The sequence below is a fragment of the Kitasatospora sp. NPDC058048 genome (assembly GCF_042885555.1).
GTDB lineage: Bacteria > Actinomycetota > Actinomycetes > Streptomycetales > Streptomycetaceae > Kitasatospora > Kitasatospora lactacystinica.
This window is the reverse complement of record NZ_JBHVRT010000032.1, coordinates 1-54,249: the sequence shown is the minus strand read 5'-3', so window position 1 is coordinate 54,249 and position 54,249 is coordinate 1. Positions and strand designations below refer to the sequence as shown.

Below are 54,249 nucleotides of genomic sequence, written 5' to 3'. Positions count from 1 at the left end.
ACGCCGACCTGACCCCGCCGAGGCTGCTCGCATGACCGAGATGCTGTCCTACGACTTCATGCAGCGGGCCCTGCTCGCCGCCGTCCTGGTCGGGATCACCGCCCCGGCCGTCGGCATCTACCTGGTGCAGCGCCGCCAGGCCCTGATGGGCGACGGCATGGGCCACGTCGCGATGACCGGCGTCGGCCTCGGCTTCATCTTCCAGACCAGCCCGGTCTGGATGGCCGTGCTGGTCTGCGTGCTCGGCGCCGTCACCATGGAGCTGGTCCGCTCGCGCGGCAACCAGCGCGGCGACATCGCCCTCGCGATGCTCTTCTACGGCGGCATGGCCTGCGGCAAGCTGCTGGTCTCGATGTCCGCCCAGGCCGGGGCCGGCTCGCTGGAGAGCTACCTGTGGGGCTCGATCCTCACCGTCGCCCCCGCGGACCTGGCCACCATCGCGGTGCTCGGCGCGGTGGTCATCGCGGTCACCGTCGGCCTGCGCCGCCAGCTCTTCGCGATCTGCCAGGACGAGGACTTCGCCCGGGTCACCGGCGTGCCGGTGCGCACCCTCAACCTGCTGCTCGCGGTGATGGCCGCGGTCACCGTCACGGTCGCCATGCGGGTGGTCGGGCTGCTGCTGGTCAGCGCGCTGATGGTGGTCCCGGTGGTCGCCGCCCAGCAGCTCACCCGCTCCTTCGCCGCCACCCAGGCCGCCTCGATCGCGCTCGGCGTGGTCGTCTCGCTGGCCGGCGTCACCGGCTCCTACCACCTCGACGTGCCCTCCGGCCCGGCCATCGTGCTGCTCGCCATCGCGGTCTTCGCGGTGTTCAGCCTGCTCGCCGCGCCACTGGCCCGGCGGCGCCACCGTGGCACGGGCGAGAACGGACCGAAGGTGTGCGACGTCGAACTGCCCGGGCAGGCCGTCTCCGGGCCGTCCGGCACGACCACCCCTGAGCGGCGGGCCGGGCTGGCACAATGATGTGCGAGACGCCCACGACCCCAGGAGGACCCACGGTGACCACCGCAGGCCCGTCGCCGCGCGCCCGCTCGACCCGGCAGCGTGCCGCCGTCTCGGCAGCCCTGGACGAGATCGCGGACTTCCGCAGCGCGCAGGAGCTCCACGACCTGCTCAAGCACCGCGGGGACTCCGTCGGTCTGACCACGGTCTACCGCACGCTCCAGTCGCTCGCGGACGCCGGTGAGGTGGACGTGCTGCGCACCGCCGACGGCGAGGCGGTCTACCGCCGGTGCAGCAGCGGGCACCACCACCACCTGGTCTGCCGGCACTGCGGCGCGACCGTCGAGGTGGAGGGCCCCGCGGTGGAGCGCTGGGCCAACTCGGTCGCCGCCGAGCACGGCTTCAGCGACATCGCGCACACCCTGGAGATCTTCGGGACCTGTGCGGAGTGCGCCAAGAAGGCCTGAGCCGCCGACACGAAGGAGAGGACCCGCCGGGCAGATCCCGGCGGGTCCTCTCCTTTTGGTCCGATACGGCCGTCGCGTCCGGTGCGTCCGGCACGGCCCTCGGGGCCGTCGCCCGTCAGCGCTGGGACGGCACCGGCGCGCCGACCTCGTTGGGGATCGCCCCGCCGAAGCGCCGGTCGCGCATCGCGTACTGCTCGCAGGCGCGCCACAGGTCACGGCGGTCGAAGTCCGGCCAGAGCACGTCCTGGAACACGAACTCGGCGTAAGCCGACTGCCAGAGAAGGAAGTTGGAGGTGCGCTGCTCGCCGCTGGGGCGCAGGAAGAGGTCCACGTCCGGCATGTCCGGGTGGTACATGTACTTGGCCAGGGTCTTCTCGTTGACCTTCTTCGGGTCGAGCTTCCCGGCCGCGACGTCCTGGGCGATCGCCTGCGCCGCGTCGGCGAGCTCGGCCCGGCCGCCGTAGTTGACGCACATGTAGAGCGTGACGGCGTCGTTGTCCTTGGTCTGCTCCTCGGCGACCTGGAGCTCCTGGACGACGCTCTTCCACAGCTTGGGCATCCGGCCCGCCCAGCGGATCCGCACGCCCATCGCGTCCATCTCGTCGCGGCGGCGGGCGATGACGTCCCGGTTGAAGTTCATCAGGAACTTCACCTCGTCGGGCGAGCGCTTCCAGTTCTCGGTGGAGAACGCGTACAGCGAGATGTTCTTGACGCCGAGCTCGATGGCGCCCTTGAGGACGTCCAGCACCACGGTCTCGCCGACCTTGTGGCCCTCGGTGCGGGGCAGCCCGCGCTCCTTGGCCCAGCGGCCGTTGCCGTCCATCACGATCGCGACGTGCTCGGGGACCAGCTCGCCGGGGATCTTCGGGGGCTGTGCGCCGCTGGGGTGCGGGGTCGGGGGGACGTACGTCCGCTGCTTGCCGCCGCCGAAGAGCCGTCGCGCTGCCATGTGCTCACTTCTCCACGTATCTCATCGAGCGGATGCCCCGCTCCAGGTGCCACTGCAGATAGGCCGCGACCAGGCCGCTGCCCTCCCGCCAGTACCGCGGCTCGCAGGCGTCGGCCGTCTGCCAGTCCCCTGACAGCAGCGCCCCGAGCAGTACCAGTGTCTCAGGGGAGGGTACGGCACATCCAGGCACTCGGCAGTCCCCGCAGAGCACCCCGCCCGCGGGGAGGGAGAAGAAACGGTTCGGCCCTTCCAAGCCGCATTTGGCGCAGTCGGTGAAGCTCGCGCCGTACCCGTTCACCGCGAGCGAGCGCAGCAGGAAGGCGTCCAGTACCAGGTGCGACTCGTGCAGCCCGGCCGCCAGCGTGCGCAGCCCGCCGACCAGCAGCAGGTACTGCTGGACGGCCGGCTCGCCCTCGTTCTCGGCGAACCGCTCGGCGGTCTCCAGCATCGCGGTGCCGGCCGTGTAGCGGCCGTAGTCGGCGACGATCGGGCCGCCGTACGGCGCGATGGTCTCCACCTGGGTACAGAGCGGCAATCCGCGGCCGATCAGCTCACTCCCCCGGCTGAAGAACTGCACGTCCACGTGCGAGAACGGCTCCAGGCGGGCACCGAACTTGGACTTGGTCTTCCGCACCCCGCGCGCCACCGCCCGCACCTTGCCGTACTTGCGGGTCAGCAGGGTGATGATCCGATCGGCCTCGCCGAGCTTCTGCGCCCGCAGCACGACGCCGTCGTCCCGGAAAAGACTCATGGGGACCATTCTCCCCCACCGCCCCCCGGCGCCGGACAGCCGTGTTGCCCGCACCGGCGGCCGTGGGGGAGGCCATGCGGTGCGGGTCACGGCGGGCCCGGGGTGGGGAGTCCAAGGCCCGTTGTGGGGGATTCGGAGATGGTCTGCGGGTTCCGGAGGTCCGGACGACGCTCGGCGGGCGGTGGCGGTGGCCGGTGATCGCGAGCAGTGATCGTGAGCGGTGATCGTGAGCGGTGAGAGGTGGTCGGCGAGCAGCGCTGCGGGCGGGCCGGCCGGCGGTGCTACTTGTACGGGGTCCTGGTCGCCGCCTCCAGCAGCGCCCCGACCCGGGACTTCGGCAGGTCCAGGCAGCCCCCGACCGCGGCGAGCGCGTCGCGCTCCTGCGGCAGGTAGCGCCCGTCCGCCAGGGCGATCGCCGCGCCCTGCAGCAGCAGCCGCTCGCGGCCGTGGTGGGCCAGGTGCGGGGTGAGCGGTTCGAGCACCGCGTGCAGTTCGACGGCCAGTCCGCCGGACATCCCCCGGGCGTCGTGGAGTTCGCCGCCGAGCCCGGAGAGCGCGGCGAGCGCGGCCAGCACCTGGGCCTCGCCGCAGTCCTCGAACCCGGCCTCGCGGACCGCCGCGCAGGCCGCGTCGCGGGCCGCCCGGTGGGCGGTGCCGCCGGCCGCGAGCAGGGCCAGTGCGATGGTGTACTGGGCGTCCCGCAGCATCGCGCCGAGGCGCACGCTGGTGGGCTGCTCCAGGCTCTCGACGCCGTACCGGCCGTGGCAGCTGGTGCACTGCACACTGCCGATCACCGGACCGAGCGGGACCACCGGGGTCCCCAGCAACCGCAGCCACCGCCGGCCGTGCTGCCGGCGGTAGTTGCGGTCCCCGCCACAGCCAGGGCAGAAGAAGTCACCGAGAACGTCAGTCCGCCACCGCGGGCGAACACCCCACAACCTGGTCACGGCGCCACTCCCCAGACATGGCAGGCGGCCTGCTCGACAATGGGCAGGTCACGCGACCGGACACCGAGGCCGTCCCACCGACCCGGCTTTCCGGTGGATCGATGTTGCCACGGTTACCGGCACGTGTCAGTACCTCGAACGGCTTCCGATTCGAAAAAATGTGGCGCAGGACACAACCCCAGGCCGGCACGGCGAAGGGCCGCCCCGCGGGACGGCCCTTCGCACACCACTCGTTCGAATTAGCCGCGCTGCGAGCGGTTGACGGCGCTGATCATGGCCTTCAGCGAGGCCAGCACGGTGTTGCCGTCGATGCCCACGCCCCACAGCACCTTGCCGTCCACCGCGCACTCCACGTACGCGGCGGCCTGGGCGTCGCCGCCCTCGCTCAGCGCGTGCTCGGCGTAGTCCAGGACGCGCACGTCCACGCCGATCCGGGCCAGCGCGTCGGCGAAGGCCGAGACCGGGCCGTTGCCGGCACCGGTCAGGGTGGTCGGGACGCCGTCCACCAGGGCCTCGGCGGTCAGCGCGTCCCGGCCGTCCTCGGTGGTCAGGGTGCGCGAACCGCTCAGCGAGATCCGGCCCCACGGGTTGTCGGTGGTCGGCAGGTACTCGTCCTCGAAGACCCGCCAGATCTCGGCCGGGCTGACCTCGCCGCCCTCGGCGTCGGTCTTGGCCTGGATGATCCGGGAGAACTCGATCTGCATCCGGCGCGGCAGGTCCAGCTTGTGGTCGTTCTTCAGCACGTACGCCACGCCGCCCTTGCCGGACTGGCTGTTGACCCGGATGACCGCCTCGTAGGTGCGGCCGACGTCCTTCGGGTCGATCGGCAGGTACGGCACGCCCCAGGTGTGCTCGTGCACCGGTACGCCCGCGGCCCTGGCGTCCGCCTCCAGGACGTCGAAGCCCTTCTTGATGGCGTCCTGGTGCGAGCCGGAGAAGGAGGTGTACACCAGGTCGCCGGCGTACGGGTGGCGCGGGTGCACCTCCATCTGGTTGCAGTACTCGGCGGTGCGGCGCACCTCGTCGATGTCGGAGAAGTCGATCTGCGGGTCGATGCCCTGCGAGAACAGGTTCATCCCCAGCGTCACCAGGTCGACGTTGCCGGTCCGCTCGCCCTGGCCGAACAGGCAGCCCTCGATGCGGTCGGCACCCGCCATGTAGGACAGCTCGGCGGAGGCGACGGCGGTGCCGCGGTCGTTGTGCGGGTGCACCGACAGGCAGACGAACTCGCGGCGGGACAGGTGGCGCGACATCCACTCGAACTGGTCGGCCTGGACGTTCGGGGTGGCCCGCTCGACGGTGGCGGGCAGGTTCAGGATGATCTCGCGGCCCTCGCCCGGCTGCCAGACGTCCATGACCGCCTCGCAGACCTCCAGCGCGAAGTCCAGCTCGGTGTCGACGAAGATCTCCGGCGAGTACTGGTAGCCGAAGACGGTGTCGTCGCCCAGCAGCTTCTCCGCGTACTCCATCACCAGCCGGGTGCCCTCGGTGGCGATCGCCCTGGTGGCCGCCCTGTCGTTACGGAACACCACCCGGCGGAACAGCGGCGCGGTCGCGTTGTACAGGTGGACGGTCGCCCGCGGGGCTCCGACCAGCGACTCCACGGTCTTCTCGATCAGCTCCTCGCGGGCCTGGGTCAGCACCGAGATGGTGACGTCCTCGGGGATCGCCCCCTCCTCGATCAGCGAGCGCACGAAGGCGTGGTCGGTGGCCCCGGAGGAGGGGAAGCCGACCTCGATCTCCTTGTAGCCCATCTTCACCAGCAGGTCGAACATCATGCGCTTGCGGGCCGGCGACATCGGGTCGATCAGCGCCTGGTTGCCGTCGCGCAGATCGGTGGAGAGCCAGCGCGGCGCCTTGGTGATCACCTTCTCCGGCCAGCTGCGGTCCGCCAGGTCGACGGTGCCGAACGGCAGGTAGCGCCCGTGACGCATGCCCGAGGGCCGCTGGCGCACCGAGGCGGCGGTGATCGGGGTGGGGCGGTCGACGAAGGGACGGCCGGCGGGAACGGACGCGGCGGAGTTCTGCTCGGTCATGGAGGTGACTCGGCTTCCTGTGATGCGTGGTGCGGGCGGGTCGGGAGGGGTCAACACCTGGTCGACACCGACTGGCCGGCCTCGGCTGCCGCTCGCGATACACCATTGGATCGCCGATCGCGCGCACAGCTCGTTCCCCGCGGCGAGGGTGCCGGCCCGGTGGACTACAGGCCCTCGACGCGGCAGCTAAGAAGAAGCAGCCCGTTGCGCATGATGGCCCCAGCGTAACCCAGCGCCGCACGCCCCCGAAGTGATCCGGGCTTCCGTTCCACTCCTTGAGACGTCGACCGGTCATGCCAAAGGTGGTGACAACCGGTCATCGAAGCCTCACCCTGGGCCACATGACTGCAGCAGTACCGATCTGCACGATCGTCCCGCCGTACGTCCTGGACCGCCTCGCCGAGGCCGGTCACGAGCCCGCCGTCCACTCCCTGGCCCTCGACGCGGCGCACCGCGCGGCCCGACTCTCCCCGCCCCCGCCCGTCGCCGCCGCCCCGGGCCTCAACCGGGTGATCTACGACGCCGGACACGGCCAGCGGCTGCCCGGGCGCAGCGTGCGCACCGAGGGCCGCGGCGCGTCCTCCGACAGCTCCGTCAACCACGCCTACGACGGCCTCGGCGCCACCTTCGCGCTCTACGCCGACGTCTTCGGCCGGCACTCGATCGACGACCGGAACCTGCGGCTGGACGCCAGCGTCCACTACGGCCGCAACTACGACAACGCCTTCTGGAACGGCCACCAGATGGTGTTCGGCGATGGCGACAACGTGGTGTTCGGCGACTTCACCGCCTGCATCGACGTCATCGGCCACGAACTCACCCACGGCGTCACCCAGTTCACCGCCGGGCTGGACTACCAGGACCAGCCCGGCGCGCTCAACGAGTCGGTCTCCGACGTCTTCGGCTCGCTGGTCAAGCAGTACTCGCTGCACCAGAGCGCCGCCGACGCCGACTGGCTGATCGGCGCCGGGCTGCTCGCCCCGGGCGTGCAGGGCGTGGCGCTGCGCTCGATGAAGGCGCCCGGCACCGCCTACGACGACCCGCAGTTGGGCAAGGACCCGCAGCCCGCGCACATGCGGGACTACGTGAACACCTCCCAGGACAACGGCGGGGTGCACATCAACTCCGGCATCCCCAACCACGCGTTCTACCTGCTGGCCACCGCGCTCGGCGGCTCGGCCTGGGAGCGCGCGGGGCGGATCTGGTACGACGCGCTGACCGGGCGCACGCTGCCCGCCGACGCCGACTTCACCGCCTTCGCCCGGGCCACCGTGGCCGCCGCCAAGGCCCGCTACCCCGACGACCGGTCGGTCGTGGACACCGTCACGGCCTCCTGGGCGCAGGTCGGGGTCAGCCCGGGGTGACCCTCCGGGGGCGCGGCCCGCGGGGCTCGCCCGGAGCCCCGGGAGCCCGTCCGGAGCCACCGGAGCGCGCCTGAAGGGTGGTTGAGACCGGGTTGAGGCGGGCTTAAGGTCACGGTCCGGGAAAAGCCCGGCAAAACCCCTCCCTGCGTAGCACCATGGACACCATGCGTATCCAGGTGACCCGGACCGGCGGTTTCGCGGGGCTCGTCCGCCAGGCGGAGATCGACACCGCCGACCGCACGGACGCCCCGCACGTGCACGCGCTCGCCCGCGAGGCCGTCGCGGGCGGGCTGCGCGCGCCCTCGTACGGGGTGCCGGACGGCTTCCACTACGAGATCACCGTCGACGGCCGGTCGGTGTACTGCGCCGACCCGAAGCTCACCGACTCGCAGCGCGAGCTGATCTCCCTGGTGCTGCGCGAGGGCGCGTAGCACCAGGGCCCCGGAGGGTCAGAGCCAGCCGTCGAGCGCGGCCAGGAAGCCGGCCGGGTCGTCCCGGTGGACGGTGTGGCCCGCGCCGGGCACGGTGCGCACCTCGAAGCCCCGGGCGCGCAGCGCCCGGGCGCTGGACGCGTCCACCAGCAGGCTGCGGTCGGCCAGCACCGCCAGCGAGGGCACCGCCGGCCCGGCCGGCAGGTCCGAGCTCTGGTCGGCCAGGGCCCACGCCGAGTCCTCGTCCCAGGCGGCCGCGGCGGCGAGTTCGGCGTCCACGTCGTCCGGCTCCCAGCTCGGGCTGAGCGCGACGATCTGCTCCCGGGTGAGGTGCCTCAGCTCAGCCATCACCCGCGGGTCCATCCCGGTCTGGGCGAACCGCCAGGCCGGATCGACGTACACCGCGCGGGCCGGCTCCAGCCGTTCGACCGCGCCCGCCAGCGCGATGCCGCCCAGCGAGTGGCCGATCGCGAGCTCGACGCCGGTCGGCAGGTTCTCCACCAGGTCGTCGGAGTACGCCTCCAGGGGGTAGCGCTCCAGCGGGCTCCCGCCGGTGCCGCGCGGGCTGCGCCCGTGCCCGCGCAGGTCCACCGCGAGCACCCGGTAGCCCCGCTCGGCCAGCGCCGGACCGATCAGCCGCCAGGTGCGGTGGTCGGACATGATGCCGTGCACCAGCACGGCCAGCCGGTCCCCGCGCCCACTCCCGGGTGTGCAACTTCATCGCGCTGTGCCCCTTCTGACGTCGCGTACGGCCGGACCACGGCGAGGGCCCGCCCGGACGCACAACGTCCGAACGGGCCCAGGGCCTCCCGGTGGCTCGAACCCGCCGGTCCGGAGCCCGGACTCAGAAGCCGAGCTTGCGCAGCTGCTTGGGGTCGCGCTGCCAGTCCTTGGCGACCTTGACGTGCAGGTCCAGGTAGACCGGCGTGCCGAGCAGCGCCTCGATGTGCTTGCGGGCGGTGGTGCCGACGTGCTTGAGCCGCGAGCCCTTGGCGCCGATCACGATCGCCTTCTGGCTCTGCCGCTCGATGTAGACGTTGGCGTGGATGTCCAGCAGCGGGCGGTCCGCCGGGCGGCCCTCGCGCGGCAGCATCTCCTCGACCACCACGGCCAGCGAGTGCGGCAGTTCGTCGCGCACGCCCTCCAGCGCGGCCTCGCGGATCAGCTCGGCGACCATGATCTGCTCGGGCTCGTCGGTGAGGTCGCCTTCCGGGTAGAGCTGGTCGCCCTCCGGCAGCAGCTTGGTGAGAAGGTCGGCGACCAGTTCCACCTGCTTGTCGCCCACGGCGGAGACCGGGATGATCTCGGCCCACTCGAAGCCCAGCTCGATGCCGAGCTGGTGGATGGCGATCAGCTGCTCGGCCAGGCGCTTGGAGTCGACCAGGTCGGTCTTGGTGACGATGGCGACCTTCGGGGTCTTCTTGATCCCGGCGATCTCCTTGGCGATGAACTTGTCGCCGGGGCCGATCTTCTGGTCGGCGGGCAGGCAGAAGCCGATCACGTCGACCTCGGCCCAGGTGCTGCGGACCAGGTCGTTGAGGCGTTCGCCGAGCAGGGTGCGCGGCTTGTGCAGGCCGGGGGTGTCGACCAGGACGAGCTGGGCGTCCGGGCGGTGCACGATGCCGCGCACGGTGTGCCGGGTGGTCTGCGGGCGGTCGGAGGTGATCGCGACCTTCGTCCCCACCAGGGCGTTGGTCAGGGTCGACTTGCCCGCGTTGGGCCGGCCGACGAAGCACGCGAACCCGGAGCGGTACGAGGAGGAAGGGGCATTCATGGGCTCCATTCTCCCTGATCACCGGAGCCCCGCCGTCCGGGCCCACCCCCGGGGGTGTTCGGGGGCGCGTTCAGCCCTTCTTCCCGCCCTTCCCGCCCTTGCCGTCGGTGGGGATCAGCGAGACCACCACCAGCACCAGCAGGAAGCCGAGCGAGCCGAAGAGCCAGAGCTCCGACCTGGTCTCCTGCCACTTGCCCAGCCCCATCACGAACAGCAGCAGCCCGGCGAAGAACGCCACCGCCCCCATGCCCCAGCCCCCTCAGCGCATCCACTCCCCCGGTGAGATTATCTGCCGGGCGTGGGCCGGGACCATGCCCCTCGACACGGCCGCCGAAGGCCCGGGGCACGGCCCCCGGCGACCCCGCCCAGGCCTCCCACCGGGCCCCGCCGGGCCTCAGCGCGCCTCGGCGGACACCCGCAGCGCCCCGTCCGGCCCGGCCAGCAGCACCGGCGTCCCGGCCCCGCCCAGGTCCCGCACGGCCGCCAGGTCCGCCTCGGCCGGCTGCTCCGCCTCGCTCACCACGGCCGCCGCCTCCAGCGACCTGGCGCCGCTGGCCACCGCCATCGCCACCGCCGCCTGGAGGGCGCTCAGCCGCAGCGACTCCAGCGCGACCGTCCCGGCCACGTAGGTGCGTCCGGTCTCGTCACGCACCGCGGCCCCCTCGGCGACGCCGTTGCGGGCGCGGGCCGAGCGGGCCAGGGTGATGATCTTCTTGTCTTCGGGGTCGAGCTCGACGATGTCACTCATGCCGCCGAGCATAGGCACCCGGCGCCGCTCAGTGGCCGACCGGGTGGGTCGGCCCCGGGTTCGGGTGCAGGACCTTGACGAAGGTCTTCGGCCCGGACGGCATCGGCTCCTCGCGCCCGATGCGCTGGCGCCAGAACGGGTTGTCGTGCGGCAGGTGGCTGCTCACCCGGCCGTACATCCCGAAGGTCGTCAGGACGATCCCGAAGATGAACGCGAACAGCACGTTCGACATCCGGAAGTTGAGGATGTTCGCCTCCGGCCGCTCCAGCACCGTCAGGCCGTAGAAACCGGACAGGACGAACAGCACGCCCACCGCCATGTTGAGGTTGGACGCGAAGTTCCCGCCGATCACCGCCCCCACCAGCAGGACCGCGCCCGCCACGATGGACAGGATGCTCAGCGCCCCGTTGGTCGACAGCCCGGCGACCTGGTCGCCGTGGGTGGACAGGAAACCGGGGTGGTCGGCCAGCCCCAGGCTCCCGAACACGATCAGGAAGATCCCCCCGGCCCCCGCCCCGATCCGCCACACCATGGCGAGACGGCGGTCGACGGGCTTCAGCGTGTCTTGCAGCTTCATGGCGACCTCCAGAGCTCGGCCATGGTCTAGCTGTAGGGATGGAGCTTCTCCATGTGCGGGGTCTCGTGCATGTAGAGCGAGCCGCACTGCTGGCAGCAGCGAAGCCCGGTGCCCCACTCCTCCTCGGGCCGCGTCTCGGCGTCGTCGGGCATGTCCCGGCCGCAGAGCGCCACCGACAGGTCCTCGTCCCGCACCACGTGCCAGGACTTGACTCCGCCGGCCGCCCCCTGCGGGCCGTACTCCGCGCGAAGTTTGTGCGTCATGCCCTCCATGGTCGCTCGGCGACCGCCCGCCCGCTACTCGCCCGCCGGGGCCCCGGCGTCCTCGGTGCGGCGGACGGGGGCGGCGACCATGGAGCCGATCCGGTTGCGGCGGCCGGCCGAGGACTCGGCGGTCAGCAGGATGCCGGTCAGGCCGCCCCCGACCGGCTCGGGCAGCGGGATCTCGCAGGACGAGCCGGGGATCGGCACCCGGCCCAGGTGCTTGGCCAGCAGGCCGCCGACGGTCTCGACGTCCTCGTCCTCCAGCTCGATGCCGAACAGCTCGCCCAGGTCCTCCACCAGCAGCCGGGCGGTGATCCGGTACGAGCCGTCGCCGAGGTCCTCCACCGGGGCGATCTCCCGGTCGTACTCGTCGGTGATCTCGCCGACGATCTCCTCCAGGATGTCCTCGATGGTGACCAGCCCGGCCGTGCCGCCGTACTCGTCGATCACGATCGCCACGTGCGAGCGGCGCTGCTGCATCTCGCGCAGCAGGTCGCCGGCCGGCTTGGAGTCGGGGACGAAGACGGCCGGGCGCATCACCGCGCCGACCTCCTCGGACTCCGCGTCCCGGTTGATGTGGGTGCGCCGCACCAGGTCCTTGAGGTAGACGATGCCGACCACGTCGTCCTCGTTGTCGCCGACCACCGGGATGCGCGAGAAGCCGGAGCGCAGCGCCAGGGTGAGCGCCTGCCGGACGGTCTTGTGCCGCTCGATCATCACCAGGTCGGTGCGCGGCACCATCACCTCGCGCACGATGGTGTCGCCCAGCTCGAAGACCGAGTGCACCATCCGGCGCTCCTCGTCCTCGATCAGGTCGTCCTTCCCGGCGAGGTCCACCAGGGCCCGCAGCTCCGCCTCCGAGGCGAACGGACCCTCCCGGTAGCCCTTGCCCGGAGTCAGCGCGTTGCCGAGCAGGATCAGCAGCCGCGGGATCGGGCCCAGCACCGCGGCCAGCGGCAGCAGCACGAAGGAGGCCGCGGTCGCCGTGGTGATCGGGTGCTGGCGCCCGATCGTGCGCGGCGAGACCCCCACCGCGACGAAGGACACCAGCACCATCACGCCGAACGCCAGCAGCACGGCCTGCCAGGTGGGCGCCACGTTGCGCACGCACACCACGGTGACCAGGACGGCCGCCGCCATCTCGCTGGCCACCCGGATCAGGGTGGCCAGGTTGAGGTAGCGGATCGGGTCGGAGGCGACGGTCAGCAGCCGCGCGGAGCCGCGCCGGCCGCTGCGCACCGCCTCCTCCGCCCGGAACCGGGAGACCCGGGAGATGCCCGCCTCGGCGCACGCGGCCAGCCAGCCGAGCACGACGAGCAGCACGGCACCGAGGATGAAGCTCGTACTCTCACCACTCACAGGGGTTCGGGCTCCGCGCTCAGTGGGTGGTGGGGGCCGGGGAGATGCCGCCGAGGCCGCGGCCCGCCCGCCAGTCGTCCAGGATGCGCTTCTGGAGGGCGAACATCTCCTCCTCTTCCTCCGGCTCCTCGTGGTCGTAGCCGAGGACGTGCAGCACCCCGTGCACGGTGAGCAGTTGCAGCTCCTCGTCCATCGAGTGCTTGGAGGGGGCGGCCTGGCCCTGCTGCTCGGCGACCTCGGGGCAGAGCACGATGTCGCCGAGCAGGCCCTGCGGCAGCTCGTCGCCCTCCTTGCCGGGACGCAGCTCGTCCATCGGGAAGGACATCACGTCGGTGGGCCCGGGCAGGTCCATCCACTGGATGTGCAGCTCCTCCATCGCCGCACTGTCCACCAGGATCACGGACAGTTCTGACTGCGGGTGGATCCGCATCTTGTCCAGGGCGAAGCGGGCGACGTCGAGGATGGACTCCTCGTCGGCTTCCCAACCGGACTCGTTGGCGATGTCGATCGACATGACGGGCTGTGTGCTCAGCTTTCGGTGCGATGGGACTGTCGGGGAGCGCGGGGCGCGGTGGCCTTGCCGGGGCGCCGCTGGGCGGGCTTGCGGGGAGCCGGGGAGCCGTCCTCGGCCTCCTGCCGGGCGTCCCAGCGCTCGTAGGCGTCCACGATCCGGCCGACCAGCTTGTGGCGGACCACGTCGGTGCTGGTGAGGACGGAGAAGTGGATGTCGGGCACGTCGGCCAGGATCTCCTGGACGACCTTGAGTCCGCTGCGGGTGCCGCCCGGGAGGTCGATCTGGCTGGTGTCGCCGGTGACCACCACCCGGGAGTTGAACCCGAGGCGGGTGAGGAACATCTTCATCTGCTCGGGCGAGGTGTTCTGGGCCTCGTCGAGGATGATGAAGGCGTCGTTGAGGGTGCGGCCGCGCATGTACGCGAGCGGGGCGACCTCGATGGTGCCGGCCGCCATCAGGCGCGGGATGGAGTCCGGGTCCATCATGTCGTGCAGCGCGTCGTACAGCGGGCGCAGGTACGGGTCGATCTTCTCGTAGAGGGTGCCGGGCAGGAAGCCCAGCCGCTCCCCCGCCTCGACCGCCGGGCGGGTCAGGATGATCCGGTTGACCTCCTTGGCCTGGAGGGCCTGGACGGCCTTCGCCATCGCCAGGTAGGTCTTGCCGGTGCCGGCCGGGCCGAGGCCGAAGACGATCGTGTGCTTGTCGATCGCGTCGACGTAGCGCTGCTGGTTGAGGGTCTTCGGGCGGATCGTGCGGCCCCGGTTGGACAGGATGTTCGCGGTGAACACCTGGGAGGGCGCCGGGCTGTCCGGGTCCTGTTCCTGGCTGCGGAGCATGGCGATGGAGCGCTCCACGGAGTCCTCCGTCAGGGGCTGGCCGGTGCGCAGCACCAGCATCATCTCGTTGAAGAGCCGCTGCACGAGGGCGACCTCGGCCCGGGCTCCGGTGGCGGTCACCTCGTTGCCGCGGACGTGGATGTCGGCGGCGGGGAAGCCCTGCTCGATCACGCGCAGCAGCGAGTCCGCGGTGCCGAGCAGGGTGACCATCGGGTGCTTCTCGGGGATGACGATCCGGGCGCTGACGCGGCCGTCGTCGGCCGGTTCGGTGCGCGACTGTCCGTTGGTACGGGTCTGCGATGTGTCACTCATAGGTCGGCGCTGGGGCCTGCCTCATCCCATCCGTGGTCTCGGGTGCCGCTCGGTGTCTCCGGGGCACCAGGGTACGCCGCGAGCGTGATCGCCGTGGCGGGCGGCGGGGCCGCACCCGACGATGCTGCGGCAGATCGGAGGCCGATGCGAGCGTATTTTTCCCGCCGGCCGCGGCTCGGCGGTTCCCGGGCCGGTCACGACGGGCGGCGGGCCGGGACGGGCACCCGGTCGAGGTCGGCGGCCAGCACCAGTTCCCCGTCGAAGTGCTTGCGGGCGTCGGCCAGGTGCTGGCCGAGGTCCGGGTAGCGCTGCGAGAAGTGGGTCAGCACCAGGGTGCGCACCCCGGCCTCGGCGGCGACCTTGGCGGCCTGCCCGGCGGTGAGGTGGCCGTGCTCCTCCGCGAGGCGGGCGTCGGCGTCGGTGAACGTCGCCTCGACGACCAGCAGGTCGGCGCCCTCGGCGAGGGTGTGCACGCCCTCGCACAGGCGGGTGTCCATCACGAAGGCGAACTTCTGGCCCGGCCGCGGCTCGCTGACCTCGCCCAGCGTGACGGTGCGGCCGTCCACCTCGATCGCGCCCTCGTGCTGGAGCCGGCCGACCGCCGGGCCGCGCACGCCGAGCGCGGCGAGCCGCTGCGGCACCAGCCGGCGGCCGTCCGGCTCGGACAGCCGGTAGCCGAAGGACTCCACCGGGTGGTCCAGCCGGACGGCGTCCAGCGCGAAGCGGGCGCCGGGCGCGGGCAGCGGCCCGGGCTCGTCGATCGGGCGGGGCCGCAGCACGGCCGTCTCGTGGTAGGCGGTGGAGTGCCGCAGCCGCTCGAAGTAGACCTCGCCGGAGGCCGGGAAGTAGACGTCGACGGGGTGCGGGACCCGGTCGAGGTTGATCCGCTGGATCACCCCGGCGAGGCCCAGGCAATGGTCCCCGTGGAAGTGGGTGACCGCGATCCGGGTGATCTGGGTGGCCGTGACCCCGGCGTGCAGCATCTGGCGCTGGGTGCCCTCGCCGGGGTCGAACAGCAGGCCCTCGCCGTCCCAGCGCAGCAGGTAGCCGTTGTGGTTGCGGTGCCGGGTGGGCACCTGGCTGGCGGTGCCGAGGACGACGAGTTCGCGCTGGGACACCTGCGGTCAGACCATGCTCTCGGTCATCTTCGCCCCGCCGAGGACGTGGACGTGCGCGTGGAAGACGGTCTGTCCGGCGCCCGCACCGGTGTTGAAGATCAGCCGGTAGTCCTCGATGCCCTCGTCCCTGGCCACCGCGCCCGCCTCGGCGAGCAGTTCGCCGGCGATCTCCGGCTCGGCGGCGGCCAGCGCGGCCGCGTTCGGGTAGTGCGCGTGCGGGACCACCAGCACGTGCACGGGCGCCTTGGGGGCGATGTCGCGGAAGGCGAGGGTGCGCTCGGTCTTGCGCACCACGGTCGCCGGGATCTCGCCCGCCACGATCTTGCAGAACAGGCAGTCGGGCTGCGGCTCGCCGGCCATGGTTCCCTCCTCGGGATCGGTACGTCGGGTGGTGGGGCCGTACGGGCGCAGCCTAGCCGAGCGGGGCGACGGCCTGCTGGTACTCCTGGAGGTGCTTCCAGCGCACCGAGCGCATGCCGACGATGTCGCCCTCGTCCGTGTCGAAGTCCTCGGTGAGGAAGGAGACCGCGAGGATGACGAAACCGATCAGCCAGCGCCTGGTGAGCCGCCAGGTGTTGGGCCGCATCACGCCCTTGCGGCGCACCACCCGCATCGCCATGACCCCCTTGCCGACGCTGAAGCCGGTCAGCCGGGCGAGCACCACCTGGTTGAGGAAGGACGCGGCCAGGCCGACGGCCAGCAGCGCCACGAAGTAGGGCACCACCGGTCCGCTCTGCACGGCGTGGCCGGCCGCGTGCCCGGTCCTCGGGCGGCTCGCGGCGTTGGCGGCGACGAAGCCGAGGCCGATCGCGAACAGCCAGTCCAGCACGATCGCCAGGAACCGCCGGCCGCCGCCCGCCTCCTTGGGGCAGGGCGGCAGCGCCCGCCGCGGCTGCTCGCTCCGCGGGTAGGGGTCCGGGTACGGCTGCGGGTACGCCTGCGGGGCGTGTCCCTGCGGCGGGTACGGCTGCGGCGCGGCGTACCCCTGCGGCGGGTACGGCTGCGGCGGGTACGGCTGCGGCGGGTACGGCTGGGCCGGCGGCTGCTGGTAGGGCTGCGCCGGCGGATGGGGCTGCGGCTGCTGTGCGTAAGGATTCTGGCCGTACTGCGGCGGCGGGTAGCCCTGCGCCATGTGGTTCCCCCGTGAGCTGTGGATCAAGAAACAGCCCCGCATCCTACCCACGCCCCCGCACCCCGCAGCGGGAAGCCGGCCGGTACGGCCTCCCGCTGCGAGGACGGCGCCCCGCTACCGCCAGGGCAGCGGCGGCGCCGTACGGGCCGGCGTCTCGGCGAGCCGCTCCAGGGCGAGCCGGACGCCCTCGGCCAGCTGGGGGTCCTCGCCGGCCGCCCAGTGGTGCGGGGCGAACGGCACCTCGACGTCCGGGTCGACGCCGTGGTTCTCCAGGCCCCAGCCGTAGTTCTCCAGCCAGAGCGCGTACTTGGGCTGGGTGACCAGGGTGCCGTCGACCAGCCGGTAGCGGCTGTCGATGCCGATCACCCCGCCCCAGGTGCGGGTGCCGACCACCGGACCGATCCCGAGCGCCTGGACGGCGGCGTTGACCACGTCGCCGTCCGAGCCGGTGAACTCGTCGGCGAGCGCGACCACCGGACCGCGCGGGGCGTCCGCCGGGTAGGGCACCGGGTGGTCGGTGTCCCGGATGACGTCCCAGCCGATGATCCGGCGGGCCAGCTTCTCGATCACCAGCTGCGAGGTGTGGCCGCCCCGGTTCCCCCGGACGTCGACGACCAGGCCCTCCCTGGCCATCTCGCTGCTCAGGTCGCGGTGCAGCTGGGCCCAGCCGGCCGTCTGCATGTCGGGCAGGTGCAGGTAGCCCAGCCGCCCGCCGGACAGCTCGCGCACCGCGGCCCGCCGACCGGCCACCCAGTCGTGGTAGCGCAGCGCCTCCTCGTCGGCGAGCGGGACGACCACCGGGTGGCGCCGGTCGGTGCCGTCCTTCCCGGCCACGGTCAGCTCGACCGGCTGGCCCGCCGTGCCGGCCAGCAGCGGGGCCGGGCCGGTGACCGGGTCCACCGGGCGGCCGTTGACGGCCAGCACCGCGTCGCCCGGGCGGACGGCCGCGCCGGGCGCGGCCAGCGGCGAGCGGGCCCTGGGGTCGGAGGACTCCCCGGGCAGGATCCGGGCGATCCGCCACCGCTCGCCGTCCCGGACCAGGTCGGCGCCGAGCAGACCCTGGCGCCGGGCGGGCTCGGTGTACCGGCCGTAGGGCATCACGTAGGCGTGCGAGGTGCCGAGTTCGCCGTGCACCTCCCAGAGCAGGTCGACCAGTTCGTCGTGCGAGCCGACCCGTTCGACCAGCGGCCGGTAGCGCTCCAGCACCCCGTCCCAGTCGACGCCGGAGAGGTCGGGGCGCCAGAAGTTGTCCCGCATCAGCCGGCCGTTCTCGGCGTACATCTGCCGCCACTCGGCGGCCGGGTCGACGGTCACCCGCAGCCGGGCGAGGTCGACGGTGGTCTCCTCGTCGTCGCCGCCCTTGTGGTCGGCCGGGACGACCCGCAGCTCGCCCTCGTCCAGCACGGCCGCCCGGGTACCGTCCGCGCTGACCGAGAAGCCGTCCAGGCCGTGCACCAGCTGCTCGACCCGGCGCTTCCTCAGGTCGAAGCGCTCCAGCACCGGGCGGGGCCGGTCGTCGTCCAACGAGGCGGCCTCGTCGCCGAGTTCGCCCATCAGCGGGGCCCTGGTCCAGAGCACGCCGTCCTTGGCGGCGGCCAGGTCCTCGAAGCGGCCGCCCTCGACCGGGAAGGGGACGATCCGGTCGGCGATGCCGTCCAGGTCCACCCTGGTCACCGGCGCGGCGTCGGCCGCCGCCTCCTCGCCGTCCGCCTTCCGGGCCTTCGGCTCGTCCTCCTCCCCGCCGAGCGGGCGCCCGGCCCGCTGCGGCCCGAACGGGGAGGGTGTGTCGGCGGCCAGCGTGACCAGGTAGGGGCGGCAGCCGTTCGGGAAGGACAGGTCGAAGACGTGCGCGTCGTAGACCGGGTCGAAGTTGCGCACCGACAGGAAGGCCAGGTAGCGCCCGTCCGCGGTGAAGGAGGGCGAGGTGTCCACGAAGCGCGGCTGGGTGACCTCGCCGACCGTCCGGGTGGCCAGGTTGGCCAGCACGATCTGGCGCAGCGAGTGGGGGCCCATCCCGCGCACCGGGCGCGACCAGGCCAGCCAGGCCGAGTCCGGGCTGAAGGCCGGCCCGCCGGCCTCGCCGTCGGCGCTGCGGTCCAGCTCGTGCACGGCGCCGTCGGCCAGCGAGACCAGCAGCACCCGGCCGTCGTGCACGCCGAGCGCGGCCTGCTTGCCGTCCGGGGAGACCACCAGCGAGTTGACCCGGCCGAGCTGCCCGGCGGCCAGCCGGCGGCGCTCGGCGCCGTGCAGGTCGGGGGCGAACTCCAGGGCGTCCTCGCCCTCGGCGTCGGACACCCACAGCACGCCCTGGGCGCCGTCCTCGCCCGGCACCACCCGGACCAGCCGCCCGCGCACGCCCGGGGTCTCGTCCAGCACCCGGGCCGGGCCCTCGCGGTGGGTCAGCCAGTGCACGCTGCCGCGCACCACCACGGCGCTGCCCCGGCCGGTGCGGTCGGGGGCGACGGAGTCCAGCCAGTGCGCGGCGGGCACCGGGCGGGGGCGGCGCCCGGCCCGCGGACCGGCGAGGCGGACGTCCAGCCGGCGCGGCTCGGCGCCGTCCAGGTCGTCCAGCAGCCAGAGGTCGCCGGCCCGGTGGAGGACCACCCGGGTGCCGTCGGTGGTGGCGCCGCGGGCGTAGAAGCCGTCCGGGTCGGCGGTGTGGCGGCGCAGGTCGGTGCCGTCCGGGCCGCTGGACCACAGCTCGCCGACGCCCTCGTGGTCGGACAGGAAGGCGATCCGGCCGCCCCGCCCGCCCGGCCCGGCCACCCACAGCGGGGAGTCCAGCTGCCCGTCCAGCTCCGCGTGGACGCGGACGAACTCGTCCCGGCCCAGCCACAGCTTGCCGGCCCGCCCGCCCCGGTACCGCTTCCACCAGGCCGGGTCTCGACCGTTGACGCTGCTCAGCAGCACCCGGTCCCCGCCCGGCTCGAAGGCGAGCCCGCCGACCGGCCCGTACGGCAGCCGCTGCGGCTCGCCGCCGTCCAGCGGCACGGCGTGCGCCCAGGTGCGGCGGAAACTGGCCTCGCCCGCGGCGGTGGCGGCGATCGGGCGGCCGTCGGCGGTCCAGCCGAGCACCCGGGTCTGGTGGCTGCCCCAGTGGGTGAGCCGACGCGACGGGCCGCCGTCCACCGGCACCACGTGCACCTCGGGCGCGCCGTCCCGGGTGGAGGTGAAGGCGAGGTGCCGCCCGTCCGGGGAGAACCTCGGGTGGTGGACCGGCAGGTGGTCCGCCGTCAGCCGCCAGGCCCGGCCGCCGTCCAGCGGGGCGAGCCAGAGGTCGTCCTCGGCGACGAAGGCGACCAGGTCGCCGTGCAGGTGGGGATGGCGCAGGTAGGCGCCCGCCGAGCTGTTCGAGGAGGTGCTCAGGGAGTCCGTCACCCGGCCAGCCTAAGCAGGTGCGCGTACGATCCGCGCCGTTTTTCCCAGACTTCCGGCGCCGCCCGCGGAGGGCTGTTACGCCCTCCCGGGAACCGCCCCGCAGGCCGCCCCGACCGCCTGCACGGCTGCCGTCGCAGCGGCCGTCACAGCGGCCGTCACGACCAGCGGCCGGTGCGCCCGAGCAGCAGCGCGCCGGCGGCCACCCCGGCGGTCGAGGTGCGCAGCACCGAGGAGCCCAGCCGGTACGGCTTGGCGCCCGCCTCGGCGAAGGCGGCCAGCTCCTCCGGGGAGACCCCGCCCTCGGGGCCGACCACCAGCACGATGTCCCCGCCCTCCGGCAGCCCGGCGTGCGCCAGCGGCTCGGCGCCCTCCTCGTGCAGCACGGCGGCGAACGCGGCCCGCGCCAGCACCGGCGCCAGCTGCCGGGTGGTCATCGGCTCGCGGACCTCGGGGAAGCGCAGCCGGCGGGACTGCTTGCCCGCCTCCCGGGCGGTGGCCCGCCACTTGGCGAGCGCCTTGGCGCCGCGCTCGCCCTTCCACTGGGTGATGCAGCGCGAGGCGGACCACGGGATCACCACGTCCACGCCGACCTCGGTCATCGTCTCCACGGCCAGCTCGCCGCGGTCGCCCTTGGGCAGCGCCTGGACGACCACGATCCGCGGCGCGGGCTCCGGCTCCCGGCGCACGGCGGCGACCGTCACGTCGATCGCGTCCTTGCCGAGCACCTCGGCGACCGTGCCGTCCACCCCGAGTCCCAGCCCGTCGGCCAGGGTGACCGCCTCGCCCGGCTCCAGCCGCTTCACCGCGGCCGCGTGCCGCCCCTCCGGGCCGTCCAGGCGCACCACGGCCCCGGGCACGGCGGCGGCGATCCGCTCGGTCTCGACGACGAAGACGGGCGCGGTCATGACGGGGGTACCTCCAGGAGTGGGACGGGAACACGGAAGGGGTGCCGGGATCCCCCGGCACCCCTCCGCGGACGACTACCGGCCGTTGAAGGCGTCCTTCAGGCGGGAGAACAGGCCCTGCTGGCCCGGCGCGAACTGGCCGGACGGCTGCTCCTCGCCGCGCAGCACCGCGAGGCGGCGCAGCAGCTCCTCCTGCTCGGCGTCGAGCTTGGTGGGCGTCTTCACCTCGACGTGCACTATCAGGTCGCCCCGGCCGCCGCCGCGCAGGTGGGTGATGCCCCGGCCGTGCAGCGGGATCGACTGGCCGGACTGGGTGCCGGGCCGGATGTCGACGTCCTCCAGGCCGTCCAGGGTCTGCAGCGGCACCCGGGTGCCGAGCGAGGCCGCCGTCATCGGGATGGTGACGGTGCAGTGCAGGTCGTCCCCGCGCCGCTGGAAGATGGCGTGGGTGGTCTCGGCGATCTCGACGTACAGGTCGCCGGCCGGGCCGCCGCCGGGGCCGACCTCGCCCTCGCCGGCCAGCTGGATCCGGGTGCCGTTGTCGACGCCGGCCGGGATCTTGACGGTCAGGGTGCGGCGGGCGCGCACGCGGCCGTCGCCGGCGCACTCCGGGCACGGGGTCGGCACGACGGTGCCGAAGCCCTGGCACTGCGGGCAGGGGCGGGAGGTCATGACCTGGCCCAGGAAGGACCGGGTGACCTGGGAGACCTCGCCCTTGCCGCGGCACATGTCACAGGTCTGCGCCGAGGTGCCGGGGGCCGCGCCCTCGCCACTGCAGGTGGTGCAGGTGACGGCGGTGTCGACCTGGAGTTCCTTGGTGGTGCCGAACGCGGCCTCCTCCAGGGTGATCTCCAGCCGGATCATGGCGTCCTGGCCGCGGCGGGTGCGCGAGCGCGGGCCGCGCTGGCCTGCCGCGGCGCCGAAGAAGGCGTCCATGATGTCGGAGAAGCCGAAGCCCGCCGCGCCGGCGCCGAAGCCGCCGGCACCGCCGCCGCCCGGGGACAGCGGGTCCCCGCCGAGGTCGTAGACCTGACGCTTCTGCGGGTCGGAGAGCACCTCGTAGGCGGCGTTGATCTCCTTGAACCGCTCCTGCGTCTTCGGGTCCGGGTTGACGTCCGGGTGCAGTTCGCGTGCCAGGCGCCGGAACGCCTTCTTGATCTCGTCCTGCCCCGCATCCCGTCGGACGCCGAGTACCGCGTAGTAGTCCGTGGCCACCAAATGCTCCGCTTGTTCCGCCTGTAGTAGTGCTGCGACTGGACGCCACCGTCAAAAATTTTAACGGTGGCCCTTGCTAGGACTCGGCCAGGATCTGGCCCACGTACCGTGCCACCGCTCGCACCGCCCCCATTGTGCCGGGGTAGTCCATCCGGGTCGGACCGATCACACCCAGTTTCGCCACGCTCTCGTCGCCCGAACCGTAGCCGACCGAAACGATCGACGTGGAATTCAGCCCTTCATAGGCGTTCTCCCGCCCGATCCGGACCGTCATCGCGGCGTCCGCGGTCTCACCCAGGAGGCGGAGCAGGATGACCTGCTCCTCCAGGGCCTCCAGCACCGGCTGGATGGTGAGCGGGAAGTCGTGCCCGAAGCGGGTCAGGTTGGCCGTGCCGGCCAGCATGATCCGCTCCTCGTTCTGCTCGGCGAGCGTCTCGAACAGGGTCGCCAGGACCGTGCTGACCGTCGGCCGGTCGGCCTGCTCGAACAGCGCCGGCAGCTCCTCCAGCAGCCCCGGGACCTCCGGGAGGCGCCGGCCGGCGGCTCTCGCGTTGATCCGGGCCCGAAGGTCCGCCAGCACCGTCTCGCCGACCGAGCCCGGGCAGTCGACCATCCGCTGCTCGACCCGGCCGGTGTTGGTGATCAGTACCAGCATCACCTTGGCCGGGGCCAGCGCCACCAGCTCGATGTGCCGGACGGTGGAGCGCGTCAGCGAGGGGTACTGCACCACCGCGACCTGCCGGGTCAGCTGGGCGAGCAGCCGCACGGTGCGGGCGACCACGTCGTCCAGGTCGACCGCGCCGTCCAGGAAGTGCCGGATGGCCCGGCGCTCGGGGGCGCTCATCGGCTTGATCTCGGCGAGCTTGTCGACGAAGAGGCGGTACCCCTTGTCGGTCGGGATGCGGCCGGCGCTGGTGTGCGGCTGGTGGATGTAGCCCTCCTCCTCCAGCGCCGCCATGTCGTTGCGGACGGTCGCCGGCGAGACCCCGAGGTTGTGCCGTTCCACCAGGGCCTTGGAGCCGACCGGCTCCTCGGTGCCCACGTAGTCCTGCACGATCGCGCGGAGTACGGCGAGCTTGCGTTCGTCCAGCTGGCGGACCTCACCGGCCATGGGGCACGCACCTCCGTCTTCGCACGTTGTCCGACTGTGTCCCTCGCTGCTGCGGGCCGCTCCGGGAGGCCCCCGGTCTTGGCACTCTGAACGTACGAGTGCCAGAACCGTACCTGCCAGTGTAAGGCCCGGGTCCTACGGCAGGAACGGCCCGAGGGACGTGATCCTCCCCGCAGTTCCGGACACGGCCCGCGGGGCCCCGGCGGTTCGATCCTCCCGGCACCGGGGTGGTGCCGGGAGGCCGTCCGGGTGGCAGCATCGAAAGCGACGGCGAACGGAGGAGCAAGCGATGTCGAGCTCGGGCCAGCACACCCGTTTCGCGCCCGACCGCGGCCTGACCGGCCGCATGGTCGCGACGATGTTCGTGATCGGGTTGCTGTACGTCGGTTTCACCGGCCTGCTGATCGCGCTGCTGCGCGGCGCCTGGCCACTGATCGTCCTGATCTCCGGCGGGCTGTTCGTGGCCCAGTTCTGGTTCAGCGACAAGATCACCGAACGGGCGATGGGCGCCCGCCAGGTGTCCCCGGAACAGTTCCCCCAACTCCACGGCACCGTCGACCGGCTCTGCGCCCTGGCCGACATGCCCAAACCGCGGGTGGCGGTCGCCGACAACGACATGCCGAACGCCTTCGCCACCGGCCGCAACCCGCAGAACGCGGTGATCTGCGTGACCACCGGGCTGCTGCGCCGGCTGGAACCGGAGGAGCTGGAGGGAGTCCTCGCGCACGAGCTGTCGCACGTCGCCCACCGGGACGTCGCGGTGATGACGATCGCCGGGTTCCTCGGCGTCCTCGCCGGGGCGATGACCCGGATCGCCGTGTACGGCGGGTTCATGGGCGGCGGGCGCAACAACAACGACCAGAACGCCGCCATCCTGGCGCTGATCATCCCGCTGGTGTCGATCGTCGTCTACGCGATCAGCTTCCTGCTCACCCGGCTGCTCTCCCGCTACCGCGAACTGGCCGCCGACCGGGCCGCCGCCCAGCTCACCGGCCGGCCCAGCGCCCTGGCCTCGGCGCTCACCAAGGTGACCGGGCAGATCGCGGCCATCCCCAGCAAGGACCTGCGCCAGGCGCAGCCGTACAACGCCTTCTACTTCGCCCCCGCGCTGAGCGCCCGGGAGGCCGCCACGCAGCTGTTCTCCACCCACCCCAGCCTGGAGAAGCGGCTGGAGCAGCTGGCGAGGATCTCCGAGCAGCTCGGCCACTGAACCCGCCGAGCCCCTGACGCGAAAGGACCGCCGTGGGAATCCTGGACACCCTGTTCGGCCGCACCAAGCCCGTCAAGCCCGACCTCGACCAGCTGTTCGGCGTGCCGTCCGCCGCGCTCACCCTGGAGGCCGGGGCCGGGTTCACCCCCACCGGGCTCGGCTCGGTCTGCTTCGCGGCTGTCGAGGGCGCGGCCTTCGTCCAGGTCGAGCAGCAGGTCCGGGCCCTGCTGGACGCCGACACCGAGCGCGGCGGCGTCCCGGTGGAGGCCTCCAAGGACGACTACGGCTACTCCTGGCTGCTCGCCCGGCACCGGCCCGAGGAGCTGCCGGAGCTGGTCAACGACCTGCACGCGGTCAACAGCGAGCTGGAGGCGAACGGCTTCGGGCCGCAGCTGCTCTGCTCGCTGGTCGCCTTCCGCGATCCGCAGGGGCGGTCGCTGGCCCTGGTCTACCTCTACAAGCGCGGCACGTTCTACCCCTTCGCCCCGATGCCCGGCGGCGGGGAGAAGCGCAACAGCCCACTGGAACTGCAGGTCAACGCGATGCTGGGGAACGACCTGCGGCTGGAGAAGGACCTGAGCCGCTGGTTCCCGGTCTGGGGCGCGCCGGGCCTCTGACACACCGTCCGCCGTCCCTATGATCACCCGTATGCGCAGCCGCCAGTACGGACCCGACCTGACCCCGCCGTGGAAGAAGCCGCAGCCCGCCCCGGAGGTGCCCGCCGAGCGGGACCTGGTGGTCGAGGAGGCGGCGACCGGCTTCTGCGGGGCGGTGGTGCGCTGCGAGAAGACCGCCGAGGGGTTCACCGTCACCCTGGAGGACCGGTTCGGCAAGCACCGGGTGTTCCCGCTGGTGCCGCGCGGCTTCCTGCTGGAGGGCCGGGCCGTCACCCTGGTCCGCCCGGCCGGCCCGGCTCCCGCCCGGACGCCGGGCCGCACCGCCTCCGGCTCCGTCGCCGTCCCGAACGCCCGCGCCCGGGTCGCCCGCGAGTCCCGGATCTACGTCGAGGGCCGGCACGACGCCGAGCTGGTCGAGCGGGTCTGGGGCGACGACCTGCGGATCGAGGGCGTCGTCGTCGAGTACCTGCGCGGCATCGACGACCTGCCCGCGATCGTCGCCGACTTCGCCCCCGGCCCCGGCCGCCGCCTCGGCGTCCTGGTCGACCACCTGCTGCCGGGGACGAAGGAGCACCGCATCGCCGCCCGGGTCACCGGCGACTCGGTGCTGGTCGTCGGCCACCCCTACATCGACATCTGGCAGGCCGTGAAGCCCTCCAGCGTGGGCATCCCCGGCTGGCCCGCCGTCCCGCGGGGCGAGGACTGGAAGGAGGGCACCTGCCGCCGCCTCGGCTGGCCGGTGGACACCCCGGCGGCCTGGAAGCACATCCTGTCGAAGGTGAACAGCTACAAGGACCTGGAGCCCGAACTGCTGGGCCGGGTGGAGGAGTTGATCGACTTCACGGCCCTGCCGGGTCAGGAGTAGGTACGGAACTCCGCGGTGTCCAGCGTGATGTCGAGCAGATCCAGCGGAATCGACTCGCCGAACTTCGCGGTCCGCTCGACCGCGTAGTCCGGCAGCCCGGAGGCCGCCGCTCGACTCGGCTCGGTGAGCAGGACACAGACACCCTTGATCGGGTCGACGATCAGATATGCGGGAATCTGGCCCTCTGCATAGAGCTCCCGCTTGGTCCGGTAGTCGCGAAGCACGCTGGTCTTCGAAACCACCTCGACCGCCAGGGTGACCGCAAGCGCGGGCAACAGCCGACCGCTCTCCTCCGCAGCCCCCCGCTCAAACACGACCAGGTCCGGCTGCGGCTCACTGGCCTCGCGGGGAAAGGCCACATCCTGCGTGGTCAGTGCGTTCCACCGGGTGTACGGCGTCTGGTGCTGGATGGCCCGGATGATGAGGTTGTGGACCATGTCCGGCCCGGCCATCATCACGATTTCCCCCCTGATGAGCTCGGCTTTGAAGCCTTCGGGGACCTCCAGATTCTCGAAGATCCCCGTCACCCGGTCATCGATGGCGGTCATTGCGCGCTCCCTACGACGGCTGACACCACGTTAACGACACTCAGTCCACCAAGTCACGCACAACCGCGTCCGCCAGGAGGCGCCCCTGGAGGGTGAGCGCGGCGCGGCCCTGCTCGTAGGGACCGGCGGCGAGGAGGCCGTCGGCGAGGTGCCGGTCCGCCGCCCTGCGGCCGGTGTCGGTGAGCAGGTCGAGGGGGATGCCGTCGACCAGGCGCAGCTCCAGGAGGATCCGCTCGACGCGGCGGTCCTCCTCGGCCAGCACCTCGCGGGCCAGCGCCGGGGTGCGCTGCTCGGCGAGGGCCTGCGCGTAGGCGGCGGGGTGCTTGGCGTTCCACCAGCGGACGCCGCCGACGTGGCTGTGGGCACCGGGGCCCGCGCCCCACCAGTCGGCGCCGGTCCAGTACAGCTCGTTGTGGCGGCAGCGGCCCTCGGGGGCGGTGGCCCAGTTGGAGACCTCGTACCAGGAGTAGCCGGCGGCGGCGAGCGCCTCCTCAGCGATCAGGTAGCGGTCGGCGTGCACGTCGTCGTCGATCATCGGCAGTTCGCCGCGCTTGACCCGGGCGGCGAGCCGGGTGCCCTCCTCGACGATCAGCGAGTACGCGGAGACGTGGTCGGGCCCGGCGCCGATGGCGGCGTCCAGGGAGGCCCGCCAGTCGTCGTCGGACTCGCCGGGGGTGCCGTAGATGAGGTCGAGGTTGACGTGCTCGAAGCCGGCCGCGCGGGCCTCGGCCACGCAGGCCTCGGGGCGGCCCGGGGTGTGGTGGCGGTCGAGCAGCTTCAGGACGTGCGGGCGGGCGCTCTGCATGCCGAAGGAGAGCCGGTTGTAGCCGCCCTCGCGCAGTTCGGCCAGGTACGCCGGGTCGACCGACTCCGGGTTGGCCTCGGTGGTGACCTCGGCGTCCTCGGCGAGCCCGAACTCCTCGCGGATCGCGGCGAGCATCTTCACCAGGTCGCGGGCGGGCAGCAGGGTCGGGGTGCCGCCGCCGAGGAAGACGGTCCGCACCGGGAGGTCCGTGTCCCCCAGCACCTTCCGGGCGAGGCGGATCTCGGCGACCACGTTGTCCGCGTACGTGTCCTGCGAGGCGACCGCCCCGGAGGAGCGCAGCTCGGTGGCGGTGTAGGTGTTGAAGTCGCAGTAGCCGCAGCGGCTGGCGCAGTACGGCACGTGCAGGTAGAAGCCGAACGGCCGGTCGCCCAGCCCGTCGAGGGCGTGCGCGGGCAGGGAACCGTCGGACGGCACCGGATCGCCGTCGGGGAGTGCGGAGGGCATGAGCCCATTGTCCCGTACGGCGCACCCGTTCGGGTGAGCCGTACGGGGCGGGGCGGCTCAGGCCTCGTTGGCGCCCGCGTACATGGCCGCCACGGCGTCCGCGTAGGTCCGCTCGACCACCGGGCGCTTGATCTTCAGGCTCGGGGTGAGCTCGCCGTGCTCGATGTCCAGGTCGCGCGGCAGCAGGTGGAACTTCTTGATCGTCTGCCAGCGCTGGAGGTCGGCGTTGACCCGCTTGACGAAGCCCTCGATCAGCTGGTGCACGGCCGGCTCGGCGGCCAGTTCGGCGTAGCTCCTGCCGGCCAGGCCGCGCTCGGCGGCCCACGGCAGGAGGACCGCCTCGTCCAGGCCGATCAGCGCGGTGCAGAAGTTGCGGCCGTTGCCGATCACCAGGATGTTGCTGACGAACGGGCAGACCGCCTTGAACTTGCCCTCGACCTCGCTGGGCGCCACGTACTTGCCGCCGGAGGTCTTGAACAGGTCCTTCTTGCGGTCGGTGATCCGCAGGAAGCCGTCCGGGGTGAGCTCGCCGATGTCCTCGGTGTGGAACCAGCCGTCCGACTCCAGCACCTCGGCGGTCTTCTCCGGCAGGTTGTGGTAGCCGCGCATGACGCCCGGGCCGCGCAGCAGGATCTCGCCGTCCTCGGCGATCCGCACCTCGGTGCCGGGCAGCGGGCGGCCCACCGTGCCGATCCGCACGTCCTCCGCGCGGTTGACGCAGGAGCCGGCGCTGGTCTCGCTCAGCCCGTAGCCCTCCAGGATCGGCACCCCGGCGCCGATGAAGAAGTAGCCGATCTCCGGGGCGAGCGCGGCACTGCCGGAGACCGCACCGCGCAGCCGGCCGCCGAAGGCCGCCCGGATCTTCGCGTACACCAGCTTGTCGGCGAGCGCGTGCTGCGCCCGCAGGCCCAGCGGGGCCGTCTCGGTGCCGGTGGCCACCCGGCTCTCCTGGACCGCCCGGGCGTGCTCGCGGGCGACCTTCGCCGCCCACAGGAAGATCTTGTACTTGGCGCCGCCCTCGGCCCGGGCCTTGCCCGCGATGCCGTTGTAGACCTTCTCGAAGATGCGCGGGGCCGAGGCCATGATGGTCGGCCGGATCACCGGCAGGTTGTGGATGATCCGGTCCACCCGGCCGTCCACCGCCATCACGTGCCCGGTGGCGATCTGCCCGGAGATCAGCGTCTTGCCGAACACGTGCGACAGCGGCAGCCACATGAACTGCACGTCGTCGGGGCCCAGCAGTCCGCTGGCCTCCTGCGCCCGGCCCTCGTACGCCCAGCAGTCGTGCACCAGGCGCACACCCTTGGGGCGGCCGGTGGTGCCGGAGGTGTAGATGAGGGTGGCCAGCTGCTCCTTGTCGAGCCCGTCGACGGCCTTCTCCACCGCGTCCGGGTGCTCCGCCAGGTACCGGGCGCCGCGCTCCTCCAGCTCCGCGAGGGTGAGCAGCTCCAGGCCGGCGCTCTCGGGGGCCTCGGCCGGCGCGTCGAAGAGGATCACGGTGCGCAGCTCGGGCAGCTGGTCGAGCTGCTCGACGGCCTTGGCCAGCTGGGCCGCGTTCTCGGCGAACAGCGCCCGGGAGCCGGAGTCGGAGAGGATGAACGCCGTCTCGTCCGCGTTGGTGCTCGGGTAGACCGTGGTGATCGCGGCGCCCGCGCACATGGCGCCGAGGTCGGCGACGATCCATTCGAGCCGGGTCGAGGAGGCCAGGGCCACCCGGTCCTCGGGGTGGATGCCGAGTGCCATCAGGCCGGCGGCCACGGCCTTGACCCGGGTCGCGGTCTGCGCCCAGGTGAGCGAGCGCCACTGCTCGGCGCCGGGCGCGCCGTCGGCGGCCTGCTCGTCCACGGGCGAGGGGTAGCGGTAGGCCTCGGCGTTCGGGGTCAGGGCGACCCGCTCCAGGAACAGGTGGGCGACGGAGGCCGGACGCCCGGCGACGAGGTCGGACCTGCCGGAGCCGATCAGGGACTGCGCGGAACTCAACGAGGACCTCCGGGGGCGGGTGGCCGTCTGGATTGTCGCGGCGTCCGTGGGGGCGGTCGCCGGGCCCCGGTTCACCTGAACGGTACCGGTCAGTAACAAAGGGGCAATCAGCAGCCTAGGGGGAAACCGGTCATTCCGTAAGAGGGCAGCGCCCGACGGCACGCCCCCGCGCCACCGGTGCCGGACCCGTCCGTTCGGCAAAGGCCCGGCAAACCTCCGGCTCCCGCACGCCGAATGACCTGTACGACGCTACAGAACACGGAGAATTGGGGTGCGAACCCGACCGGCGACGACAAGAGTGTGCTAGTGCTGATCAGACTGCTGAGGGCGTACCTGCGCCCGTACTCCCGACCGATCACCCTGCTGGTACTGCTCCAGCTGGTGTCCACCCTCGCGGCGCTCTACCTGCCGACGCTCAACGCCGACATCATCGACGACGGCGTGGTCAAGGGCGACACCGGCTACATCCTGCGCGTCGGCGGGGTGATGATCGCCGTCACCGTCCTCCAGGCCCTGTGCTCGGTCGGCGCCGTCTTCATCGGCGCGCGCACCGCCATGGCCTTCGGCCGGGACGTCCGCGCCGCCGTCTTCGACCGGGTGCAGAGCTTCTCCGCCCGCGAGGTCGGCCAGTTCGGCGCCCCCTCCCTGATCACCCGGACCACCAACGACGTCCAGCAGGTCCAGATGCTCGCCCTGATGAGCTTCACGCTCATGGTCGCCGCGCCGATCATGTGCGTCGGCGGCATCATCATGGCGCTCAACCAGGACGTCCCGCTGTCCGGCCTGCTGCTCGCCGTCATCCCCGCGCTCGGCGTCGTCGTGGTCCTGCTGGTCCGCGCGCTGCGCCCCCGGTTCCGCAGCATGCAGGAGCGGATCGACACCGTGAACCGGGTCCTGCGCGAGCAGATCACCGGCATCCGGGTCATCCGCGCCTTCGTCAAGGACGACCAGGAGCAGGCCCGCTTCGCCGACGCCAACGAGGACCTCACCCAGGTCGCCCGCCAGGTCGGCCGGCTGATGTCCATCATGTTCCCCGCCGTCATGCTGGTGGTGAACGTCTCCAGCGTCGCCGTGCTCTGGTTCGGCGCCCACCGCATCGACAGCGGCGCCATGGAGATCGGCGCGCTCACCGCGTTCCTCTCCTACCTGATGCAGATCCTGATGAGCGTCATGATGGCCACCTTCATGTTCATGATGGTGCCGCGCGCCGAGGTCTGCGCCGAACGCATCGAGGAGGTCCTCGGCACCCGCAGCAGCGTCGTCCCGCCCACCGACCCCGTCCGGAAGGTGCTGCGCCGCGGCAACCTGGAACTGCGCGACGTCGACTTCCGCTACCCCGGCGCCGAGGCCTCGGTGCTGCGCGCCATCGACCTCACCGCCCGCCCCGGCGAGACCACCGCGATCATCGGCTCCACCGGCAGCGGCAAGTCCACCCTGCTCGGCCTCGTCCCCCGGCTCTTCGACGCCACCTCCGGCCAGGTCCTGCTCGACGGCGTCGATGTCCGCGAACTCGCCCCCGCCGCACTCGCCGAGAACGTCGGCATCGTCCCGCAGAAGCCCTACCTCTTCTCCGGCACCGTCGCCAGCAACCTCCGCTACGGCCGGCCCGACGCCACCGACGAGGAGCTCTGGCACGCCCTGGAGATCGCCCAGGCCAAGGAGTTCGTCGAGAAGCTCCCCGAAGGCCTCGACGCCCCCATCGCCCAGGGCGGCGGCAACGTCTCCGGCGGTCAGCGCCAACGCCTGGCCATCGCCCGGACCCTGGTCCGCCGGCCATCCGTCTACCTCTTCGACGACTCCTTCTCCGCGCTCGACTACGCCACCGACGCCAAGCTCCGCAAGGCCCTCGCCCGCGAAACCTCCGACGCCACCGTCCTGATCGTCGCCCAGCGCGTGTCCACCATCCGCGACGCCGACCGGATCGTCGTCCTCGACGAGGGCGCCGTCGTCGGCACCGGAACCCACCACGAGCTGATGGCCGACAACCCGACGTACCGGGAGATCGTGCTCTCCCAGCTCACCGAGCAGGAGGCGGCGTGACCACGCCCGGAAAGCCCGACCTGGACAAGGGGCAGGCCCCCGGCGGCGCCCCCACGGACACCCTGAAGAAGGACGCCCCGCCGAAGGACACCGGACTGCCCAGCGACTCCCAGGCCGCCGCCGCCCGCCGCGGCCCCGCCGGCCCCGGCCGCTTCATGGGCGGCCAGGGCACCGAGAAGTCCATGGACTTCAAGGGCTCCGGCAAGCGCGTCCTCGGCCTGCTGCGCCCCGAACGCAACACCCTGATCGGCGTCCTGATCCTCGGCGTCATCGGCATCGGCTGCGCCGTCATCGGCCCCAAGATCCTCGGCGACGCCACCGACCTGATCTTCGCCGGCGTCGTCGGCGCCCGCTTCCAGGCCGGCACCTCCAAGGAACAGGTCGTCGACGGGCTGCGCGCCCACGGCGAGGGCGGCGTCGCCGACCTGCTCTCCTCCGTCGACTTCACCCCCGGCCAGGGCATGGACTTCGGCGCCATCGGCACCGTCCTGCTCTGGGTGCTCGGCATCTACGTCGCCTCCGCCGTCTTCGGGATCTTCCAGGGCCGACTGGCCACCCGGGCCATCCAGGCCGCCGGCTACCGGCTGCGCCAGGACGTCGAGGCCAAGCTCTCCCGGCTGCCGCTCAGCTACTTCGACAAGCAGCCGCGCGGCGAGGTGCTCAGCCGGGTCACCAACGACATCGACAACATCGGCCAGTCCATGCAGCAGACCATCGGACAGGTCGTCAACTCGCTGCTCACCGTGGTCGGCGTGCTCGCGATGATGTTCTGGATCTCCCCGCTGCTCGCCGTGATCGCACTGGTCTCGGTGCCCGCCTCGGTGATCGTCGCCACCAAGGTCGGCAAGCGGGCCCAGCCGCAGTTCGTCCAGCAGTGGAAGTCCACCGGCCAGCTCAACGCCCACATCGAGGAGATGTACACCGGCCACACCCTGGTCAAGGTGTTCGGGCGCCAGCAGGAGTCCGCGGAGACCTTCCGCGAGCACAACGACGCGCTCTACCAGGCCAGCTACAAGGCCCAGTTCATCTCCGGCACCATCCAGCCCGCGATGATGCTGATCGGCAACCTCCAGTACGTGCTGGTCGCCGTCGTCGGCGGCCTGCGGGTGGCCAGCGGCTCGCTGTCCATCGGCGACGTCCAGGCGTTCATCCAGTACTCGCGGCAGTTCAGCCAGCCGCTCACCCAGGTCGCCAGCATGGCCAACCTGGTGCAGTCCGGCGTCGCCTCCGCCGAGCGCGTCTTCGAGCTGCTGGACGCCCCCGAGCAGAGCCCCGAACCGGCCATGCCCGAACGGCCCGACGTACTGCACGGCCGGGTCGCCTTCCAGGACGTGGCCTTCCGCTACGACCCCGAGAAGCCGCTCATCGAGGACCTCTCGCTCAAGGTCGAACCCGGGCAGACCGTCGCCATCGTCGGCCCCACCGGCGCCGGCAAGACCACCCTGGTCAACCTGCTGATGCGGTTCTACGAGGTCAGCTCCGGACGGATCACCCTCGACGGCGTGGACATCGCCGCGATGTCCCGCGAGGAACTGCGCTCCGGCATCGGCATGGTGCTCCAGGACACCTGGCTGTTCGGCGGCACCATCGCCGACAACATCGCCTACGGCGCCGAGTCGGCCACCCGCGAGCAGGTCGTCGAGGCCGCCAGGGCCGCCCACGTCGACCGCTTCGTGCGCACCCTGCCGGACGGCTACGACACCGTCATCGACGACGAGGGCACCAACGTCAGCACCGGCGAGAAGCAGCTGATCACCATCGCCCGGGCGTTCCTCGCCCAGCCGTCCATCCTGGTCCTGGACGAGGCGACCAGCTCCGTCGACACCCGCACCGAGGTGCTGATCCAGCGGGCCATGGCCCGGCTGCGCACCGGCCGCACCAGCTTCGTGATCGCCCACCGGCTCTCCACCATCCGGGACGCCGACGTGATCCTGGTGATGGAGAACGGCTCGATCGTCGAGCAGGGCTCGCACGACGAGTTGATCGCCGCCGACGGCGCCTACGCCCGGCTCTACCAGGCACAGTTCGCCGAGGCCGCGGTCGAGATGGACTGACGCCCGGCCGACCGGAGGGCCGGGGCGGGGACTTCCCGCCCCGGCCCTTCGCTTCGCGGACACCGCGCGCTACGTTGGGCCCGTGATCGACGACCAGGCCCCGGACCGCCCGGACACTCCTGCCGCCCCCGGCACCCCCGCCGCCTCCGGTACTCCCGGTACCCCCGCTGCCTCTGGTACTCCGCGGACGCCGGACGCCTTCGAGGCGAACCGCCGCTACCTGGGCTCGGTCGCCTACCGGCTGCTCGGCTCGTTCACCGACGCCGAGGACGTCCTCCAGGACGCCTGGCTGCGCTGGCGGGCCGCCGACCGCTCCGCCGTCGCCGACCCGCGCGCCTTCCTCACCACCGTCGTCACCCGGCTCTGCTACGACCAGCTGGGCTCCGCCCGGGCCCGCCGCGAGGCCTACTACGGCGAGTGGCTGCCCGAGCCCGCCGTCACCTACGCCACCGGCCCCGACTCCCCCGCCGAACTGGCCGAACGCGGCGAGTCCGTCTCGCTCGCCCTGCTGGCCGTACTGGAACAGCTCACCCCCGCCGAACGGGCCGCCTTCGTACTGCACGACGTCTTCGCCGTCGGCTTCGAGGAGATCGCCGCCTCCCTGGAACGCACCCCCGACGCCGCCCGCCAGCTCGCCTCCCGGGCCCGCCGCCGGGTCCGCGACGGCGGCCGCGCGCAGGACGCCGCCCGGCGCACCGGCGGAACCGACCGGGCCGAACACCGCCAGGCCGTCGAGGCCTTCGCCGCCGCCAGCACCCGCGGCGACATCCTCGCCCTGATGGAGGTCCTCGACCCCGACGTGGTCTGGCACTCCGACGGCGGCGGCATCGTCCGCGCCGGAGTCCGCCCGATCCACGGCGCCGACCGGGTGGCCCGGATGGTGGCCGGCCTGGTCGCCAAGTGGTTCACCCCCGACACCGCCACCACCACCGCGCTGGTCAACGGCGAACCCGGACTGGTCTGGTACGAGCGGGCCACCGGCACGGTCGGCGGCGTGCTCGCCTTCACCGTGACCGACGGGCGGATCGCCGAGGCCCACGTCGTGGTCAACCCCGAGAAGCTCGCCCGGGTCCCCGCCGTGGAGCTGTGACACGGGTCACCGTCACACCCCGGCCGGCTGCGTCGTCCCCTTCCCGAACAGCGCTCCACCGGAGCGCCCTCGCGAGGAGGCGGACGAAATGAGCAGCACCACCACCGGACAACGGATCGTCGTACTGGGCGCCGGGTACGCCGGGCTCACCGCGGCCAAGGGCGCCGGCCGGCACCACGACGTCACCCTGGTCGCCCCCGAGGAGCGGATCCTGCACCGCATCCGCCAGCACGAGACCGCGGCCGGCCGCGGCCGCGACTGGCCCACCGTCGGCGAACTCACCCGCGGCGGCCGGATCACCCACCGCCGGGCCCGGGCCGTCGGACTCGACCCGGCCGCGCGCGAGGTCCGGCTCGACGACGGCACCACCCTCGGGTACGACACCCTGGTCCACGCCCTCGGCAGCCGCACCGCCTGGCACGCCGTCCCCGGCGCCGAACAGCTCGCCTACCCGGCGGAGCGCGCCGCCGAGCTGCGCCGCCGGATCGACACGGCCGACCGGCCCGGCACCCTGGCCGTGGTCGGCGGCGGCGCCACCGGCATCGAGCTGGCCACCGAACTCGCCGAGGCCCACCCCTCCTGGCAGGTGCGGATCGTCGCGTCCGGCCTGGTCGGCGGCGTCTACTCGGCCAAGGGCCGGGCCCACGTCCGGCGCGTCCTCGCCCGGCTCGGCGCGACCGTCCACGAGCACACCACCGTCACCGAGGTCACCCCGGACGAGCTGCGCACCACCGCCGGCCCGATCGAAGCCGACCTCGTCGTCTGGGCCGCCTCGCTGGAGCCGCACCCGCTGGCCGCCGAGGCCGGACTGGCCGTGGACGAGCGCGGCCGGGCCGTGGTGGACGACCACCTGCGGTCGGTCTCCCACCCGGACGTCCATGTGATCGGCGACGCCGCCGCGGTCACCGTCCCCGGCATCGGCACCCTGCGGATGGGCTGCGCCACCGCCCTGCCGCAGGGCCAGTACCTCGGCAAGCTGCTGGACGGGCGCACCGAGGGGCCGTTCTCGTTCCGGTACCAGGTGCAGTGCGTGAGCCTCGGCCGGCGGGACGGGCTGCTCCAGGTGGTCCGCCCGGACGACTCGATGCGGCCCACCGTGTTCACCGGCACCGCGGGTCGGCTGGCGAAGGCGGCGATCGTCGCCGTGGTCCTCAACAGCCTGAAGTAGGCCCGCCGGAACGCCGGCCGGGGGCGGAGCGCTCCAGGCGGCTCCAGGCGGCTCCAGAAACGCCGGAAGGGCCCGGGCGGGTGCCCGGGCCCTTCCGGCGTGCGTCGCCGCCGTGCCGCTACTTCTTGTCCTTCGGCGTCTCGGCGTCGGTGGACAGCGCGGCGATGAAGGCCTCCTGCGGGACCTCCACGCTGCCGACCATCTTCATCCGCTTCTTGCCTTCCTTCTGCTTCTCCAGCAGCTTCCGCTTACGGGAGATGTCACCGCCGTAGCACTTGGCGAGGACGTCCTTGCGGATCGCGCGGACCGTCTCACGGGCGATCACCCGGGAGCCGATGGCCGCCTGGATCGGCACCTCGAACTGCTGGCGGGGGATGAGCTTCTGCAGCTTGCCGGCCATCATCACGCCGTAGCTGTAGGCCTTGTCCTTGTGCACGATCGCGGAGAACGCGTCCACCGGGTCGCCGTGCAGCAGGATGTCGACCTTCACCAGCTGGGCGGCCTGCTCGCCGATGGGCTCGTAGTCCAGCGAGGCGTAGCCGCGGGTCTTGGACTTCAGCTGGTCGAAGAAGTCGAAGACGATCTCCGCGAGCGGCAGGGTGTAGCGCAGCTCGACCCGGTCCTCGGAGAGGTAGTCCATGCCCTGGAGGTTGCCGCGGCGGGACTGGCAGAGCTCCATGATCGCGCCGACGAACTCGTTGGGCGCCAGGATGGTGCCGCGCACGACCGGCTCGAACACCTCGGAGATCTTGCCGGTCGGGAACTCGCTGGGGTTGGTGACGGTGTGCTCGGTGCCGTCCTCCATCACCACCCGGTAGACCACGTTCGGGGCGGTGGAGATCAGGTCGAGGTTGAACTCGCGCTCCAGGCGCTCCCGGATGATCTCCAGGTGCAGCAGGCCGAGGAAGCCGCAGCGGTAGCCGAAGCCGAGCGCGACCGAGGTCTCCGGCTCGTACACCAGCGCGGCGTCGTTGAGGCGCAGCTTGTCCAGGGCGTCGCGCAGCAGCGGGTAGTCCGATCCGTCCAGCGGGTACAGGCCGGAGAACACCATCGGGCGCGGGTCCTTGTAGCCGCCGAGCGGCTCGGTGGCGCCCTTGTGCATCGAGGTGATCGTGTCACCGACCTTGGACTGCCGGACGTCCTTCACACCGGTGATGATGTAGCCCACCTCGCCGACGCCGAGGCCGTCCGCGACCTTCGGCTCGGGCGAGATGACGCCGATCTCCAGCAGCTCGTGGGTGGCGCCGGTGGACATCATCGCGATGCGCTCGCGCTTGGTGAGCTGGCCGTCCACGACACGGACGTAGGTGACCACGCCGCGGTAGGAGTCGTACACCGAGTCGAAGATCATCGCGCGGGCCGGGGCGTCCTTGACGCCGACCGGGGCCGGGACGGTGTTGACGATGTGGTCCAGCAGGTCCTCGACGCCCAGGCCGGTCTTGGCGCTGACCTGGAGCACGTCGGACGGGTCGCAGCCGATGATGTGGGCGATCTCGGCGGCGTACTTCTCCGGCTGGGCGGCCGGGAGGTCGATCTTGTTGAGGACCGGGACGATCGTGAGGTCGTTCTCCAGCGCCAGGTACAGGTTGGCGAGGGTCTGCGCCTCGATGCCCTGGGCCGCGTCGACCACCAGGATGGTGCCCTCGCACGCGGCGAGGGAACGGGACACCTCGTACGTGAAGTCCACGTGGCCGGGGGTGTCGATCATGTTGAGGATGTGGGTCGCCCCGGCGTTCGGGCCGGTCTTCGGCGCCCACGGGAGGCGGACCGCCTGCGACTTGATGGTGATGCCGCGCTCACGCTCGATGTCCATGCGGTCGAGGTACTGGGCACGCATCTGCCGGGGGTCGACGACGCCGGTGATCTGCAGCATCCGGTCTGCGAGCGTCGACTTGCCGTGGTCGATGTGGGCGATGATGCAGAAGTTGCGGATCAGCGCCGGGTCGGTACGGCTGGGCTCTGGCACATTGCTGGGGGTCGCGGGCACCTTGGTCCGATTCTCCGTTGGTCCGGGGCCGGGGGTGTCCGGATCATCGCTGACCGGTTTCCCGGGGACCGGACAGTCTCGTCCGATCGAAATAGTTCCTCCCATCTTCCCACGACTGCGGCCCGGGGCACCGTCCGGGAGTCTCCCGGGCACCCGGGGCGCTCCCCGTGGGCGCCGGGGAAGCTCCTCGCGGGCGTCCGGGGCGGCGCTCGCGGGCGCCCGGGGGCGGTCCTCGCGCGGGCCCGGGAGTGGTCCTCGCGGGCGTCCGGGTGCGGCCCTCGCGGGCGCCCGGTTTGGGGCGGGCAGCGGGCCCCTGGTAGCGTGGGCTGCTGCACCTGGCCTCGGCATGCCCTCTCAGCTTGACCGAAGGCCGCCGGTTGCAAACCCGTTCACAATCTTTAGACAGACTGAGGCTCCTTCGTGGCGAACATCAAGTCCCAGATCAAGCGCAACAAGACCAACGAGAAGGCGCGCCTGCGCAACAAGGCCGTCAAGTCCTCGCTGAAGACCGCTCTGCGCAAGGCCCGTGAGGCCGCTGCCGCCGGCGAGACCGAGAAGGCCACCGAGCTGGCCCGCGCCGCCTCCAAGGCGCTGGACAAGGCCGTGAGCAAGGGCGTCATCCACGCCAACCAGGCCGCCAACAAGAAGTCGGCCATCACCAAGCGCGTCAACACGGCCGTCCAGGCCTGACGCCCCCGGGGGCGGTGACCCCCATCGCTTCGGGACGACCCGGCCCTCTACCCGGACCCCCGAGGCGCGCGAGACTCGCACCGTACGCGGCCTGCGTTCGCCACGCGGGTGCGGTGCACATAGCTTGACCAGAAGTGCCAGCTCATAGGCCTTCTTCTACTGCCCGTCCGGTACACACCGGGCGGGCAGTACGCATTTTGTACACATGAATCCAGCCGCCCTGCTACGCGGCGAGCGCAGTCCTGGCCGCCAGTGCGGACGCGCGGCCCGCGTCGAGGGCGTTCGCCACCTCGTCGAGGCGGTCCGGGAACAGATGCCCGTACACGTCGAGGGTCATCGCTGCCGACTTGTGGCCGAGCATTTGCTGTACCACCTTCGGGTCCGCGCCAGCAGCGATGGCGAGCGAGGCCGCGGTGTGCCGGAGCTTGTGCGGGGTGAGGCCGAGGCCGCCGAGCCCGGCCGCCTTCACCGCCGGGTCGAAGATGGTCGACCGGAACTCCCAGTAGCCCATCGGCTCGCCGTCCCGGCCCGTGAACAGAAGCGCGTCGCGCCCCTTGCCCTTGAGCGCGTCCCTAAGGTCCGCGACCAGCGAGCCGAGCAGGGGCACGGACCGCTTCTCGTGGTTCTTCACGTCCTTGAGCAGCAGCCCGCCGCCGCGCTTGCGCGTGTAGGCCTGCACGATCCGCAGCCGGCGCGTGGCCACCTGCACCCGGCCGGCCTTGAGTGCCGAGACCTCGCCCCATCGGATTCCGCAGTAGGCCAGCACCAGTAGCAGCAGCGCGTACTTCCCCGCGGCGGCGGCCAGCGCCTCGACCTGGTCGTGCGTGAGGTAGACGTGATCGTCGTCGTCCTCGTCCTGCGGCAGCTCGTGGTCGACGGCCGGGCTGACGGCGATCTTCCCCGTCTTCACGGCGTACTTGAGCACCATGCCGAATACCAGGTGGATCTTCGCGATCCGGGCCGGTGACAGCGGCTTGCCGCGCTTGCCGGGCGCATTGCACAGCTCGGTCAGCCACTCGGAGACGTTCTCCCACTGGATCGACGCGACCGGCCACGTCCCCCACTTCGGCAGGACGTACAGGTCGAGCAGCTCGCGGTAGTCATCCTTGGTCCGCTCGCCGGGCCGGCGGAGCGCCCCGAACCACGCGGTGGTCACATCGCAGAACAGGGTCTTGCCCTGCTTCGGGTCGCGGTAGGTGCCCTTGTCGAGCCGCCCCAGGGTGTCCTGCTGGTGCTTCTCCGCGGCCGGGAGCGTGCCGAACGTCTTCGCCTTCGGGTCGCCGTTCGGGTCGTACCACCGGACCCGCCACCGTCCGGGCGCGGCCCGCTTGCTGCCGGCCTTCTTCGCCGCCCGCCACCGCTCCATCGCGGCAACGTAGTCCTTCTGCGTCGACCGGTCCTCGATCCAGACCCTAGCCATCAGCCCTCCCGTAGACCGAAAGCGCCTGCGGAAGCAGCTGCGCCACCTCCTCCGAAACGGGGCGTCGACCTGGCGGACGACCGAACTGCTCATAGTCCAGGACCGGCCTGAGATCGGTGCCGGGCTCCTGATTAAGCAGACCCCGACCGTCAAGCCAGTCCCATGCCGCCGAAGCCGGTACCTGCCCTGCACCCGTGACCTCAACGACGGCATCCTCCCGGTCATCCAACGGGAGCAGGAGGGAGGAAGGGCTCACGCGGAGCGCCACCGCCAGCACAACCAGGTCGTCGGCATCGACACGGCGCGTGCCTGCCTCAACTCGGGAGACACCCAGCGGAGGAATCGGTCTCCCCAGCTCGGAGGTCCGGTCCGAAAGTTCCTTCTTGGTCAGCCCTCGCGCCTCTCGAATGCGAGTCACGTTGCGACGCACTTGCTCGCCCGTTGGGCCGAGGGGGTTCTTCTTGTCTTCAGCCACAGCACCAGCCTCGCATCAAAATGATTCCACCGCAATCCATCTTGCTTCCTGATCCTCCTTGGATCTACTCTTTGATGCATCGACACATCAAAGTGATGCGTCAGGCAATCGAAGGGGATCGCCATGTCTGACGACTGGCTGACTCCGAGCGAGGTCGCAGAGCTGACGAAGCTCAGCGTTCAGACGCTGACCAACTACCGCTGGCAGGGTCGCGGGCCCGCCTTTCGCAAGCTCACCCCCGGCCGGAGTGGTCGAATCCGCTACCGCCGCCGGGACGTCGAGCAGTGGCTCGCCGGCGGGACCGCCGCCGCCTGAAACGCGTGTGGCCCCATCTGGCTGGCCGGCCAGATAGGGCCCGAAGCGCCCAACTATCCATCCCTGAACAGCCAAACGGCGGCGCGGGTGCCCTACACCCGTTGCGCCGCCGCTGAGGAGCTTCCCATGCACCGTACCGCCCGCCGCAGCGTGATCGCCACACAGCTCGACCCCGAGGGTGACGACATGATGGCGCTCGTTGACGCCACCAACGAGCCGAAGCCGACCCCCGAGGCGCTCATGCGCGAGGTCTACGCCACCGCTGACCCGAGCTCGACCGCCAGTGTCGTCCTGGAGGCGATCCGCGCCCTCGACGGCGGCCCCTTCACCTCCAACGCCGTCCGGTACCTGCCCATCGACGCCCTGCTCGACCGCATCGGCCTCGACCTGGAGGAGATCAGCCGCGCCGAACTGCCGGCTTCCATCCGCACCACCTACACCGGCATGCTCGTCCAGCCGCTCGACGGCCGCCCGTTCGTTCTCCTCCCCCGAGGCCAGGACCCGGCCGAGCGCGACCACGTGATCCGCACCCTCGCCTGGCGGCAGATCAACGAGCCCGTGACCTCCGGCCTGCCGATCCACCTGCCTGGCAGCAAGGCCGAGTGCACCATCCCGGGCTGCATCAACGACCACATGCCCGACCCGGACTTCGAGGGCCCGAACAGCAACCACTTCGGCACCGAACACCACGCGGACGACGCCGACGGCCGCCACGTCATCGGCGCGTGGTTCGAGATCAACCCGGGCCAGGCCCCGCACATCGAGGTCGAGACGTTCAAGACCAGCGTGGAGCTGACCGCCCGCGACGCCCGCGCGTTCGCCGAGCAGCTCCGACGCCTCGCTGCCTCGATCGAGCGCGACGCCGACACCATCGAGGCGGCGACCCGGTGACTATCCGCACCACCTCCGACGTCCCGGCCGCTGAGGTGGCCGGGGCTCCCGGAGTCCCGCCCTACGGCCTGAACCGCGCCGAGCAGGACGCCGAGATGGCGCGGCTCGCGCGGGCAGGCTGGCAGGAGTGGGAGCTGCAACTTCGCTTCCCCGCAGGATCGTTCGGCGAGGAGGCTGCGGAGTGAGCGACACCGTAGACGCTCGGACCGGCCTTGAACTGGCCGTCGTCGGCACCGCCATGCTCTCCCCCGACCAGTACAAGCCGCTCGCCGAGATCGTCAACGCCGACGCGTTCGCGCACTTCCCGGCGCGGGCCGTGTGGGAACTCCTCGCGAAGCGCATCCCCGAAGGCCTGCCCGTCGACTACGCCTCCCTTGCCGCCGCCCTCGGTCCCACCGAGACGACGCGCATCGGCGGGCCCGGCGTGTTCGCCAGGATCGGCGAGCACGGCCTCCCCGTTGCAGACTGGCAAGCTGAGAAGCTCCGCGAAATGGCCCTCCGGGAGCACGCCCGCGTTGAGTTGGTGCGGGCTCTCGAACGCCTCAACAACGACGAAGACGTGCACGCCGCGATCGAGGCCGCCAACCAGCGAACCGCCCGGCTCATGGAACGGGCCGCAGCGTCTGGCGTGGTGCCGCCGCAGTCTCGCCGGATCGTCCTCACTCCGGCCTCGGCACTACGGGCCCGGCCTGTCCACTGGCTGTGGGACACCACCCCCGAGGGGGCGCCCCCGACCAGCCACGGCCGCATCCCCCTGTACAGCCTTGCGCTGGCCGCCGGCGGGCCCGGCCTCGGCAAGTCCCAGTGGGCCGTCTGGATGGCCGCCAGGGTGACCACCGGCACTCTTCCCGGCCAGCTGTACGGCCGCCCCCGGGCAGTCATCTACGCAGCCACGGAGGACTCTTGGACGCGCACGATCCTGCCGCGGCTCATCGCCGCCGAGGCAGACCTCGATCTCATCTTCCGCATCGACGTGCAGGACGACGGGCGGGCATCAGCACGGCTGACCCTGCCCGTGGACACCGGGCGTCTCGGCGAAGCCGCCGAGGCTCACGGCGTGGCCCTGCTCGTTGCCGACCCCCTGCTGTCGATGATCGACAGCAGCGTCAACGACTACCGTGCCGCCGAGGTCCGCGAAGCCCTCGAACCACTCGTCGCCGCCGCCGAACGCCACGGCTTCACCATCATCGGCCTCGCCCACTTCACCAAAGCCGGCGGCTCCGACGTCCTGTCCCGCGTCGCCGGATCCGGCGCGTTCGGACAGCTCATCCGCTCCCTGATCGCGTTCGCCCAGCAGGAAGACGACCAGGGCGACACCGAGTTCATCATGTCGCTGGAGAAAAACAACCTCGGACGCCTCGGCCTGCCGTCGCACAACTACGCCATCCAGCCGTTCACCGTGGCCACGGACGAGGGCCCGTCGTACGTCTCACGGTTCGTGCTCGGCGGCGAGTCCACCACCAGCGTGCGGGACGCCCTCCGTGCCGCCGACAGACCGGCCGGGACTGACCGTGTCGAGCTGTCCGAGGCCGCCGCGTGGCTGCGGGACTACCTCGAAGACCCCCAGCGCGGCGGCGAAGCCCCGCCCAAAGAGATCGAGCAGGCAGCCCGCGCCGCCGGAATCACCCCCACGGCGCTCCGCTCGGCGAAAACCCGCCTCAAGGTCAGCAGCGTCAAGCCCAAGTTCCTCAACGCCTCGTGGGTCTGGCGCCTCCCCGAAACCAGCACCGAACGATAGCCCCTCTCCCTATACGCACCCCGCACCTTCTCATCTTCTCTCTGACCTGCTCTTTTACCCCCTCATCTTCCCCCTCATCTTCTCCGCATCTTCTCTCTCAACCCGCATCTTCTCTCCGAGAAGGTGTGGGGAAGGCGGGAGAGAAGGCGCGGAGAAGATGAGCCCCAAAAACCGCAGGTCAGACAGAAGATGTTGAAGATGCGGGCGTACGTAACACGTACAGGCCCGACAACCCCGGGCCCCACCTTCAGGAGCCCCGCATGTCCACCTCCGAAGACCGCGTCGCCGCCCTCATCGCCCAAGCCGCCCAGCGACGTGCCGCAGCAGCAGCCCGCCGAGCCCGCTACAACACCGCCCGACAGGCCGGCCTCGCAGCCCGCCACCACCTCAAGCTCACCCGACTTGCCCAGCAGCCCACCGAGCCCCCGGCAGACAGCACCGAACCGGAACCCCCCGACGCCGCCTGACCACCCAGCCGTTGCCACCCAAGCAACAACCCGCACCGCCGCGCGCCGGACCAGTCCAAGCCTTACGCGCGAGAGGAGATCAACCCTCATGCCCGCCCCCATCCCCGACCAGCAACGCGAAACCGTCCTCGACCTCGCGCGCGCCGGCCACCCCCGTAACGAAGTCGCACGCCTCTCCGGCGTCTCCCCCGCCTCCGTCACACGGATCTGCTCGACGGCCGGCGTCAGCTTCGACCGCACCGCCACCGCCGCCGCGGTCGAAGCCCGCGTCATCGACATGAAGCAAGCCCGCGGCCTGCTCGCCTCCGGCCTGCTCGATGACGTCGCCGAAGCCCGCCACCGACTCCACCGTGCCAGCGAAGCACGGGAGTTCCTCGACCTCGCCCGCGCCGTCGCAGCCCTCACCAACGCCCACGTCCGCATCATCAGCGTGGACGGCACCGACCAGAACACCGAGGAAGCCCGCTCCATGCTCGGCAACCTCATGGCCGGCCTCGCGCAGGTCTGGAACGACCAGCAGGACGCCCAGCAGCAGCCCGACGAAGGGACACCCCAGTGACCGCCCGAACTTGCGTCGAGCGACGCGTGTGGGCCCTGCTCGCCACCGTCGCCGACGACCGCACCGACGACATCGACAGCCTGCTCGACGACCTCACCCCAACCCAACTCGGGGACGTCGTCACGGCCCTGGCCAGCCTCGCCCTCGCCGCCCTCATGCCACCCGGCGCCGACCACCAGCACCCCGGCAACCGCGCCCACATCGCCAACGCCCTACGCGCCGACCTGCTCCAGTGGACGACCGAACGGCCCGCCGATGGCCAGTGACGACCTGCTCCTGCCAGACGGCACGGTGCTGATCCCCCCCGGACGTGGCACGGGAGTTGCTGCGGCCCCTGGTGGTCGGCCTCGCCGCCCGCTGCCGTGCCGACGGCACCAACCTCAGCCCGCGCACTGTCCGCCTGCTGCACGCACTCCACAACTCCGCCGAACACCAACCAAGTTCCGCCCCCGGAACCCCCGAGGCCCAACCTGCCAGTGTGGAACTGACCGCACCGGAGGCCGCGGAACTCCTGGCCTGTAGCCCCGAATACGTGCGGCGCCTGGCCAGGGCCGGCCGGATCGTTGGCCGCCGCGCCGGCCCTGCCTGGCTCATCGACTCCGCTTCCCTCGACGCCCACCGCCATGGAGCAGCCCATGCCCAACACGCCCCCCATGCAGGCTGACCGCCTCGCCGCTCTCCAACGCGAGATCGAGGCCAGCAGCGAAGCCACCCGTCAGCACGCCGAGGCGCGCGAGAAAGCCCGCGAGCAGTCCCGCCAGAAGCGCGAGGAAGACGCCGCCGCCGTCGATGCCCTCATTCAGTCCCGCCGAGAAGCACGGAGGAACCCGTGACCAACCAGACCCCCGACCAGATCACCGCCGCCGCCGACCAGGAAGTCACCGAGGCTGAGCAGCTGCTCGCCGCCCTCGAAGACCGGGTGCGGGACGGAGACGACACCGTGACACCCACCCAGGTCGAGGAAGCGCGCGGCCTGCGCCGGTTCGCCCAGCTCCGCCGCGAGGCCGCCCAGCGCAAGGCCGAGGCCGCTCGCAAGGTCGAGACCAACACGGAGGCCTCGCGGCGCCGAGACGCCTTCCTCGCCTCGATCGCCGACTGCACCCCCGAGGCGATCGAGGCCGCAGCCAAGCGCGCCGAGGACGCCCTGTTCGAGCTGCTGACGCTGGTCGACCGCCGGAACGCCGCCATTCAGTCGGCCCTGCCCCAGCTCGCATCCCCGGTGTGCTATGAGTCGGACCGCAAGATCAGCGCGAGCTATGAGCACCTCACCATCACCATCGACGGCACGGTCTACCACCCGCTTGCCGGGAAGAGCATCGCCGACCAGGCGCAGAACAAGGCCGCCAACCGGCACATGTACGCCGAGCAGGGAGGCCAGAGCCGTGCCTGACCTGCCGCTCGACTTCCTCGACGAGTTCCGCGCGCTCAAAGACCAGGTGCGTCAGCTGGCCGGCCGCGCCCAGATACGGCCCGCCATGGATCAGGTGCTCTCGGGGTCCGTGGTCGTCGGCGAAGGCGGCACGTTCAAGGTCAACAGCCCCGCTGGCCCACAGTTCTACGTCGGCGGAATCTCCCCGTTGAACCCCGACGGCACCCCGCAGCGCGGCCTGCTTGCGTACCGGCAGAACGGCACGATCGCCATCGAGATCGCCAACCAGACCGCGAACGCCGCCGACCCGCAGTGTGTGGTGGTCCGGGACGCCCGCGGCGGAACCCTGTTCGCCGAGGACGTCATCTCGGGCGGACTGGCGGTCCCGTACCTGCCCGCCAGCTTCTCAAGAGCCCGCTACACCGACTGGCCGGCAAGCGTCGCCGGAGCGTTCGAGGACGTGCACCGGGCTACGCTCGTCAAGCAGCAGCCCTACATGTACATCAGTATCGGGCACACCAGCGACGATCCCGCGACGACGGGCGAGGCGCAGGTGACCGTGAACGGGACGGCCATCGGATCGCCGGTCGCGGTCGGCTTCCTTATCCAGGGCACGACCGTCGGCCCGTTCCCGGTCCCGGGTGCCATCCGCTCACAGGTCGAGGTCCGGGTACAGGCCCGACGGACGGCCGGCACCGGCAACATCCGCTGCGAAGTGCTCGCGGCGTCCGGCATCGGATCCTGAGGAGAAGACCATGACCACGCCCCCGCCCACCCCAGCCGTGCCCTCGGGCTCGGCAGACATCGTGCTCCCCCTGCCGCTGTCCGAGCAGCACCCGGATCCCACCGAGCCGCCGGACGGCACCACCCCGACCCCCGGCTGATGCCCCCGCGGCCCGAGCGCCCGACCGTCACACCGGCGGCCGGGCGCTCCGCCGTTAGGTCAGCCGACCTTCGTCCACATTTGGCAGCCCTGCGACTTGAAGACGGCATCGGACTTCTTGATCGTCACAACACCCTGTCCGGTTAGCGCCTCGTTGGCAATGATCGAACCAACGTCCCCACTGCTTCCGTTGCTGCGCTCCCAGTAGCAGATGCCGGTACTGCCGCTCGGGCCAGCCGTCTTGTACGTGCCGGGCTGGATATCAGTGCCCACCAGGTAGGTGCCGCTGCCGGCTATTGTCCCGTTGGCCCCCGCCGCAGGCGCACTGGTCGGCTCCACCGTAGCGGTCACAGTCACGGTGACCGTCGGAGCGGGGAGTGCGGGCGCCGTGACCGTCGCGACCACGGTCCTGGTGACGGTCGGCTGTACGGATGGCGAGGCCGTTGAAGCGCTCGTGCTTGAACCGGTGCTGCACGCTGTTGCGGTCCCGAGCAGGACAGCGAAGGCGAGAGCAAGGCGTATGCGCATGTGAGTCCCCGGTGAGAAGCATGTGAAAGCGGGACCATATCGCTCGTGGGCGCGGGGCCGGTGGCCTGTGTCCGAGCCGTGATGTGCCATCGTCACCGGTTGCCACCCACCCGACAACCAGGCCTGGCCAGCAGACAGTTCTACCGGCCGAGGCCCGGTGTGAGGGGCGAGAAGGGCGGTTATAAAATCACGCCCGATTTCACACCTACGTGGTGCTGAGAACCACACAGATCCGCCGGGCCCACCCTGAGATGGGTCCAACACGGCGAGGTCATGGCCGACTCCAGCAAGTTTGAGCAAGTCTGTTGTGCCAGGACTCCCCATCAAGAAAGCATGGGCACATCGCTAGTCCGGCATCCCGCAGGAGGTCACCATGGCACTGCACAAGCTCGGCAAGGACCCGGAGTCGCCCAACGGTGGCAGTCCGACGATCTACTACGACGACGTGGCGGACTCCTATCTCGTGCAGGGCTTGCGGGTGGAAGACGCCGACCGCCTGAATCAGATGGACATTCCCGCACACGAAACGGTCACCGAGATTCCCAAGCGCATGGTCCAGTTCTTCCCGGAGGTTCGCAGTGCCGACGTTTGAGCAGCTGTTCGCGGCTGCCCAGCACTCCGCCGTGCACCTGGAGATGCGCGATGGCTACATGCGGGATGACCCCGTGTTCACTGCGTGGCAGGCCGGCCGTGTCGAACTCGACGGCGACGCCGAGGCCCGCTGGCGGGCGCTCGTTGCGCAGGCCGTCGCGCGTGGTGTCGCAGTACGCCGGGCTCGGGTGGTTTCCGAACCGCTGAGCGACTACGTCCGCTTCGAGCACGACATCACCGCGCAGCACAACGCTGCGGCTGGGGAACAAGTCCGCTGGCTCCCAAGGCGGCAGGCAACGACGCTGGCGCTGCCCGGAAACGACTTCTGGCTGTTCGACGGACGCTGGCTGCTGGTCAACCACTTTTCAGGGGAGGGCGACTGGACCGATTCGGAAGCCGTCACCGACTCCAGTGCCGTCGAACTGTGCCTCGCCGCCTTCGAAGCCGTTTGGAGTCGGGCTGTGCCCCACGCGGAGTACCGGCCGACCTGACTGATCAATGACTTCGTCTCCCCACTCCAGCACACAGGAAGCGCGCCAAGCGCTCGGCCGACGCCTGCGCGATGTCCGCAAGGACGCCGGGCTGACGGCGCGCGCACTGGCCGCGCTGGCAGGCTGGCACGAGTCGAAGGTCAGCAAGATCGAGCATGGGCGTCAACCACCGTCCGATGCAGACGTGCGGGCGTGGACGCTCCACTGTGACGCCGCCGACCAGGCCGCCGATCTCATTGCCGTCGCGCGCGGCATCGAGGGGGCCTACGTCGAGTGGCGTCGCATGGAGCGTTCCGGCCTGCGGCACGCCCAGGAATCCGTCCTGCCGTTGTGGGAACGCACCCGCCGCTTCCGGATCTACTCACCATCGCTGGTCCCTGGGCCGGTCCAGACCGGCGGCTACATCCGAGCGGTGCTTACCGCAATCCGCGACCGCCGCGGCCTGATCGACGACCTTGAAGGCGCCGTCCAAGTCCGGCTCGACAAACAGGAACGGGCACTACACGGCCTCGGGGACCGGCGTTTCGCCGTACTCCTGGAGGAAAGCACTCTGCGGTACCGGATCGGCGACATAGAGACGATGGCCGGCCAACTCGGCCATCTGCTCGCAGTGGCCTCGCTCCCGTCGGTCAGCCTCGGGATCATCCCGGAGAACACGGACCGCAGTCCCCTTTGGCCCGTCGAAGGATTCTTCCTGTTCGACGACGATGTGGTGAACGTCGAGCTGATCTCCGCGCACCTGACGATCACGCAACCACACGAGGTCGGCATGTACGCCGGGGTGTTCGCCGAACTCGCCGATCTCGCGGTGTATGGGGCGCACACGCGTTCACTGATCACAGCAGCAATTGCTGCTCTCGGGTGACTGCGAGCAAGTTCTCGCACACTCGTTGAGGCCCGTTCTGCCATCTCTCTACCGTGCTGGTCATGGCTGACCCCCAACAGCTGGCAGAGCTGCCGGGCGGGTACCCCTCAGCGGCCGGTCTCACGTCCGACCAACTGCATGGGGTGACTTGCCGCTGCTGCGACGGACCCGGAGCCGCAGGCGCACCCCTCACCAGGGCCGGCCACGTCTACACGTCTACCGGTCCGGGACGGGCGCCCCTCGGCTGGCCCGTGGTGGCGCACCCCGACTGCTTCTCCGAGGAGACCTGATGTACGGCTACGACGACTCCGACGACCGGCCCCGGTTCAACCCGAAGAGCGATGAGTGGCAGACCGCCGTCGCCGGTGTGCGGGAGATGCTCAACCGCTCGAACCGCCTGCGCGAGGCCGCCCAGCCCGCCAATCACGTCGAGCCGACCGTGGACAAAGAGCAGTGAGCGGCACCGCTGGCACGCCGTCCCGGGGCCGCATGACGAGGGGCCACTGCATGACCTGTTACGGGTACGTTGTTGGGCGCGTCGTGAGGACCATCGATGAGCGGCGCGAGCAGGTCGAGCACGACGACTGCCCCGGGCCCCCGCCGCCCGGCACAAGGGCCCGCACCTACAACGGCTGAACGCTGTCCGACCTGCCCGTGAGTACAGACGCCAAGGGTCTCCACACTGTGGACCGCCTTCCTGCCGGTGGCCTCGACACAATCGAGGGCGTCCACAGCGGTGGACGCTCTTCCCGCCCGGCAGGCGGTTCGCACTTCGCGGCGCCGCGAAGATCACCAGCCGTAAGGGGTGTCGGTGCTGGCGACAGCCTTTCCACCGGCAAGGGGGTGCATGGGCTGCACCCCCTCTTCTCGCCGGCATAGCCGAGAGGGTCTGGGGCCGTCGTTGGCTCCCCGAGGGTCCCACCGGACTCGGGTCCTTCCGGGACCTCTGTGAGGGACAGGCTGTCCCTCTGTGTCTCGGCAACCATTTCCGTCTGAGCAACGGTAGAGATCTTCCCGGACCCGGGAAAAAGGCAGGTCATACCGCCCTAAACGGCCCGACCTGCGTTGCGTTCCTGGCAACGAAGGTCGGACCGGTCTAAGCAGCAGGTGACCGGAATGGAGTTCCGCTCACCAGAGCCGAGGACGACCGGCCAGCCTTGAAACGCCGGTAGTACCGGGAAGCGGTCGACTGACTCACCCCGCACCGGGCCGCCGCCGCCCGCGTGCTCAGCCCCCGATCCCACGCCCTGCGGAGCGCACCCAGCGTGCCCCGACGGACCGCCCCTTGAGCCTGACTCGGCCCTGACTCGGCCAGCTCCGGACCGCCCTGCGGCGGCATCGCGGTCCGCCAGGTGAAGGGGCCGGTCAGCGCGGCGCCGATGAGGTCAGCCACGCTGACCCCACCCCCGCCGCGAGTCACAAGGCACCCTCGACACTCCGGAGTTCTGCCGCGAGATCGCGGAGCCGTCCGGCGTGGACGACCAGCTGGGCGGCGAGCATCCGGAGCCCGTCAGGATCGAGGCGGTGCCAGCCGGTGCCGAGCAGGACCGCCGCCTTCACCCCGCGGTCGTCGGGGTCGCTGCTGTACGGGTACTGGCACAGGGCGGCATCGAGCAATTGGACGGGCCCGAGCGGCACGTCCGCGGTGAGCGCGGTCTCGGGGCCCTCGTGGGCGAGGTCGACCAGGTCGAGACCGTCCTGGTGGGTGCCGAGGCACCAGGGCGGGCAGGGCACCGTTACCGGCCCCCGGTCGGAGGTGTGCACGGTGACCGTGCGGAAGTGAGTAGGGTCATACGTCAAGGTCGGACTCCCTGCCTGTAGGGGTCCGGCTCAGGCGCCGCCCGGTGGTCGCACACCAGGCGGCGCCGCCTCGGTCGCAGTACACATCCAGTACACATGAGGCCGAGATGAGCCGGGATAACGCGGGACAACGCGGTATTGCGTTTCCCCAGGTCAACCGGCCTATGAGGCTGATTCCGCTGGTCAGCAAAATGCCTCGAACACACGCGGCCTGCGTTCGCCACGCGGGTGCGGTGCAAACAAGTAGTGCGACAGGCGTCGCAGTCGGCCTCCTTCCCGGAGACCACTGCGGCGCCTGTCGCGTTCCGCGGTCCGGCCGCTATGGTCGGTCGGGTCCGTTCGAGGTGCGGTTCGGGGTGCGGGGAGCACCCCGACGCCAGGTCCAGGGGGAACTTCCATGACGACGCCACCGCCGCCACCGGCACCGAACGGACCGGGGTACGGCTTCCCGCAGCAACCGGGCGGGGGCGCGCAGCCGGTACCGGGCGCCCCGGGGCCCGCGGGCGGCTTCGGACCGCCGCCGGGGCTGCCCACCGCGCCCGGCCTGCCCGCCGCCCCGGGCCCCGGACGGAGCGGGAACCTGCGGCGCAACGCCGTCTGGGCGTTCGTCGGCGCGGTGATCGTCTCGGTCGGCTGGGCCGCCGCCGTGATGACCGTCCCCGGCCTGGTCACCAGCCAGTCCTCCCCGCGCGACCTGCGCGGATACCGGCTCTCCGACGACTTCTGCACCACCGGGAAGCCCACGAAGATCCTCCAGACGTACTCCGTCTCGGACACCTCCAAGCCGACCCACCACACCGACCGGCACCCGGCGCTGGACAGCATGAACTGCTCGATGTCGCTCAAGCGCACCGGCGGCACCAGCGACAGCGAGTACGCCAACCTCTACATGCGCGTCGACCTGCACAAGGCGGTCAACCCGGCGCCCGAGCTGGAGGCCAACAAGGAGCTCTACCGAGCGCGCGGCTACCAGGTCACCGACATCGCGGGGCTCGGCGAGGAGGCGTACTTCCTGTACAAGGACGACGGCTCGGACCAGTACCACAGCGTCTACGCCGAGCTGGACATCCGCGACGGCGGGATGACGTACTACGTCACCTACTCGGCCAGCTACACCGAGGGCAAGGGCAAGCCGCCGTCCAAGGACGAGCTGCGCGGCGCCCTCCAATCCGACGGGCAGGACGCCCTCCGGGCCATGAAGAAGTAGGCCGGACCGCCCGCACCGCCGCCCCGCGCCGCCAGTGGCCGGACCATCGGTGGGCGGGCCCTCGGCGGACGGGCCATCGGCGGACGGGCCGTCAGTGGGCGGGCTGTCAGTAGGCGGGCCGGGAGCCGGCCCGGGATGCCCGGGCGACGGCGACCACCGCGCGCTCCAGGGCGTAGGCCGGGTCGTCCGATCCGCCCTTGACGGCGGCGTCGGCCTGGGCGATCGCGGTCAGCGCGGTGGCCACCCCGTCGCCCGTCCAGCCACGCATCTGCTGGCGGACCCGGTCGACCTTCCACGGCGGCATGCCCAGCTCGCGGGCCAGGTCGCCCGGGCGCATGTTCCGCCCGGCGCTCGCCAGCCGGCCGATGCTGCGCACCCCGGAGGCCAGCGCGTAGGTGATGCCGGTCGGCGGCTGGCCGACGGCCAGCGCCCAGCGCAGCCGCTCCAGCGCCTCCGCGGCCCGGCCGGTGACCGCCAGGTCCGCCACCTCGAAGCCGGTCGCCTCGGCCCGTCCGCTGTAGTAGCGGGCCACCACCGTCTCGTCGATCGCGCCCTCGACGTCCGAGGTCAGCTGGTGGCAGGCGGCGGCCAGCTCGCGCAGGTCGCTGCCGAGCGCGTCCAGCAGAGCCTGGCAGGCCTCCGGGGTCGCGGAGCGGCCCAGGGTGCGGAACTCGCCCTTGACGAAGGCCAGCCGCTCGCTCGCCTTGGCCAGCTTGGCGCAGGCCACCTCACGCCCGCCGGCCTTGCGCCCGGCGTCCAGCAGGCCCTTGCCCTTGGCGCCGCCGGCGTGCACCAGCACCATGATCACTTCCTCGGCCGGCGCCTCGATGTACGCCTTGACCTCCTTCACCGAATCGGCGGAGAGGTCCTGTGCGGCCCGGACCACGATCACCTTGCGCTCGGCGAACAGCGACGGCGTGGTCAGCTCGGCCAGGCTGCCCGGCTGCAGGCCGCCGGGCGGCAGGTCCCGCACGTCGGTGTCCGGGTCCGCCGCCTTCGCCGCCGCCACCACCTGGGCGACCGCGCGGTCCAGCAGCAGCTCCTCCTGGCCGACCGCGAGGGTCAGCGGGGCGAGCAGGTCGTCGGGTGCACTCTTCCTGGCCATCGCCTACCAGCATCCCACGGGCCGCGGACACTCCCGCCCGACGGAGCGGGCGGCCCGACCTGGACAATGGCCGGGTGAGCGAGAACCAGACCACCGACCTCCCGGACGTCGACGACCCGTACGCCCGGCAGCTGCTCGTCCTGCCCGACCGCGACACCGCCCAGGAGGCGGCCGAGGAACTCGGCGCCACCCAGCCCGACCTCGGCGAGCTCGAAGTCGTCCGCGACGCGCTCGCGGGCGAGGACGACGCCGAGGACGCCCAGTGGCTGGTCGTCGCCGAGGCCCCGGAGAGCGGCTGGACCCCCGCCCTGCTGCACGCCCTCGACACCCTCGCGACCGGCTACGAGGGCTGGCGCGAGGAGGCCTGAGGCCTGAGGCCTGAGGCCCGCGCCCGGCACCCCGCACCCCGCACCCCGCACCCCGCACCCGGCACCCGGCACCCGGCACCCGGCACCCCGACATCTTCCGGGCCGGCTCGACCACTGCGGCGAGCCGGCCCCTGTCGTCGGCGCCCCCGTCCGCCCGGCCCGACCCGGCGGCAGCACCGTCGCGGTGATCGGATCAGGGTCGGGGAACAGCTCGGCGAAGACGTCCTCGGGCAGCGAGACCACGGCCAGCGAGGCGTTCAGCGCGACGGACGCGCACCGGGCGACGGAGGCGTCGCCCTCGGCCGGCAGCGGCGCGCTCCGGCTTGCCCGGAGCGCGCCGCAACCCGCATTTCCGGGCCTTTGCGCGTTCCCGTGGCACCTTGCCGCGGGCTGCCCTCACCTCCCCCTGAGCTTGTGGCATTTCTCCGGCGCGGGGCGGGGGGGGGGCCGGGCGCGCCCGGACGGTTGTTGGGGGGGGGGGGCGCGCCCCCACCCCCCCCCCCCCCAGAAAATTCATAGCCCCCACGGAGT

Annotated in this window: 61 protein-coding genes (1 of these 61 only partly in view); 31 read left to right on the top strand and 30 right to left on the bottom strand. The window is 71.7% G+C overall.

What is annotated here, in order from left to right; translation table 11 throughout:
* The 3 genes in view from ACFVVA_RS29165 to ACFVVA_RS29155 are tightly spaced (at most 35 nt apart) and all read left to right on the top strand, a layout consistent with a single transcriptional unit that may run on beyond the window.
* Positions 1-35 carry the 3' end of a metal ABC transporter ATP-binding protein gene (locus tag ACFVVA_RS29165; protein ID WP_387693769.1) on the top strand. It extends 730 nt beyond the left edge of the window, so the window shows 35 of its 765 coding nt (coding positions 731-765); its start codon lies beyond the left edge, outside the window; the stop codon is at positions 33-35.
* A complete protein-coding gene (locus ACFVVA_RS29160) occupies positions 32-961 on the top strand; it encodes a metal ABC transporter permease (RefSeq protein WP_387693768.1) in 930 nt (309 codons plus the stop codon). Before ACFVVA_RS29165 ends, ACFVVA_RS29160 begins: the two co-directional genes overlap by 4 nt.
* A gap of 35 nt (positions 962-996) precedes the next feature.
* The gene (locus ACFVVA_RS29155) at positions 997-1,407 is read left to right on the top strand and encodes a Fur family transcriptional regulator (RefSeq protein WP_189918013.1); all 411 of its coding nucleotides are present in this window, start codon (positions 997-999) and stop codon (positions 1,405-1,407) included.
* A 115-nt stretch (positions 1,408-1,522) separates the two neighbouring features.
* On the opposite strand, the gene ACFVVA_RS29150 is transcribed toward ACFVVA_RS29155, so the two are convergent.
* From ACFVVA_RS29150 to leuA, 4 genes are all read right to left on the bottom strand, one after another.
* Complete coding sequence (locus ACFVVA_RS29150; RefSeq protein ID WP_387693767.1) at positions 1,523-2,356, bottom strand: isoprenyl transferase; 834 nt, start codon at positions 2,354-2,356, stop codon at positions 1,523-1,525.
* A gap of 4 nt (positions 2,357-2,360) precedes the next feature.
* Positions 2,361-3,107 (bottom strand): DNA repair protein RecO, encoded by a 747-nt coding sequence (gene recO, locus ACFVVA_RS29145; RefSeq protein ID WP_359903000.1) that lies wholly within the window; start codon positions 3,105-3,107, stop codon positions 2,361-2,363.
* 281 nt (positions 3,108-3,388) lie between these two features.
* The gene (locus tag ACFVVA_RS29140) at positions 3,389-3,934 is read right to left on the bottom strand and encodes a TerB family tellurite resistance protein (RefSeq protein ID WP_359903002.1); all 546 of its coding nucleotides are present in this window, start codon (positions 3,932-3,934) and stop codon (positions 3,389-3,391) included.
* A 359-nt stretch (positions 3,935-4,293) separates the two neighbouring features.
* Positions 4,294-6,090 carry a 2-isopropylmalate synthase gene (gene leuA / locus ACFVVA_RS29135; RefSeq protein ID WP_387693766.1) on the bottom strand — a complete coding sequence of 599 codons (1,797 nt, stop codon included), beginning with the start codon at positions 6,088-6,090 and terminating at the stop codon, positions 4,294-4,296.
* Between the two features lie 341 nt (positions 6,091-6,431).
* On the opposite strand from leuA, the gene ACFVVA_RS29130 reads away from it, so the two are divergent.
* A complete protein-coding gene (locus ACFVVA_RS29130) occupies positions 6,432-7,454 on the top strand; it encodes a M4 family metallopeptidase (RefSeq protein ID WP_387693765.1) in 1,023 nt (340 codons plus the stop codon).
* 164 nt (positions 7,455-7,618) lie between these two features.
* Positions 7,619-7,885, top strand: a complete 267-nt coding sequence (locus ACFVVA_RS29125) for a protealysin inhibitor emfourin (protein ID WP_359903011.1) — start codon at positions 7,619-7,621, stop codon at positions 7,883-7,885.
* An 18-nt stretch (positions 7,886-7,903) separates the two neighbouring features.
* On the opposite strand, the gene ACFVVA_RS29120 is transcribed toward ACFVVA_RS29125, so the two are convergent.
* The 16 genes from ACFVVA_RS29120 to hrcA form a co-directional block, all read right to left on the bottom strand.
* Positions 7,904-8,545 (bottom strand): alpha/beta fold hydrolase, encoded by a 642-nt coding sequence (locus ACFVVA_RS29120; RefSeq protein ID WP_387693764.1) that lies wholly within the window; start codon positions 8,543-8,545, stop codon positions 7,904-7,906.
* Positions 8,546-8,729: 184 nt separating this feature from the next.
* Complete coding sequence (era, locus tag ACFVVA_RS29115) at positions 8,730-9,659, bottom strand: GTPase Era (RefSeq protein ID WP_387693763.1); 930 nt, start codon at positions 9,657-9,659, stop codon at positions 8,730-8,732.
* A 70-nt stretch (positions 9,660-9,729) separates the two neighbouring features.
* Positions 9,730-9,906 carry a hypothetical protein gene (locus ACFVVA_RS29110; protein WP_387693762.1) on the bottom strand — a complete coding sequence of 59 codons (177 nt, stop codon included), beginning with the start codon at positions 9,904-9,906 and terminating at the stop codon, positions 9,730-9,732.
* Positions 9,907-10,053: 147 nt separating this feature from the next.
* Positions 10,054-10,407 carry a cytidine deaminase gene (locus ACFVVA_RS29105; protein WP_359903020.1) on the bottom strand — a complete coding sequence of 118 codons (354 nt, stop codon included), beginning with the start codon at positions 10,405-10,407 and terminating at the stop codon, positions 10,054-10,056.
* Positions 10,408-10,435: 28 nt separating this feature from the next.
* Positions 10,436-10,984: a DUF4383 domain-containing protein gene (locus ACFVVA_RS29100; RefSeq protein WP_387693761.1), complete on the bottom strand. Its 549-nt coding sequence runs from the start codon at positions 10,982-10,984 to the stop codon at positions 10,436-10,438.
* A 26-nt stretch (positions 10,985-11,010) separates the two neighbouring features.
* Positions 11,011-11,247 (bottom strand): hypothetical protein, encoded by a 237-nt coding sequence (locus ACFVVA_RS29095; protein WP_359903026.1) that lies wholly within the window; start codon positions 11,245-11,247, stop codon positions 11,011-11,013.
* Positions 11,248-11,280: 33 nt separating this feature from the next.
* The gene (locus ACFVVA_RS29090) at positions 11,281-12,606 is read right to left on the bottom strand and encodes a hemolysin family protein (protein ID WP_387693760.1); all 1,326 of its coding nucleotides are present in this window, start codon (positions 12,604-12,606) and stop codon (positions 11,281-11,283) included.
* A gap of 19 nt (positions 12,607-12,625) precedes the next feature.
* Entirely contained in the window at positions 12,626-13,120 is a 495-nt protein-coding gene (gene ybeY, locus ACFVVA_RS29085; protein ID WP_380542304.1) for an rRNA maturation RNase YbeY, read from the bottom strand.
* A gap of 14 nt (positions 13,121-13,134) precedes the next feature.
* Positions 13,135-14,268: a PhoH family protein gene (locus tag ACFVVA_RS29080; RefSeq protein ID WP_380348012.1), complete on the bottom strand. Its 1,134-nt coding sequence runs from the start codon at positions 14,266-14,268 to the stop codon at positions 13,135-13,137.
* A gap of 194 nt (positions 14,269-14,462) precedes the next feature.
* On the bottom strand, positions 14,463-15,386 hold the full coding sequence (locus tag ACFVVA_RS29075; protein ID WP_359903035.1) for a ribonuclease Z: 924 nt from the start codon (positions 15,384-15,386) through the stop codon (positions 14,463-14,465).
* Between the two features lie 6 nt (positions 15,387-15,392).
* Positions 15,393-15,746: a histidine triad nucleotide-binding protein gene (locus ACFVVA_RS29070; RefSeq protein ID WP_359903038.1), complete on the bottom strand. Its 354-nt coding sequence runs from the start codon at positions 15,744-15,746 to the stop codon at positions 15,393-15,395.
* Positions 15,747-15,798: 52 nt separating this feature from the next.
* Entirely contained in the window at positions 15,799-16,518 is a 720-nt protein-coding gene (locus tag ACFVVA_RS29065) for an RDD family protein (RefSeq protein WP_387693759.1), read from the bottom strand.
* Between the two features lie 114 nt (positions 16,519-16,632).
* Positions 16,633-19,896, bottom strand: coding sequence for a PDZ domain-containing protein (locus tag ACFVVA_RS29060; protein WP_387693758.1), 3,264 nt, complete (start codon positions 19,894-19,896; stop codon positions 16,633-16,635).
* Between the two features lie 155 nt (positions 19,897-20,051).
* A complete protein-coding gene (locus tag ACFVVA_RS29055; RefSeq protein WP_359903047.1) occupies positions 20,052-20,801 on the bottom strand; it encodes a 16S rRNA (uracil(1498)-N(3))-methyltransferase in 750 nt (249 codons plus the stop codon).
* Between the two features lie 75 nt (positions 20,802-20,876).
* Positions 20,877-22,016 (bottom strand): molecular chaperone DnaJ, encoded by a 1,140-nt coding sequence (gene dnaJ / locus ACFVVA_RS29050; RefSeq protein ID WP_387693757.1) that lies wholly within the window; start codon positions 22,014-22,016, stop codon positions 20,877-20,879.
* A 76-nt stretch (positions 22,017-22,092) separates the two neighbouring features.
* Positions 22,093-23,127, bottom strand: coding sequence for a heat-inducible transcriptional repressor HrcA (gene hrcA, locus ACFVVA_RS29045; RefSeq protein ID WP_359903053.1), 1,035 nt, complete (start codon positions 23,125-23,127; stop codon positions 22,093-22,095).
* A 289-nt stretch (positions 23,128-23,416) separates the two neighbouring features.
* On the opposite strand from hrcA, the gene htpX reads away from it, so the two are divergent.
* Genes htpX through ACFVVA_RS29030 form a run of 3 tightly spaced genes read left to right on the top strand, consistent with a single transcriptional unit; the run spans position 23,417 to position 25,819 of the window.
* The gene (gene htpX / locus ACFVVA_RS29040; protein ID WP_387693756.1) at positions 23,417-24,337 is read left to right on the top strand and encodes a zinc metalloprotease HtpX; all 921 of its coding nucleotides are present in this window, start codon (positions 23,417-23,419) and stop codon (positions 24,335-24,337) included.
* Positions 24,338-24,369: 32 nt separating this feature from the next.
* On the top strand, positions 24,370-24,954 hold the full coding sequence (locus tag ACFVVA_RS29035; RefSeq protein ID WP_387693755.1) for a hypothetical protein: 585 nt from the start codon (positions 24,370-24,372) through the stop codon (positions 24,952-24,954).
* A gap of 31 nt (positions 24,955-24,985) precedes the next feature.
* Positions 24,986-25,819: a DUF3097 domain-containing protein gene (locus tag ACFVVA_RS29030; protein ID WP_387693754.1), complete on the top strand. Its 834-nt coding sequence runs from the start codon at positions 24,986-24,988 to the stop codon at positions 25,817-25,819.
* Here ACFVVA_RS29030 and ACFVVA_RS29025 read toward each other — a convergent pair.
* The 3 genes from ACFVVA_RS29025 to ACFVVA_RS29015 are packed head-to-tail and all read right to left on the bottom strand — an operon-like array spanning position 25,810 to position 29,617.
* Positions 25,810-26,367 carry a Uma2 family endonuclease gene (locus ACFVVA_RS29025; RefSeq protein ID WP_387693753.1) on the bottom strand — a complete coding sequence of 186 codons (558 nt, stop codon included), beginning with the start codon at positions 26,365-26,367 and terminating at the stop codon, positions 25,810-25,812. The two genes, ACFVVA_RS29030 and ACFVVA_RS29025, sit on opposite strands and share 10 nt — an antisense overlap.
* A 40-nt stretch (positions 26,368-26,407) precedes the next feature.
* A complete protein-coding gene (gene hemW, locus ACFVVA_RS29020; RefSeq protein WP_387693752.1) occupies positions 26,408-27,637 on the bottom strand; it encodes a radical SAM family heme chaperone HemW in 1,230 nt (409 codons plus the stop codon).
* Positions 27,638-27,694: 57 nt separating this feature from the next.
* Positions 27,695-29,617 carry an AMP-dependent synthetase/ligase gene (locus ACFVVA_RS29015; RefSeq protein ID WP_387693751.1) on the bottom strand — a complete coding sequence of 641 codons (1,923 nt, stop codon included), beginning with the start codon at positions 29,615-29,617 and terminating at the stop codon, positions 27,695-27,697.
* Between the two features lie 306 nt (positions 29,618-29,923).
* Here ACFVVA_RS29015 and ACFVVA_RS29010 point away from each other — a divergent pair, with 306 nt between their 5' ends.
* The 4 genes from ACFVVA_RS29010 (at position 29,924) to ACFVVA_RS28995 (ending at position 35,969) form a co-directional block, all read left to right on the top strand.
* A complete protein-coding gene (locus tag ACFVVA_RS29010) occupies positions 29,924-31,657 on the top strand; it encodes an ABC transporter ATP-binding protein (RefSeq protein ID WP_387693750.1) in 1,734 nt (577 codons plus the stop codon).
* A gap of 155 nt (positions 31,658-31,812) precedes the next feature.
* Positions 31,813-33,711: an ABC transporter ATP-binding protein gene (locus tag ACFVVA_RS29005; protein WP_387693813.1), complete on the top strand. Its 1,899-nt coding sequence runs from the start codon at positions 31,813-31,815 to the stop codon at positions 33,709-33,711.
* Positions 33,712-33,793: 82 nt separating this feature from the next.
* Positions 33,794-34,801, top strand: coding sequence for an RNA polymerase sigma factor SigJ (gene sigJ, locus ACFVVA_RS29000; protein ID WP_387693749.1), 1,008 nt, complete (start codon positions 33,794-33,796; stop codon positions 34,799-34,801).
* Between the two features lie 88 nt (positions 34,802-34,889).
* Positions 34,890-35,969, top strand: a complete 1,080-nt coding sequence (locus tag ACFVVA_RS28995) for an NAD(P)/FAD-dependent oxidoreductase (protein WP_387693748.1) — start codon at positions 34,890-34,892, stop codon at positions 35,967-35,969.
* Positions 35,970-36,087: 118 nt separating this feature from the next.
* On the opposite strand, the gene lepA is transcribed toward ACFVVA_RS28995, so the two are convergent.
* Positions 36,088-37,956: a translation elongation factor 4 gene (gene lepA / locus ACFVVA_RS28990; RefSeq protein ID WP_359903081.1), complete on the bottom strand. Its 1,869-nt coding sequence runs from the start codon at positions 37,954-37,956 to the stop codon at positions 36,088-36,090.
* 420 nt (positions 37,957-38,376) lie between these two features.
* On the opposite strand from lepA, the gene rpsT reads away from it, so the two are divergent.
* Positions 38,377-38,646 carry a 30S ribosomal protein S20 gene (rpsT, locus tag ACFVVA_RS28985; protein ID WP_030309778.1) on the top strand — a complete coding sequence of 90 codons (270 nt, stop codon included), beginning with the start codon at positions 38,377-38,379 and terminating at the stop codon, positions 38,644-38,646.
* Between the two features lie 223 nt (positions 38,647-38,869).
* Here the strand turns inward: rpsT and ACFVVA_RS28980 are convergent, their stop codons facing one another.
* Positions 38,870-40,066, bottom strand: coding sequence for a tyrosine-type recombinase/integrase (locus ACFVVA_RS28980; protein ID WP_387693747.1), 1,197 nt, complete (start codon positions 40,064-40,066; stop codon positions 38,870-38,872).
* Entirely contained in the window at positions 40,059-40,541 is a 483-nt protein-coding gene (locus ACFVVA_RS28975) for a helix-turn-helix domain-containing protein (RefSeq protein WP_387693746.1), read from the bottom strand. The genes ACFVVA_RS28980 and ACFVVA_RS28975 overlap by 8 nt, the downstream gene beginning before the upstream one ends.
* A 123-nt stretch (positions 40,542-40,664) precedes the next feature.
* Between ACFVVA_RS28975 and ACFVVA_RS28970 the strand changes: the two genes are divergently transcribed.
* The 12 genes from ACFVVA_RS28970 (at position 40,665) to ACFVVA_RS28915 (ending at position 46,764) form a co-directional block, all read left to right on the top strand.
* Positions 40,665-40,856: a helix-turn-helix transcriptional regulator gene (locus tag ACFVVA_RS28970; RefSeq protein WP_387693745.1), complete on the top strand. Its 192-nt coding sequence runs from the start codon at positions 40,665-40,667 to the stop codon at positions 40,854-40,856.
* A 126-nt stretch (positions 40,857-40,982) separates the two neighbouring features.
* Entirely contained in the window at positions 40,983-41,747 is a 765-nt protein-coding gene (locus ACFVVA_RS28965) for a DUF6907 domain-containing protein (protein ID WP_387693744.1), read from the top strand.
* Positions 41,744-41,932 carry a hypothetical protein gene (locus ACFVVA_RS28960; RefSeq protein WP_387693743.1) on the top strand — a complete coding sequence of 63 codons (189 nt, stop codon included), beginning with the start codon at positions 41,744-41,746 and terminating at the stop codon, positions 41,930-41,932. The genes ACFVVA_RS28965 and ACFVVA_RS28960 overlap by 4 nt, the downstream gene beginning before the upstream one ends.
* The gene (locus ACFVVA_RS28955) at positions 41,929-43,485 is read left to right on the top strand and encodes an AAA family ATPase (RefSeq protein ID WP_387693742.1); all 1,557 of its coding nucleotides are present in this window, start codon (positions 41,929-41,931) and stop codon (positions 43,483-43,485) included. The genes ACFVVA_RS28960 and ACFVVA_RS28955 overlap by 4 nt, the downstream gene beginning before the upstream one ends.
* 260 nt (positions 43,486-43,745) lie before the next feature.
* The gene (locus ACFVVA_RS28950) at positions 43,746-43,952 is read left to right on the top strand and encodes a hypothetical protein (RefSeq protein ID WP_387693741.1); all 207 of its coding nucleotides are present in this window, start codon (positions 43,746-43,748) and stop codon (positions 43,950-43,952) included.
* 88 nt (positions 43,953-44,040) lie between these two features.
* Complete coding sequence (locus ACFVVA_RS28945) at positions 44,041-44,511, top strand: hypothetical protein (RefSeq protein WP_387693740.1); 471 nt, start codon at positions 44,041-44,043, stop codon at positions 44,509-44,511.
* Entirely contained in the window at positions 44,508-44,777 is a 270-nt protein-coding gene (locus tag ACFVVA_RS28940) for a hypothetical protein (RefSeq protein ID WP_387693739.1), read from the top strand. The genes ACFVVA_RS28945 and ACFVVA_RS28940 overlap by 4 nt, the downstream gene beginning before the upstream one ends.
* A 44-nt stretch (positions 44,778-44,821) precedes the next feature.
* Positions 44,822-45,175, top strand: a complete 354-nt coding sequence (locus tag ACFVVA_RS28935) for a helix-turn-helix domain-containing protein (protein ID WP_387693738.1) — start codon at positions 44,822-44,824, stop codon at positions 45,173-45,175.
* The gene (locus ACFVVA_RS28930) at positions 45,147-45,344 is read left to right on the top strand and encodes a hypothetical protein (RefSeq protein ID WP_387693737.1); all 198 of its coding nucleotides are present in this window, start codon (positions 45,147-45,149) and stop codon (positions 45,342-45,344) included. The genes ACFVVA_RS28935 and ACFVVA_RS28930 overlap by 29 nt, the downstream gene beginning before the upstream one ends.
* A complete protein-coding gene (locus tag ACFVVA_RS28925; RefSeq protein ID WP_387693736.1) occupies positions 45,341-45,901 on the top strand; it encodes a hypothetical protein in 561 nt (186 codons plus the stop codon). Before ACFVVA_RS28930 ends, ACFVVA_RS28925 begins: the two co-directional genes overlap by 4 nt.
* Positions 45,894-46,625, top strand: a complete 732-nt coding sequence (locus ACFVVA_RS28920; RefSeq protein ID WP_387693735.1) for a hypothetical protein — start codon at positions 45,894-45,896, stop codon at positions 46,623-46,625. Before ACFVVA_RS28925 ends, ACFVVA_RS28920 begins: the two co-directional genes overlap by 8 nt.
* Positions 46,626-46,635: 10 nt before the next feature.
* The gene (locus tag ACFVVA_RS28915) at positions 46,636-46,764 is read left to right on the top strand and encodes a hypothetical protein (RefSeq protein ID WP_387693734.1); all 129 of its coding nucleotides are present in this window, start codon (positions 46,636-46,638) and stop codon (positions 46,762-46,764) included.
* A 59-nt stretch (positions 46,765-46,823) separates the two neighbouring features.
* Here the strand turns inward: ACFVVA_RS28915 and ACFVVA_RS28910 are convergent, their stop codons facing one another.
* Complete coding sequence (locus tag ACFVVA_RS28910; RefSeq protein WP_387693733.1) at positions 46,824-47,168, bottom strand: hypothetical protein; 345 nt, start codon at positions 47,166-47,168, stop codon at positions 46,824-46,826.
* A gap of 496 nt (positions 47,169-47,664) precedes the next feature.
* On the opposite strand from ACFVVA_RS28910, the gene ACFVVA_RS28905 reads away from it, so the two are divergent.
* The 4 genes from ACFVVA_RS28905 to ACFVVA_RS28890 all read left to right on the top strand — a co-directional run bounded on the left by ACFVVA_RS28905 (position 47,665) and on the right by ACFVVA_RS28890 (position 49,695).
* On the top strand, positions 47,665-47,883 hold the full coding sequence (locus ACFVVA_RS28905) for a hypothetical protein (protein WP_387693732.1): 219 nt from the start codon (positions 47,665-47,667) through the stop codon (positions 47,881-47,883).
* Entirely contained in the window at positions 47,870-48,373 is a 504-nt protein-coding gene (locus tag ACFVVA_RS28900) for a DUF6879 family protein (RefSeq protein WP_387693731.1), read from the top strand. Before ACFVVA_RS28905 ends, ACFVVA_RS28900 begins: the two co-directional genes overlap by 14 nt.
* Before the next feature lie 7 nt (positions 48,374-48,380).
* Positions 48,381-49,238: a DUF5753 domain-containing protein gene (locus ACFVVA_RS28895; protein WP_387693730.1), complete on the top strand. Its 858-nt coding sequence runs from the start codon at positions 48,381-48,383 to the stop codon at positions 49,236-49,238.
* A 289-nt stretch (positions 49,239-49,527) separates the two neighbouring features.
* Positions 49,528-49,695: a hypothetical protein gene (locus ACFVVA_RS28890; RefSeq protein ID WP_387693729.1), complete on the top strand. Its 168-nt coding sequence runs from the start codon at positions 49,528-49,530 to the stop codon at positions 49,693-49,695.
* Positions 49,696-50,334: 639 nt separating this feature from the next.
* Here the strand turns inward: ACFVVA_RS28890 and ACFVVA_RS28885 are convergent.
* Both ACFVVA_RS28885 and ACFVVA_RS28880 read right to left on the bottom strand, forming a co-directional pair.
* Positions 50,335-50,577 carry a helix-turn-helix domain-containing protein gene (locus ACFVVA_RS28885; protein ID WP_387693812.1) on the bottom strand — a complete coding sequence of 81 codons (243 nt, stop codon included), beginning with the start codon at positions 50,575-50,577 and terminating at the stop codon, positions 50,335-50,337.
* 77 nt (positions 50,578-50,654) lie between these two features.
* Positions 50,655-51,038 (bottom strand): DUF6907 domain-containing protein, encoded by a 384-nt coding sequence (locus ACFVVA_RS28880; protein WP_387693728.1) that lies wholly within the window; start codon positions 51,036-51,038, stop codon positions 50,655-50,657.
* 397 nt (positions 51,039-51,435) lie between these two features.
* On the opposite strand from ACFVVA_RS28880, the gene ACFVVA_RS28875 reads away from it, so the two are divergent.
* Positions 51,436-52,245: a hypothetical protein gene (locus ACFVVA_RS28875; protein WP_387693727.1), complete on the top strand. Its 810-nt coding sequence runs from the start codon at positions 51,436-51,438 to the stop codon at positions 52,243-52,245.
* Positions 52,246-52,351: 106 nt separating this feature from the next.
* Here the strand turns inward: ACFVVA_RS28875 and holA are convergent, their stop codons facing one another.
* A complete protein-coding gene (gene holA, locus ACFVVA_RS28870; RefSeq protein WP_387693726.1) occupies positions 52,352-53,350 on the bottom strand; it encodes a DNA polymerase III subunit delta in 999 nt (332 codons plus the stop codon).
* Positions 53,351-53,424: 74 nt separating this feature from the next.
* Here holA and ACFVVA_RS28865 point away from each other — a divergent pair, with 74 nt between their 5' ends.
* Positions 53,425-53,718, top strand: a complete 294-nt coding sequence (locus tag ACFVVA_RS28865; protein ID WP_359903089.1) for a hypothetical protein — start codon at positions 53,425-53,427, stop codon at positions 53,716-53,718.
* The last annotated feature ends 531 nt before the right edge of the window (positions 53,719-54,249 follow it).

What these genes read in the sequence shown, in the direction of transcription:
- ACFVVA_RS29160 (WP_387693768.1), top strand. Translation starts at nt 32, where the DNA reads ATGACCGAGATGCTGTCCTACGACTTCATGCAGCGGGCCCTGCTCGCC.
- ACFVVA_RS29150 (WP_387693767.1), bottom strand. Translation starts at nt 2,356, where the DNA reads ATGGCAGCGCGACGGCTCTTCGGCGGCGGCAAGCAGCGGACGTACGTC.
- recO (WP_359903000.1), bottom strand. Translation starts at nt 3,107, where the DNA reads ATGAGTCTTTTCCGGGACGACGGCGTCGTGCTGCGGGCGCAGAAGCTC.
- leuA (WP_387693766.1), bottom strand. Translation starts at nt 6,090, where the DNA reads ATGACCGAGCAGAACTCCGCCGCGTCCGTTCCCGCCGGCCGTCCCTTC.
- ACFVVA_RS29130 (WP_387693765.1), top strand. Translation starts at nt 6,432, where the DNA reads ATGACTGCAGCAGTACCGATCTGCACGATCGTCCCGCCGTACGTCCTG.
- ACFVVA_RS29125 (WP_359903011.1), top strand. Translation starts at nt 7,619, where the DNA reads ATGCGTATCCAGGTGACCCGGACCGGCGGTTTCGCGGGGCTCGTCCGC.
- ACFVVA_RS29120 (WP_387693764.1), bottom strand. Translation starts at nt 8,545, where the DNA reads ATGTCCGACCACCGCACCTGGCGGCTGATCGGTCCGGCGCTGGCCGAG.
- era (WP_387693763.1), bottom strand. Translation starts at nt 9,659, where the DNA reads ATGAATGCCCCTTCCTCCTCGTACCGCTCCGGGTTCGCGTGCTTCGTC.
- ACFVVA_RS29110 (WP_387693762.1), bottom strand. Translation starts at nt 9,906, where the DNA reads ATGGGGGCGGTGGCGTTCTTCGCCGGGCTGCTGCTGTTCGTGATGGGG.
- ACFVVA_RS29105 (WP_359903020.1), bottom strand. Translation starts at nt 10,407, where the DNA reads ATGAGTGACATCGTCGAGCTCGACCCCGAAGACAAGAAGATCATCACC.
- ACFVVA_RS29100 (WP_387693761.1), bottom strand. Translation starts at nt 10,984, where the DNA reads ATGAAGCTGCAAGACACGCTGAAGCCCGTCGACCGCCGTCTCGCCATG.
- ACFVVA_RS29095 (WP_359903026.1), bottom strand. Translation starts at nt 11,247, where the DNA reads ATGACGCACAAACTTCGCGCGGAGTACGGCCCGCAGGGGGCGGCCGGC.
- ybeY (WP_380542304.1), bottom strand. Translation starts at nt 13,120, where the DNA reads ATGTCGATCGACATCGCCAACGAGTCCGGTTGGGAAGCCGACGAGGAG.
- ACFVVA_RS29080 (WP_380348012.1), bottom strand. Translation starts at nt 14,268, where the DNA reads ATGAGTGACACATCGCAGACCCGTACCAACGGACAGTCGCGCACCGAA.
- ACFVVA_RS29070 (WP_359903038.1), bottom strand. Translation starts at nt 15,746, where the DNA reads ATGGCCGGCGAGCCGCAGCCCGACTGCCTGTTCTGCAAGATCGTGGCG.
- ACFVVA_RS29065 (WP_387693759.1), bottom strand. Translation starts at nt 16,518, where the DNA reads ATGGCGCAGGGCTACCCGCCGCCGCAGTACGGCCAGAATCCTTACGCA.
- ACFVVA_RS29055 (WP_359903047.1), bottom strand. Translation starts at nt 20,801, where the DNA reads ATGACCGCGCCCGTCTTCGTCGTCGAGACCGAGCGGATCGCCGCCGCC.
- hrcA (WP_359903053.1), bottom strand. Translation starts at nt 23,127, where the DNA reads ATGGCCGGTGAGGTCCGCCAGCTGGACGAACGCAAGCTCGCCGTACTC.
- htpX (WP_387693756.1), top strand. Translation starts at nt 23,417, where the DNA reads ATGTCGAGCTCGGGCCAGCACACCCGTTTCGCGCCCGACCGCGGCCTG.
- ACFVVA_RS29030 (WP_387693754.1), top strand. Translation starts at nt 24,986, where the DNA reads ATGCGCAGCCGCCAGTACGGACCCGACCTGACCCCGCCGTGGAAGAAG.
- ACFVVA_RS29025 (WP_387693753.1), bottom strand. Translation starts at nt 26,367, where the DNA reads ATGACCGCCATCGATGACCGGGTGACGGGGATCTTCGAGAATCTGGAG.
- hemW (WP_387693752.1), bottom strand. Translation starts at nt 27,637, where the DNA reads ATGCCCTCCGCACTCCCCGACGGCGATCCGGTGCCGTCCGACGGTTCC.
- ACFVVA_RS29005 (WP_387693813.1), top strand. Translation starts at nt 31,813, where the DNA reads ATGGGCGGCCAGGGCACCGAGAAGTCCATGGACTTCAAGGGCTCCGGC.
- ACFVVA_RS28995 (WP_387693748.1), top strand. Translation starts at nt 34,890, where the DNA reads ATGAGCAGCACCACCACCGGACAACGGATCGTCGTACTGGGCGCCGGG.
- ACFVVA_RS28980 (WP_387693747.1), bottom strand. Translation starts at nt 40,066, where the DNA reads ATGGCTAGGGTCTGGATCGAGGACCGGTCGACGCAGAAGGACTACGTT.
- ACFVVA_RS28970 (WP_387693745.1), top strand. Translation starts at nt 40,665, where the DNA reads ATGTCTGACGACTGGCTGACTCCGAGCGAGGTCGCAGAGCTGACGAAG.
- ACFVVA_RS28965 (WP_387693744.1), top strand. Translation starts at nt 40,983, where the DNA reads ATGCACCGTACCGCCCGCCGCAGCGTGATCGCCACACAGCTCGACCCC.
- ACFVVA_RS28950 (WP_387693741.1), top strand. Translation starts at nt 43,746, where the DNA reads ATGTCCACCTCCGAAGACCGCGTCGCCGCCCTCATCGCCCAAGCCGCC.
- ACFVVA_RS28945 (WP_387693740.1), top strand. Translation starts at nt 44,041, where the DNA reads ATGCCCGCCCCCATCCCCGACCAGCAACGCGAAACCGTCCTCGACCTC.
- ACFVVA_RS28930 (WP_387693737.1), top strand. Translation starts at nt 45,147, where the DNA reads ATGCCCAACACGCCCCCCATGCAGGCTGACCGCCTCGCCGCTCTCCAA.
- ACFVVA_RS28915 (WP_387693734.1), top strand. Translation starts at nt 46,636, where the DNA reads ATGACCACGCCCCCGCCCACCCCAGCCGTGCCCTCGGGCTCGGCAGAC.
- ACFVVA_RS28905 (WP_387693732.1), top strand. Translation starts at nt 47,665, where the DNA reads ATGGCACTGCACAAGCTCGGCAAGGACCCGGAGTCGCCCAACGGTGGC.
- ACFVVA_RS28895 (WP_387693730.1), top strand. Translation starts at nt 48,381, where the DNA reads ATGACTTCGTCTCCCCACTCCAGCACACAGGAAGCGCGCCAAGCGCTC.
- ACFVVA_RS28890 (WP_387693729.1), top strand. Translation starts at nt 49,528, where the DNA reads ATGTACGGCTACGACGACTCCGACGACCGGCCCCGGTTCAACCCGAAG.
- ACFVVA_RS28885 (WP_387693812.1), bottom strand. Translation starts at nt 50,577, where the DNA reads ATGCCGCCGCAGGGCGGTCCGGAGCTGGCCGAGTCAGGGCCGAGTCAG.
- ACFVVA_RS28875 (WP_387693727.1), top strand. Translation starts at nt 51,436, where the DNA reads ATGACGACGCCACCGCCGCCACCGGCACCGAACGGACCGGGGTACGGC.
- holA (WP_387693726.1), bottom strand. Translation starts at nt 53,350, where the DNA reads ATGGCCAGGAAGAGTGCACCCGACGACCTGCTCGCCCCGCTGACCCTC.